Source organism: Anabaena sp. TISTR 8404 (genome assembly GCF_056847745.1).
Genome location: NZ_CP180578.1, coordinates 5,558,776 through 5,616,446, shown reverse-complemented (window position 1 = coordinate 5,616,446; position 57,671 = coordinate 5,558,776). Strand labels below are relative to the sequence as shown.

At 40.3% G+C, this 57,671-nt stretch carries 54 protein-coding genes and 2 tRNA genes (2 of these 56 only partly in view); 32 read left to right on the top strand and 24 right to left on the bottom strand.

The annotated features are described in order from the left end of the window. From pgl to ACMX3D_RS24395, 5 genes are all read left to right on the top strand, one after another. Nucleotides 1–71 carry the end of a 6-phosphogluconolactonase gene (pgl, locus tag ACMX3D_RS24415; protein WP_482748386.1) on the top strand. Its footprint begins 652 nt before the window's first position, so the window shows 71 of its 723 coding nt (coding positions 653–723); its start codon lies off the left edge, out of view; the stop codon is at nucleotides 69–71. 276 nt (nucleotides 72–347) lie between these two features. Then, entirely contained in the window at nucleotides 348–1,154 is an 807-nt protein-coding gene (locus ACMX3D_RS24410; RefSeq protein WP_482748385.1) for an FHA domain-containing protein, read from the top strand. Between the two features lie 138 nt (nucleotides 1,155–1,292). Beyond that, nucleotides 1,293–2,036, top strand: coding sequence for a M50 family metallopeptidase (locus ACMX3D_RS24405; RefSeq protein WP_482748384.1), 744 nt, complete (start codon nucleotides 1,293–1,295; stop codon nucleotides 2,034–2,036). A gap of 372 nt (nucleotides 2,037–2,408) precedes the next feature. Further along, nucleotides 2,409–2,666: a ribbon-helix-helix domain-containing protein gene (locus tag ACMX3D_RS24400; RefSeq protein ID WP_482748383.1), complete on the top strand. Its 258-nt coding sequence runs from the start codon at nucleotides 2,409–2,411 to the stop codon at nucleotides 2,664–2,666. Then, complete coding sequence (locus ACMX3D_RS24395) at nucleotides 2,656–3,087, top strand: PIN domain-containing protein (RefSeq protein ID WP_482748382.1); 432 nt, start codon at nucleotides 2,656–2,658, stop codon at nucleotides 3,085–3,087. The genes ACMX3D_RS24400 and ACMX3D_RS24395 overlap by 11 nt, the downstream gene beginning before the upstream one ends. A 70-nt stretch (nucleotides 3,088–3,157) precedes the next feature. On the opposite strand, the gene ACMX3D_RS24390 is transcribed toward ACMX3D_RS24395, so the two are convergent. After that, nucleotides 3,158–5,200 (bottom strand): elongation factor G, encoded by a 2,043-nt coding sequence (locus ACMX3D_RS24390; RefSeq protein ID WP_482748381.1) that lies wholly within the window; start codon nucleotides 5,198–5,200, stop codon nucleotides 3,158–3,160. 273 nt (nucleotides 5,201–5,473) lie between these two features. Between ACMX3D_RS24390 and ACMX3D_RS24385 the strand changes: the two genes are divergently transcribed. From ACMX3D_RS24385 to ACMX3D_RS24375, 3 genes are all read left to right on the top strand, one after another. After that, nucleotides 5,474–6,400, top strand: a complete 927-nt coding sequence (locus ACMX3D_RS24385; protein ID WP_482748380.1) for a tetratricopeptide repeat protein — start codon at nucleotides 5,474–5,476, stop codon at nucleotides 6,398–6,400. A gap of 193 nt (nucleotides 6,401–6,593) precedes the next feature. Beyond that, entirely contained in the window at nucleotides 6,594–7,142 is a 549-nt protein-coding gene (locus tag ACMX3D_RS24380) for a phosphate-starvation-inducible PsiE family protein (protein ID WP_482748379.1), read from the top strand. 155 nt (nucleotides 7,143–7,297) lie between these two features. Next, nucleotides 7,298–7,540: a hypothetical protein gene (locus tag ACMX3D_RS24375; protein ID WP_482748378.1), complete on the top strand. Its 243-nt coding sequence runs from the start codon at nucleotides 7,298–7,300 to the stop codon at nucleotides 7,538–7,540. Between the two features lie 45 nt (nucleotides 7,541–7,585). Here ACMX3D_RS24375 and ACMX3D_RS24370 read toward each other — a convergent pair whose 3' ends face one another. From ACMX3D_RS24370 to ACMX3D_RS24355, 4 genes are read right to left on the bottom strand one after another with little or no spacing between them, the layout of a single operon-like run. After that, nucleotides 7,586–8,404: an Rpn family recombination-promoting nuclease/putative transposase gene (locus ACMX3D_RS24370; RefSeq protein ID WP_482748377.1), complete on the bottom strand. Its 819-nt coding sequence runs from the start codon at nucleotides 8,402–8,404 to the stop codon at nucleotides 7,586–7,588. Nucleotides 8,405–8,440: 36 nt separating this feature from the next. Continuing rightward, nucleotides 8,441–9,184, bottom strand: coding sequence for a hypothetical protein (locus ACMX3D_RS24365; protein ID WP_482748376.1), 744 nt, complete (start codon nucleotides 9,182–9,184; stop codon nucleotides 8,441–8,443). A gap of 17 nt (nucleotides 9,185–9,201) precedes the next feature. Then, entirely contained in the window at nucleotides 9,202–10,167 is a 966-nt protein-coding gene (locus tag ACMX3D_RS24360; protein ID WP_482748375.1) for an N-acetylglucosamine kinase, read from the bottom strand. Between the two features lie 4 nt (nucleotides 10,168–10,171). Then, nucleotides 10,172–11,440, bottom strand: a complete 1,269-nt coding sequence (locus ACMX3D_RS24355; RefSeq protein WP_482748374.1) for an MFS transporter — start codon at nucleotides 11,438–11,440, stop codon at nucleotides 10,172–10,174. 299 nt (nucleotides 11,441–11,739) lie between these two features. Here ACMX3D_RS24355 and ACMX3D_RS24350 point away from each other — a divergent pair, with 299 nt between their 5' ends. Beyond that, nucleotides 11,740–12,021 carry a hypothetical protein gene (locus ACMX3D_RS24350; RefSeq protein WP_482748373.1) on the top strand — a complete coding sequence of 94 codons (282 nt, stop codon included), beginning with the start codon at nucleotides 11,740–11,742 and terminating at the stop codon, nucleotides 12,019–12,021. Between the two features lie 129 nt (nucleotides 12,022–12,150). Here ACMX3D_RS24350 and plsY read toward each other — a convergent pair whose 3' ends face one another. Next, on the bottom strand, nucleotides 12,151–12,840 hold the full coding sequence (gene plsY / locus ACMX3D_RS24345; protein ID WP_482748372.1) for a glycerol-3-phosphate 1-O-acyltransferase PlsY: 690 nt from the start codon (nucleotides 12,838–12,840) through the stop codon (nucleotides 12,151–12,153). Between the two features lie 276 nt (nucleotides 12,841–13,116). Next, a complete protein-coding gene (locus tag ACMX3D_RS24340) occupies nucleotides 13,117–15,228 on the bottom strand; it encodes a tetratricopeptide repeat protein (protein WP_482748371.1) in 2,112 nt (703 codons plus the stop codon). 151 nt (nucleotides 15,229–15,379) lie between these two features. Between ACMX3D_RS24340 and ACMX3D_RS24335 the strand changes: the two genes are divergently transcribed. The 3 genes from ACMX3D_RS24335 (at nucleotide 15,380) to rnhA (ending at nucleotide 20,013) form a co-directional block, all read left to right on the top strand. Further along, nucleotides 15,380–16,093, top strand: a complete 714-nt coding sequence (locus ACMX3D_RS24335) for a rhomboid family intramembrane serine protease (RefSeq protein ID WP_482748370.1) — start codon at nucleotides 15,380–15,382, stop codon at nucleotides 16,091–16,093. Between the two features lie 142 nt (nucleotides 16,094–16,235). Beyond that, entirely contained in the window at nucleotides 16,236–18,806 is a 2,571-nt protein-coding gene (locus tag ACMX3D_RS24330) for a PAS domain-containing hybrid sensor histidine kinase/response regulator (protein WP_482748369.1), read from the top strand. Between the two features lie 298 nt (nucleotides 18,807–19,104). Continuing rightward, nucleotides 19,105–20,013, top strand: a complete 909-nt coding sequence (gene rnhA / locus ACMX3D_RS24325; protein WP_482748368.1) for a ribonuclease HI — start codon at nucleotides 19,105–19,107, stop codon at nucleotides 20,011–20,013. Nucleotides 20,014–20,055: 42 nt separating this feature from the next. On the opposite strand, the gene cruG is transcribed toward rnhA, so the two are convergent. Beyond that, complete coding sequence (gene cruG / locus ACMX3D_RS24320; RefSeq protein ID WP_482748367.1) at nucleotides 20,056–21,255, bottom strand: 2'-O-glycosyltransferase CruG; 1,200 nt, start codon at nucleotides 21,253–21,255, stop codon at nucleotides 20,056–20,058. Nucleotides 21,256–21,463: 208 nt separating this feature from the next. Here cruG and pstS point away from each other — a divergent pair, with 208 nt between their 5' ends. From pstS to ACMX3D_RS24260, 12 genes are all read left to right on the top strand, one after another. Continuing rightward, complete coding sequence (gene pstS, locus ACMX3D_RS24315) at nucleotides 21,464–22,645, top strand: phosphate ABC transporter substrate-binding protein PstS (RefSeq protein ID WP_482748366.1); 1,182 nt, start codon at nucleotides 21,464–21,466, stop codon at nucleotides 22,643–22,645. Between the two features lie 180 nt (nucleotides 22,646–22,825). Beyond that, a complete protein-coding gene (gene pstC / locus ACMX3D_RS24310; protein WP_482748365.1) occupies nucleotides 22,826–23,776 on the top strand; it encodes a phosphate ABC transporter permease subunit PstC in 951 nt (316 codons plus the stop codon). Nucleotides 23,777–23,795: 19 nt separating this feature from the next. Beyond that, the gene (pstA, locus tag ACMX3D_RS24305; RefSeq protein WP_482748364.1) at nucleotides 23,796–24,677 is read left to right on the top strand and encodes a phosphate ABC transporter permease PstA; all 882 of its coding nucleotides are present in this window, start codon (nucleotides 23,796–23,798) and stop codon (nucleotides 24,675–24,677) included. A 136-nt stretch (nucleotides 24,678–24,813) separates the two neighbouring features. Further along, nucleotides 24,814–25,620, top strand: a complete 807-nt coding sequence (gene pstB / locus ACMX3D_RS24300) for a phosphate ABC transporter ATP-binding protein PstB (protein WP_482748363.1) — start codon at nucleotides 24,814–24,816, stop codon at nucleotides 25,618–25,620. Between the two features lie 219 nt (nucleotides 25,621–25,839). Further along, entirely contained in the window at nucleotides 25,840–27,417 is a 1,578-nt protein-coding gene (locus tag ACMX3D_RS24295; protein ID WP_482748362.1) for a DEAD/DEAH box helicase family protein, read from the top strand. Beyond that, complete coding sequence (locus ACMX3D_RS24290; RefSeq protein WP_482748361.1) at nucleotides 27,347–28,561, top strand: DUF790 family protein; 1,215 nt, start codon at nucleotides 27,347–27,349, stop codon at nucleotides 28,559–28,561. Before ACMX3D_RS24295 ends, ACMX3D_RS24290 begins: the two co-directional genes overlap by 71 nt. 331 nt (nucleotides 28,562–28,892) lie before the next feature. Further along, on the top strand, nucleotides 28,893–30,356 hold the full coding sequence (ffh, locus tag ACMX3D_RS24285) for a signal recognition particle protein (RefSeq protein ID WP_482748360.1): 1,464 nt from the start codon (nucleotides 28,893–28,895) through the stop codon (nucleotides 30,354–30,356). Nucleotides 30,357–30,575: 219 nt separating this feature from the next. Further along, nucleotides 30,576–30,836, top strand: coding sequence for a 30S ribosomal protein S16 (gene rpsP / locus ACMX3D_RS24280; protein WP_193886195.1), 261 nt, complete (start codon nucleotides 30,576–30,578; stop codon nucleotides 30,834–30,836). Beyond that, nucleotides 30,799–31,233, top strand: a complete 435-nt coding sequence (locus tag ACMX3D_RS24275) for a KH domain-containing protein (RefSeq protein WP_482748359.1) — start codon at nucleotides 30,799–30,801, stop codon at nucleotides 31,231–31,233. The genes rpsP and ACMX3D_RS24275 overlap by 38 nt, the downstream gene beginning before the upstream one ends. A 168-nt stretch (nucleotides 31,234–31,401) precedes the next feature. Then, nucleotides 31,402–31,578, top strand: a complete 177-nt coding sequence (gene rpsU / locus ACMX3D_RS24270) for a 30S ribosomal protein S21 (protein WP_062292053.1) — start codon at nucleotides 31,402–31,404, stop codon at nucleotides 31,576–31,578. A gap of 290 nt (nucleotides 31,579–31,868) precedes the next feature. Then, a complete protein-coding gene (locus ACMX3D_RS24265; RefSeq protein WP_482748358.1) occupies nucleotides 31,869–32,822 on the top strand; it encodes a PhoH family protein in 954 nt (317 codons plus the stop codon). A gap of 49 nt (nucleotides 32,823–32,871) precedes the next feature. Then, nucleotides 32,872–33,276: a ChuX/HutX family heme-like substrate-binding protein gene (locus ACMX3D_RS24260; protein ID WP_482748357.1), complete on the top strand. Its 405-nt coding sequence runs from the start codon at nucleotides 32,872–32,874 to the stop codon at nucleotides 33,274–33,276. 279 nt (nucleotides 33,277–33,555) lie between these two features. Here ACMX3D_RS24260 and ACMX3D_RS24255 read toward each other — a convergent pair whose 3' ends face one another. Continuing rightward, nucleotides 33,556–34,404, bottom strand: a complete 849-nt coding sequence (locus ACMX3D_RS24255) for a hypothetical protein (RefSeq protein ID WP_482748356.1) — start codon at nucleotides 34,402–34,404, stop codon at nucleotides 33,556–33,558. Nucleotides 34,405–34,917: 513 nt separating this feature from the next. Between ACMX3D_RS24255 and ACMX3D_RS24250 the strand changes: the two genes are divergently transcribed. The 4 genes from ACMX3D_RS24250 to ACMX3D_RS24235 all read left to right on the top strand — a co-directional run bounded on the left by ACMX3D_RS24250 (nucleotide 34,918) and on the right by ACMX3D_RS24235 (nucleotide 37,975). After that, on the top strand, nucleotides 34,918–35,715 hold the full coding sequence (locus ACMX3D_RS24250) for a DUF6816 family protein (protein ID WP_482748355.1): 798 nt from the start codon (nucleotides 34,918–34,920) through the stop codon (nucleotides 35,713–35,715). An 88-nt stretch (nucleotides 35,716–35,803) separates the two neighbouring features. Next, nucleotides 35,804–37,624, top strand: coding sequence for an ABC transporter ATP-binding protein (locus ACMX3D_RS24245; RefSeq protein WP_482748354.1), 1,821 nt, complete (start codon nucleotides 35,804–35,806; stop codon nucleotides 37,622–37,624). A 135-nt stretch (nucleotides 37,625–37,759) separates the two neighbouring features. Then, nucleotides 37,760–37,842 (top strand) — tRNA-Tyr (locus ACMX3D_RS24240). A 61-nt stretch (nucleotides 37,843–37,903) separates the two neighbouring features. Further along, nucleotides 37,904–37,975, top strand: a tRNA-Thr gene (locus ACMX3D_RS24235). Nucleotides 37,976–37,977: 2 nt separating this feature from the next. On the opposite strand, the gene msrA is transcribed toward ACMX3D_RS24235, so the two are convergent. From msrA to ACMX3D_RS24215, 4 genes are all read right to left on the bottom strand, one after another. Further along, nucleotides 37,978–38,655 (bottom strand): peptide-methionine (S)-S-oxide reductase MsrA, encoded by a 678-nt coding sequence (gene msrA, locus ACMX3D_RS24230; RefSeq protein ID WP_482748353.1) that lies wholly within the window; start codon nucleotides 38,653–38,655, stop codon nucleotides 37,978–37,980. Between the two features lie 98 nt (nucleotides 38,656–38,753). Further along, nucleotides 38,754–39,884, bottom strand: a complete 1,131-nt coding sequence (locus tag ACMX3D_RS24225; protein WP_482748352.1) for a sensor histidine kinase — start codon at nucleotides 39,882–39,884, stop codon at nucleotides 38,754–38,756. 431 nt (nucleotides 39,885–40,315) lie between these two features. Next, the gene (locus tag ACMX3D_RS24220; RefSeq protein ID WP_482748351.1) at nucleotides 40,316–40,924 is read right to left on the bottom strand and encodes a hypothetical protein; all 609 of its coding nucleotides are present in this window, start codon (nucleotides 40,922–40,924) and stop codon (nucleotides 40,316–40,318) included. A 170-nt stretch (nucleotides 40,925–41,094) separates the two neighbouring features. Further along, nucleotides 41,095–41,682 (bottom strand): thylakoid membrane photosystem I accumulation factor, encoded by a 588-nt coding sequence (locus ACMX3D_RS24215; RefSeq protein WP_482748350.1) that lies wholly within the window; start codon nucleotides 41,680–41,682, stop codon nucleotides 41,095–41,097. A gap of 254 nt (nucleotides 41,683–41,936) precedes the next feature. Between ACMX3D_RS24215 and ACMX3D_RS24210 the strand changes: the two genes are divergently transcribed. Further along, nucleotides 41,937–43,274: a MurT ligase domain-containing protein gene (locus ACMX3D_RS24210; RefSeq protein ID WP_482748349.1), complete on the top strand. Its 1,338-nt coding sequence runs from the start codon at nucleotides 41,937–41,939 to the stop codon at nucleotides 43,272–43,274. 302 nt (nucleotides 43,275–43,576) lie between these two features. Here ACMX3D_RS24210 and ACMX3D_RS24205 read toward each other — a convergent pair whose 3' ends face one another. The 7 genes from ACMX3D_RS24205 to ACMX3D_RS24175 all read right to left on the bottom strand — a co-directional run bounded on the left by ACMX3D_RS24205 (nucleotide 43,577) and on the right by ACMX3D_RS24175 (nucleotide 48,349). After that, complete coding sequence (locus ACMX3D_RS24205; RefSeq protein WP_482748348.1) at nucleotides 43,577–44,740, bottom strand: pyridoxal phosphate-dependent aminotransferase; 1,164 nt, start codon at nucleotides 44,738–44,740, stop codon at nucleotides 43,577–43,579. 225 nt (nucleotides 44,741–44,965) lie between these two features. After that, a complete protein-coding gene (locus ACMX3D_RS24200; protein ID WP_482748347.1) occupies nucleotides 44,966–45,304 on the bottom strand; it encodes a carbon dioxide-concentrating mechanism protein CcmK in 339 nt (112 codons plus the stop codon). Between the two features lie 84 nt (nucleotides 45,305–45,388). Further along, the gene (locus ACMX3D_RS24195) at nucleotides 45,389–46,771 is read right to left on the bottom strand and encodes a cytochrome P450 (protein ID WP_482748346.1); all 1,383 of its coding nucleotides are present in this window, start codon (nucleotides 46,769–46,771) and stop codon (nucleotides 45,389–45,391) included. A 164-nt stretch (nucleotides 46,772–46,935) separates the two neighbouring features. Continuing rightward, entirely contained in the window at nucleotides 46,936–47,283 is a 348-nt protein-coding gene (locus ACMX3D_RS24190; RefSeq protein ID WP_482748345.1) for a type II toxin-antitoxin system PemK/MazF family toxin, read from the bottom strand. Next, a complete protein-coding gene (locus ACMX3D_RS24185; RefSeq protein WP_482748344.1) occupies nucleotides 47,283–47,504 on the bottom strand; it encodes a hypothetical protein in 222 nt (73 codons plus the stop codon). Before ACMX3D_RS24185 ends, ACMX3D_RS24190 begins: the two co-directional genes overlap by 1 nt. 212 nt (nucleotides 47,505–47,716) lie before the next feature. Continuing rightward, complete coding sequence (locus ACMX3D_RS24180; protein WP_482748343.1) at nucleotides 47,717–47,908, bottom strand: hypothetical protein; 192 nt, start codon at nucleotides 47,906–47,908, stop codon at nucleotides 47,717–47,719. Between the two features lie 12 nt (nucleotides 47,909–47,920). Beyond that, complete coding sequence (locus ACMX3D_RS24175) at nucleotides 47,921–48,349, bottom strand: hypothetical protein (RefSeq protein WP_482748342.1); 429 nt, start codon at nucleotides 48,347–48,349, stop codon at nucleotides 47,921–47,923. Nucleotides 48,350–48,448: 99 nt separating this feature from the next. On the opposite strand from ACMX3D_RS24175, the gene ACMX3D_RS24170 reads away from it, so the two are divergent. Next, entirely contained in the window at nucleotides 48,449–48,691 is a 243-nt protein-coding gene (locus ACMX3D_RS24170; RefSeq protein WP_482748341.1) for a CopG family ribbon-helix-helix protein, read from the top strand. 42 nt (nucleotides 48,692–48,733) lie between these two features. Here the strand turns inward: ACMX3D_RS24170 and ACMX3D_RS24165 are convergent, their stop codons facing one another. Both ACMX3D_RS24165 and ACMX3D_RS24160 read right to left on the bottom strand, forming a co-directional pair. Further along, complete coding sequence (locus tag ACMX3D_RS24165; RefSeq protein ID WP_482748340.1) at nucleotides 48,734–49,006, bottom strand: LapA family protein; 273 nt, start codon at nucleotides 49,004–49,006, stop codon at nucleotides 48,734–48,736. 75 nt (nucleotides 49,007–49,081) lie between these two features. Further along, nucleotides 49,082–50,509 (bottom strand): phosphoglucomutase/phosphomannomutase family protein, encoded by a 1,428-nt coding sequence (locus ACMX3D_RS24160; RefSeq protein WP_482748339.1) that lies wholly within the window; start codon nucleotides 50,507–50,509, stop codon nucleotides 49,082–49,084. A 156-nt stretch (nucleotides 50,510–50,665) separates the two neighbouring features. Between ACMX3D_RS24160 and ACMX3D_RS24155 the strand changes: the two genes are divergently transcribed. Continuing rightward, the gene (locus ACMX3D_RS24155; RefSeq protein ID WP_482748338.1) at nucleotides 50,666–51,505 is read left to right on the top strand and encodes a PD-(D/E)XK nuclease family protein; all 840 of its coding nucleotides are present in this window, start codon (nucleotides 50,666–50,668) and stop codon (nucleotides 51,503–51,505) included. A gap of 78 nt (nucleotides 51,506–51,583) precedes the next feature. On the opposite strand, the gene ACMX3D_RS24150 is transcribed toward ACMX3D_RS24155, so the two are convergent. Both ACMX3D_RS24150 and ACMX3D_RS24145 read right to left on the bottom strand, forming a co-directional pair. Next, entirely contained in the window at nucleotides 51,584–52,966 is a 1,383-nt protein-coding gene (locus tag ACMX3D_RS24150) for a hypothetical protein (protein ID WP_482748337.1), read from the bottom strand. 595 nt (nucleotides 52,967–53,561) lie between these two features. After that, nucleotides 53,562–55,196: a transglutaminase domain-containing protein gene (locus ACMX3D_RS24145; protein ID WP_482748336.1), complete on the bottom strand. Its 1,635-nt coding sequence runs from the start codon at nucleotides 55,194–55,196 to the stop codon at nucleotides 53,562–53,564. Nucleotides 55,197–55,521: 325 nt separating this feature from the next. Between ACMX3D_RS24145 and ACMX3D_RS24140 the strand changes: the two genes are divergently transcribed. After that, nucleotides 55,522–57,671, top strand: the 5' portion of a protein-coding gene (locus ACMX3D_RS24140) for a cation-translocating P-type ATPase (RefSeq protein WP_482748335.1). Its footprint extends 712 nt past the window's final position; 2,150 of the gene's 2,862 nt are visible here — the first part of the coding sequence; its start codon is at nucleotides 55,522–55,524; the stop codon falls past the right edge of the window.

Sequence of the window (57,671 nt, the reverse complement as noted above, 5' to 3'; positions counted from 1 at the left end):
GCTTAATTCGGCCGCAAGGCGAACTTTGGTGGCTCCTGGACTCAGCAGCAGGGGCGGAACTACCAGCCTAGAAGTCAAAAGTTAAAAGTAAAAAGGCAAAAGTTTAATAAGGCTACCTTTTGGCTCAATGCGAGTAAAAGCTTAAAAGTCAAAAGTTAAAAGGCAAAAGCGTCTATTCTTTTTACTTTTGCCTTTTACCTTTTAACTTCCTCAAGAGTAGTTGTTAAAATCGAAAGCTAGAATCGCCCCCTTGCCAAACTGCCGATTGGTGGAAGCAGAAGCATCTACAAAGTTCTTTCTGCTTGCCGGTACTATCTTACGCTGATCTTCAACAAAGGCTTAAATCAATGATCGTCTGCCCGAATTGCAATCATCCCAATCCCAACGGCGCTGTCCAGTGCGAAGCCTGCTATACGCCTTTACCAGCGACTAGTAACTGCCCCAACTGCGGAGCAACGGTACAGGCAGATGCTGCTTTCTGCGGTCAATGTGGTTTTAATCTGCACTCCGCTGTTGCACCTGCTCCTGTTGCTGCTACAGTTGCTCCCGAAGTACCTGTACAAGTACCGCCCTTAGTTCAACCAGATCCACTGTTAGACCTGTTACAACCAGATGCTTTAGGAATTAACCAACAACCTGCACCTGTACCACCAACAGTAGCTGCTGAAAGTACACCTCCATCTTCACCACCTGCACCTGTGGTTGTGGAAGCACCAATTCCTACTCCACCGCCTGAACCAGTAGCTGCACCAGAACCCGCTCCAGAAGAACAACCAGCACCACCTCCTGTTGCAACTCCCGTTGTGGCAAGAACTCAATTGCAGCAAGTGACAGCGCGGTTAGTTCATGTTCAAAGCGATCGCGAAATTGAATTACCTCAAAGTCTCTCGGTAATTCACATCGGTAAGCCCAATGACCGTATCCCCCCCGATATCGATGTTTCAGGGTTTAGTAATTCAGAAATTGTCTCTCGGATACACGCAGATATTCGCGTTGAGGGCGATGCTTTCTATATAGAAGATGTCGGTAGTTCCAATGGCACTTACATTAATAACTTGCCATTATTACCAGGGAACAGACACCGCCTCCGTCCAGGCGATCGCATCAGCCTCGGTAAAGGCGATTTGGTGACATTTATCTTTCAATTAACTTAAAAAAAGTCTGAAGGATGAAGTATGAAGTCTGAAAATTAATACTTCACACTTCACACTTCATACTTCACACTTCCAAAGATTAGGATGGATGAAAATACACTCCACTACTTGGGGTAATTACATTCAGGAAAGTGCGCTATGAAGGAACCCGGAAAACATTTTGAAACTTTGCTTTCTACAGAAGCCCCGCCAGAAGTAGAACGTATGGGGCTAACGTGGTTAGTAGCAGCGGCGATCGCAACTGCTGTGTTATGGCAAGTTCCAGGTGGCGATTATATTTTATACCCGTTCACTATCCTGGCAACTTGGTTTCACGAAATGGGACACGGCTTAATGGCGCTGCTATTAGGAGGACAGTTTCAAAAGTTAGAGATTTTTAGCAATGGTTCCGGTGTAGCTACTTATCGCATCGCTACTTCACTCGGCCCCCTTGGCCCCGGTTTAGTCGCCGCCGCCGGGCCAATGGGGCCACCAATTGCAGGTGCAGCATTAATTTTGGCTTCTCGTAGTTTTAAAGCTGCGTCCCTAAGTTTACAAATTCTAGGAAGTTTCTTGCTGTTTTCTACAGTAATTTGGGTACGTTCTTGGTTTGGTTTGTTGGCAGTACCTATATTAGGTTTAATTATTCTTGGTATTGCTTTAAGAGCGCCCCGTTGGATGCAAGGATTTGCTATTCAATTTTTAGGTGTCCAAGCTTGTGTGAGTACATACCACCAACTTAATTATTTATTTAGTTATAGTGCGGGTTCTTTAGGTTTATCAGATACAGCCCAGATGCAGAGATATTTACTTTTGCCTTATTGGTTTTGGGGTGGATTGATGGCGATCGCATCTTTGATTATATTGATTCAAAGTCTGCGCGTTGCCTATCGTTCAACGTAAAAGAATAGATGATAGTGAAACTAGTAAAAATTAGTATTTAACCGCAGATGAACGCAGATGAATACCCTTTAGCAGTTACAAGTTCTACACTCAGTACTTTACTTTAATTGCTGAATTAGGTACAGAATGTAGTAAAGTTCAAGCTTTAATTAACCAACTACAGTTACCCAGTTTAACTACTAACCAGCAAGCTGAAATCTTGGGAGAATTACTAGCTGCTACAGTTCATCTGCATACCCACTGTGATGAAGATTTTCAGTCGCTTATTGCACAAGAAATGGAACATTTGCCAGATAACGAGGCAACTTTAAATTCGTGATTTCTAATTGAAAATAATGTATAATGTAATGTATACATTATCGTCTTCAACCATTGTCCAGTAAAATTCGTAAGCAAATTTATATTGAGCCGCGTCAAGAGCATCGGCTGAAAGAGATAGCACAGCAAGTGGGTGTTAGTGAGGCAGAAATTATCCGCCAAGCAATTGACTTACATCTAGGCCAAATCACTCCGAGCCAAACAAATCTTGCAGCTTGGGAAGCAGAAAGAAAGTTTATCGAAGATATAAAAACTCGACCTGCGCAACCAGGAGGTAGAGACTGGCAGCGTGAAGACCTCTATGAACGGTAGAGTTTTAATTGATACCAATATTTTGGTTTATATTTATGACCCATTGGATACTACAAAACAAGCTCAGGCGATCGCAGTTACTGACCGCTTAATTCGTTCTAGCAAAGCTGTAATTAGTACTCAGATAATGGGAGAATTTTTTATGGCAACAACCCGTGCTAGGCGATTACTTTTAACTCCTGCGGAAGCACTAGAGCGAATGCGTAATTATTTAGCGGCTTGTCATGTTGTTGATATTACACGGCTTATCATCTTAGAAGCGATTCGCGGTGTAGAAACTCATCATTTCCAGTTTTGGGATGCGCAAATTTGGGCAACAGCAAGACTCAATCAAATAGAAGAAATTTACAGTGAGGACTTCGCATCAGGTTCTATAGTTGAGGGTGTGCGCTTCACCAATCCTTTTGCGGATGGATTGTGAAACAAGAAATTGGAGTGATAAATATTATCACTCCAAAACACAAATAGGTAAGACTTTTTTTCACTGAATATTACTTGCCGTTGCCGTTACCATTACCGTTACCAGCAAGAACACGTTCGGCTAACTTTTCTGGTACTTCTTGGAGATGGTCATATTCCCAGTGAAAGGAACCAACACCTAAAGTCAGCGATCGCAACTCTACAATAAAGTTCTGCATCTCTGCTTGCGGCAAATATGCAGAAACATTATCCCAACCTTGCCAATCTTGTCTGCCTTCATAACCGAGAATTTGTCCCCGTCTACCACTTAGCAGTTGCAGTACTTTAGCGGTAAACTCACTGGGTGTGGTTACTTGTACCCGCAAAATTGGTTCTAGTAAGGTGGGTTGCGCTTGCGGAATGCCAGTTTGCATTGCCAAACGAGCGGCTTGTTTAAAGGCTTGTTCAGAACTATCAACGGTGTGATAAGAACCATTGGTTAGTGTCACAGAAACATCCACAACTGGGAAGCCTAAAGGCCCATGCGCCAAAAATTCTCGCACACCTACTTCCACACCAGGAATATACTGTCTGGGAACTACACCACCGACAATGGTTTCTTTAAAGTTGAAGCCTTCGCCGCGCGGTAAGGGTTTGATATCGAGGAACACATCACCGAACTGTCCATGTCCACCGCTTTGGTGTTTGTAACGCCCATGAACTGAGGTTACAGGTTTGCGAATTGTTTCTTTATAAGGTACTTGCGGTAGATGGGTAGTCATTGGCAAGTTATATTTGCGGCGCAGTCTGTCTAAAGCAACTTGCAAATGTATCTCACCTTGTCCCCAAAGAATCACTTCGTGGGTATCGCCGTGTTGTTCCCAAGCCAGAGATGGATCTTCTTCTAGTAGTTTAGCGATCGCACTGCTGAGTTTTACTTCATCGTTGCGCTTTTCGGGTGTGATAGCCAAAGCATACACAGGTTCTAACTCTTCTGCTTTGGGAAATGTTGTTTTAAGTTGTTCTGTGGAAAGTGTATCTCCTGTTTTAATACCTTCCATCCGGCTTAAAGCAATGATTTCTCCAGCCCCAGCTTCATTGACAGATTGCTGTTGTTGTCCCATGAGGCGGTAAAGTCCACCCGCACGCACACCGTTGAGAACAATCCCATCAGTTAATTTACCTTGCCAAACCCGCACGAGGGAAAGTTTACCACCTTGAGGAGTGTAGTAAGTTTTTAACACCTGCGCCAAAGGTGCTTTGCTGGTGATACCTTTTAAGCGGCGTTCGGCTGTAGTTTCTGGTTCTGGTGCTTCCCGTAGCAATGCTTCTAATAAAGGTCTCACGCCATAATCTTGTTCTGCAACCCCAAAGAAGACGGGGACTACCAAATCTGCCCCTAATTCCATTTTTAAATCTTTGAGAATTTCTTCTTGAGGTGGTTCAATATCTTCTAATAATTCTTCGAGTAAGTGGTCATCAAAATTTGCTAAAGCTTCGAGCATTTCGGCTCGTGCAGTATGTTCTTCTTCTTTTAGATGTTCGGGGAAAGGAATTTGATCAGCAGGTGCGCCGGAATGATATTGATAAGCTTGTTCGCTCACCATATCAATAAATCCTGTTAGTTGTTCCCCTTGCATGATGGGGTATTGGTGCGCCACCAAAGGACGGCTAGAAACAGCTTTGAGCGCGTGTAATGTTTCTAGAACATGAATATTTGCCCGATCCATTTTATTCACAAAGACGAGATGGGGAATTTCCCAATCGTCTAAGAATTTAAATAGAGGAGCAAGGGTAAGGACGCGATCGCGGATGGGTTCGCAAACTACAATTGCTGCATCAACTCCCATCAAAGCATTGTAGGTTTCTTGGGCAAATTCGACGCTTCCCGGACAATCAATAAAGGTAAAGCGAGTATTGTTATAGTCGGTGCTGGCGGCGCTAACTTCTACAGTCATTTGGCGATCGCGCGATTCTGTTGCACTATCTCCGACTGTGTTACCATCCTTAACGCTGCCTTTGCGAGAAATTGCACCAGTAACAAACAATAAACTTTCAAGTAAGGTAGTTTTTCCACTTAAATAAGGGCCGACAATTGCAACGTTCCGCGAACCCATGTTTACTTTTTCGCTCATACAACCTCCCTTGCGGTAAGTTATTCTTACCTGCACTACCTGTATGTATTTTTCAGGGATAAATAATCTTTCGCTCAAAAGAGAATGATCCCTTCTTTAACTTGTAATTATCCTCCCTTTAATCAGATGCTAAAAAAATTGTAGTCAGTTGTAAGATTTAGCTTAAGAAATATTAAGCAATCAAAACTTAAATGGAAAAATTAAAATATTTGTTAAAACTCTCAGCATCAGAAAAGTTTTTATTAAGTAAATGTAACTGAACCTTTTAGAAAAATGTCGTTATCATTATTTAAATATCCCATAATCAAGTTAATAAATCTCACTATATTAGGTGGTAGTATTCTGTTAATAACTCCCACTGTTTCTGCTGCTGAGCCTGCTTGGATACTTGCGCAATCAATTAATCAAGCAGCTATAGATTGGTTAAATCAAGGATTACAGTTAATTCAAGCAGGGAGAGTGCAAGATGCGATCGCGTCCTTTCAAAAAGCGATTCAACTAGAACCAAAATTAGCCCCAGCACACTACAATTTAGGGTTAGCATACAGGCAAACAGGACAATTAAAGCCAGCCGCCGACGCATTTTATCAAGCCACCCAAGCTGATCCTAAGTTTGCTCCCGCTTTTGCTAATTTAGGCGGCGCGTTATTAGAAGGTAATAATGTACAACAGGCAAATGATTATTTACAACGAGCTATAGAATTAGATCCCAAACTTGGATTTGCGCATTATAACTTGGGGTTAGTACAGCAACAGCAACAAAATTGGGAGCGAGCGATCGCATCCTTTAAAAAAGCCGCAGAATATAGTAAAAATGCACCAGAAACCCACTATCATCTGGGTATATGTTATCTGCAACAAGGAAAGCTTGATCAAGCAAAAAAAGCCTTTCGCCAAGCAATTAAAATTAATCCCAAATATGCAGAAGCTCACTACAATCTTGGAACTATCTGGTTTAATCAAAACAAATTAAAAGAAGCTTTAGCAGCTTTTAGAAAATCAGCCGAAGCTAACTCCAACTATCCGAATGCATATTATGGTGCAGGGTTAGTTTTTATGCAGCAAAAAAAGTATGCCGAAGCTGCACAAGTATTACAATATGCCAGAGCTTTATATAAAGCTCAAGGTAATGTTCAGTGGGTACAAAATTCCGAAAAATTGTTGCAACAAGTACAAAATTTAAATTACCAACCACGCTGAGGCACGAATTTTAATATTAGGTCAAAATAATAGTAACGGGTAGACTAGTACATCTCAACGTAAACAAAATACCCATTCGTAATAACTCTCAAGCTGAGTATACAAGTTTCTTCATTTCAGACTTCAGACTTTATACTTCAGCCTTTTTCTACTAGCTGGTGTGGTGTGAAATTGACCTAATAGGAACATACCAATGCAAAAGCGCTTCAAAAGTCGATTTTTATTTTGCGATCGCTGGCTTGATCGACATTCAATTGCTCGCAACATGGAAGCTTTTCAAGACTTACTTGTAATCGTCTTGTGTTTAAGCTTATTTGCAGTCATGATCATCCAGATATGGGGTATATTTATTGCCCTCACACAGACATTAGACTATAAACATGTAACAGCAAAAATACTATTTGTCTTGATTTTAGTCGAGTTATTTCGGCTGCTCATGATTTACTTGCAAGAGCATAGTATTTCTGTTGGCGTAGCAGTTGAAGTCACCATTGTATCCGTTCTGCGAGAAGTTGTTGTTCACGGAGCCTTAGAAATTTCTTGGGTTCAAACAGCCGCTATTTGTGGTTTGTTATTCATCTTAGGAGGCTTATTACTAGTGTGTGCCAAAACACCACACATGGATTGCATGAGTGCTAATACTAAATTCTGCCCTATCGTCTATCAAGGGGGTAGAGAAAAACACAACGAACAAGAATTCCGGTATTCACATCAGTGTAATGAACATCAACCACTGACATAAATTACCCAATAGGTGATAATTCTGTGGTTATAAAAACTCAACTTTTGCTTAAGGCTGCGTCAGCAGCCTTTGTGCTTTTTTCTACGCTTTTGGGGAGATGAACCGCACCTTTAGGGTAAGTAGAAATGAAATAGAAACTTACATGAGGTAAATATATGACTACTACAAGTAACAGACAATCTCAACAACCCATCAGCAACCTAGAGTACGATTTTGTCACCGTACTGCACAATAAAGCTGAAGCAGTCAAAGCGTATGACCAATACATCCAAGATGCACAAGAAGCTAATTCTCAGCCTTGTGTAGAATTATTCCAAAAATTGCGCCAGTCTGACATAGAGCAAGCAAAAGAAATTCGCCACCATCTTCAACAAGTGTTACAGCACGGCAAGATGTAAAGCTAGTCGTTAAAATACAGTAAGCAGCTGATAACATCAGGCAGACTAATTATTAGCTGCTTGCTGCACTTGCTCTATTGTTAACTCTAAAGCTTGTGCGACTTGTTCTACACTCAAACCCAAAGCCAACAATCGAGGTACAGTTTCTAACTTAACTTCCTGTTTTGCTTCTTGCTTTGCTTCTTGTTTAGCTTCTTCAAACGCATCTTGCTTCAAGGACTGATACATTCTTGTCTTTTTAAATTCGTCATCTATACCTAACATAGCGGCTAACTCCTCCCGGCTTAACTGAGTCAACTTGTACAACAGGATAGTTTCTATCAATTCTACAATTTGTTTTTTGGTCGTTTCATCTGTCAGTTGCTCTCTTGCTTGCAAGATTAATTCTCTACCTTGTTTAACTGCTGTCTCTTCACTAGCAATAATTAATTGCACAATAGCTAATTGCAGAGAGTTTTCTACTGCTGCACCCAATTCATCTAAATAAATGCGCTGCACTTGGGAACTATCCAGCAACAACCGATAAGGCTGTTGGTCATTTGGATCTAAACTGCGTTGAGGATAAATAACAACAGCACGCCAAAAGTTGACAGATGGGTTTTGACGCAGGTAAAGAAATATCTCGGCAAAAAAGCGCCTGTAAAAATTTGTATCTAGTTGAAACTGGACTTCTACAAAGTATAAGGGTTGCTCTATGCTTTCATTTTTAGGAATAAATACTCCATCAATGCGAAAGGCTGTTTCTTTGATTTCAACAGAAACAAATTCATAGATATTTGAATTGACATTAGTTTCGCCAATAATTGCAAAAAATATACTAGGAAAAGCTTGAAATAAACTATAGAATATTTTGTCTGTTTGCACCAGAATTGTGTAGATTCAATATCTTACATTATACTTCTATAAATGGGGAATCAATTCAGCATTTGCCATAGCCTTCCGCCAAGCTATTGTTACTGCTATTCGGTAATCAATACTTCGAGAATCAACATCATAATAACTTCCATTATCAATAATAATTTTCATAGCCGTAAGAGCAATATTTGTTTTACGGAAATAGTCAATTATACCATCAATAATTGCTTCAAAAATTGTGGGAATATAATAAAAAGGAATAATGTTATCATCATTAATTTGCCACACAATTTGAATATTTCGTTGTTTAATTTTAGGCTCAATTCGTAACCATACGTGACCATAGCATCCAATACTAGTAGCAAGTCGAAGAAATTTACCTTCTGCTATTAATGGTTTAGCAATAGAAGAAAAATTACACTCAATGCCATTCCATAAATCTAATTCCAGTATTCCCTCAAACTTATCCCAGATATTAGCAACCCAATGCCATTTTTCAACGTGAGTACAAATATTATCCCAATCGGAATTACGTACAGCTTTATAAAATTTTAGCAACTTATATAATTCGCTAAGATCTTTTGATTCTGGTTGTTCTGTCTCCATTAATTCCAGTAACTTTCTTGCTACTTCTATTGTCTCATTTGTAAATAATTCTCCTGTTTCTTCATTTCTACCTCGTTCCGGCTGTTCAAGTAATAACTCAATAGTGCGCTGCAACCATTTCAAATCTTTTTTTCTGGCTTCATAAGTATAATATTGGGCATCGCTTAGTTTTTTGTCATTCATATAGATTGATTAAATCTTTAACCGGATATCAAACTCTGTAAAGCTAATAACCCAGCACCATAAGCAGGTTCATACCTTGGAAATATTACCTTTACCTGTGGAAACTGATTAACTATAGCTGTTGTAAATCTCTCATGTATTTGAGATTTACCTCGCCACACGCTACCTGTAGTCACAATTTGAAAAGTTGAGTTAGGACTAAAAATTACATCAATAACTGTAGATGTGGCTTTGACTAACTCTTGAACAGCATCGTTAATTACACTATTAGCTAATTCATCGCCTGAAGCTGCTGCTAAATCTACAATTGGCGCTAAAGATGCTATTTCTTTAACTCCCCATCCACGTCGATATATTACTTCTATTAATTCTTCTATATTCTGTAAACCAAGATGCTGTTTAAAATCTTGTACTAAACTTGTTGATATCTCACGCCCATCATAAGATTTTAATGCTGCTTGCATACCAGCAACAGCAATTCTATAAGCGCTTCCTTCATCACCTAAAATATATCCCCAACCGCCTACCCTTTTCATTTCTCCTCGTTGATTTCGACCAAAAATTATGGAACCAGTACCCGCAGCCACTACAATTCCCACATCATGACCGACTCCACCAACTAAAGCAATCAACGCATCATGGCAAATTACAATATTAGCTGGCTGTAAATCCCAAGTAATTGGCAGGAATTGACTATTTTGTAATTCCTGCACCATACTTTTTACGACTTCAATATCTCCAGAACGTCCAACACCTGCTAAACCTAAACAGATGGCTGAGATTTTGATGGTATTGGTGAACTTTGATGCTGCATTAGCAGCTGCATAAATAGCAGAGTAAATTGATTTTAGTGCTGCTTCAGTACCTATGCTTTGATAATTAGATGCACCTGCTTCGCTACGACCTAGTACTTGACGTTTATCATCCATCAAAATACATACAGTTTTACTACCACCGCCATCTATTCCTAAAACATAACTCATGGTGCTAATGTGCAGGAGATTTTTTTTGTTCTTCTTCTTTTAAAGGAATGAAAAATAAAACAATCATTCCCGGAATCGTTAGCAAACAAACCAAACTAAAAAACAAAGTATATCCTAATAATGGTTGTAAATATCCGCTGACGATTCCGGGTAGCATCATACCTAAAGCCATGATGCCAGTGGATATGGCAAAATGAGATGTTTTATATTCACCTTGAGAAATATACATTAAGTAAACACTAAAAGCTGTAAACCCAAAACCATAACCGAATTGTTCTAGTGAAACCAGCGGGTAAACTAAATTTATAGAAGGTTTAGTATAAGCCATATAAACATAAAATAAATCTGGTAAGTTCAAGGCTAAAGCCATAGGGAAAAGACATTTTCTTAACCCATATTTAGAAATTACTAATCCTCCCAATATGCCGCCAGCAATTAGTGATACTACGCCGAATGTGCCGTATACTAAACCAACATCTGATGTTGATAATCCTAGTCCGCCTGCTGCTGGTTTATCTAACAAAAACAAAGAAGCAAACTTGACAAGCATCGCCTCGCCAAATCTGTACAGTAAGATAAATGCTAAGATAACTAGAATTTTTTCTTGAGCAAAATAAGAACTAATAATTGTCCAAAATGGTATTTTATCTGTGGCTTGTAGCTGTCGTGGCTTATCTAAATCTGGTAACGGTAAACTAAATCGGTGAAAGATACAAAGTATTGCTAGAACTACAGCAGAAAAACCAATGGCTAAAGTCCAGCTTAAGGGAATATTATCAAGATATAATTCAAGCTGACCAGCTAAAACTACTAACAGTCCTGAACCAAAAATAACTGCAAGTCGATAAAATAATGAGCGAATTCCCACAAAAAATGCTTGCTGTTCTGGAGTTAAAGCTAGTAGATAAAAGCCATCTGTAGCAATATCGTAAGTTGCAGAAATAAATGCTCCTACTGTTAATGCAGTGAGGGAGATAAAAAAGAAATTAGGTAGTTGTAAACAAAAGGCTATCAAACCCAAACAGCAAAACATTGCTAGTTGGGTGTAAAGTATCCAGGCGCGTTTAGTTGAGTAAGTATCAACAATTGGCCCCCAGAACATTTTAATCACCCAGGGAAGATACAAAAGACTTGTCCACACGGCAATTTGTGTGTTGTCCACGCCAAGTTTTTTGTAAAAGATAACAGAGACTGTGTTGATGATGATATAAGGTACACCGGAGGCGAAATATAGGGTAGGGATGTAAAGCCAAGGGGAAGGTGAACGTGACATAGTTTAATTTTTTTCTGAACCACAGAGATAGACCAGTGCGTTGAAAAGATAGCTTTGAGAACGACTGGTGCGCGATTTTCGCTCGCCTAGCGTTTCTTCCAAAAGTAAATGCTATCTGTACCTATAGGGGGAATTCTATAAGAATCTTATGATATGAGTTATAGTTTTAATTTCAGCAATTAGATGTATGGTTGAGAATTGCTGGAATGTTTTAATGTAATTAAGGAATAGGGCATTAAATGCCAGCTAATATTTAAATAAAAGTTAAGCATTCTTAGCTAATTAGAGAGCTAATAAATATGGAAACTACAGAAAATACATTAATTGATAAAATTTTCCGTGACAGCAATGGCAATATTGTTATAGCTCAAATGCCAAACCCGCCGCTGATTCTTTGGGTAGTAGCTAGTTTATTAACTTTCGTTTTTCCAAGTGGCACAATCAATTCAGTCTTAAATATACTAGCAAATGGAGCTTTGTTTACTTGGGCATGGCTGGAATTATTTCAAGGTGTGAACTATTTTCGCAGAGCCTTAGGCCTAGCTGTACTTATTGGTATGATTGCATTCCAAATTCAGTAGTTATTTGATAGGGTTGGTTGTATTGGCGAGGTACATCTTGTTGAGGCTAGAGATGAGAAAATAAGATGTACCTCAGAGAATATTTTAAGAGTTATTTTGTCAGTCCCAAAATATTTAGAGGATCAAAAATTAAACAGTCTGCTCTGTTTTTTCGGGTTCTGTAGCTACTTTTTGTCCAATTTTGGGTTCAGTACCTGCCAGCAGCCGCTGTATATTACTACGGTGGCGTACAATTACATACAATCCACCAACAATACCAAACAAAATATAAGGTAATGGTTGATGGAAACCTATCATAAAAATAGAAACAGCGATCGCTCCAGCAATCGAACTCAACGATACAATTCTAGAAATAGCTACAACAACGGCAAATACTCCCAAGGTGGCTAAGCCTACTTGCCAACTCATCGCTAATAATATTCCTAAACTGGTAGCTACAGATTTGCCACCTGTAAAGCCAAGAAAAATTGATTTACTGTGTCCTAAAATAGCAGCTAACCCAACTAAAGTTACCATCCAAGGTTGCCATAATTGCAAGTCTACAGTTGGGGGAATAACTTCTGAAGTAGCAGCGAATTTAAATAAAGCATAAACTAAAGCGATCGCTAATACTCCTTTTAAGCAATCAAGTGCTAAAACAAAAGCTCCTGGCCCTTTACCCAAAGTTCTTAGTACATTAGTAGCTCCTGTTGAACCGGAACCGACTTCCCGGATATCAATACCTTTCAACTGCTTGACAGCAATGTAGCCAGTAGGGAAGGAACCCAACAAGTAAGCTACCACTAAAACCGCGCCACACAAACTTAACCAAATAGCCATAAACAATCCAAACAAGTCAAGAGTCTGTAGTCAATAGTTTAAAGGGTTTTGACTGCTGAGTTATAGCTGAAAGTCAACAGTCAACAAACTACATGAGATGAGCTTAGAGATGTTTGGAAAGTCCAAAATTATACTAAAAACCCCTCTCCAAACCTCTCCCCGAAGCGGAGAGAGGCTTTGAAACCCCCATTCCCTTGTAGGGAAGGGGGGCTTGGGGGGTTAGGTTTTTGAAATTTTGATGTTACCAACAATACTTTTCAAACAACCTCTTAGGGTTTATCTGTTGCGATTAATATTAGGTATGATTGGGACGATGATTGGTTTTGGATTTTCTGTTTGTAGCTGACTTTCGGCTTGGTTACGAGCAGTTATAGCTTGTTGATAATCTGGTTTATATTTAATAGCTTGGTTGTAAGATGCGATCGCTTCTTGATAGCGGTTTAAATTTAGTAAAGCATTACCTCTGCTATACCAACTTTCGTAATGCGCTGGTTTGTAGCGTACTGCTTTATTATAAGACGCGATCGCCTCGGCATATTTCTGCAAATTGTATTGAGAATTTCCTATACTGTACCACAGTTGATAATCGTTGCGTTTGATGTTGGCTGCTTTATTATAAGCTGCGATCGCGTCTTCGTAGCGTTGCAGTTGATGTTGTGACCAACCAATGTTGTACCATGCTTGATAGTTATCTGAATCATTTTTGATCACTTGATTAAATGATTCTATTGCTTCGGGATAGCGTCGTAAAGTAATGAGAACGTTACCTCTAGATAACCAAGCTTGGTAGTAAATAGGTTGATATTGCACCGCTTTATCATAAGCTGTAAAAGCGTCTTCGTAGCGGTTTAAATTTACCAGAGCATTACCGCGATTATACCATATTTGATAGGCATCAGATTTAATTTCTAGAGCTTTATCATAAGCTGCGATCGCTTCATCGTAATGTTTTAAATTTTGCCATGCCAAGCCTTTACTATACCAAGCTTCAACATAATCTGGGTTTAATTCTATAGCTTGTTCATAAGCTTTAATCGCATTATCGTATTGCTTTAATTCCGTGAAAACTTCACCTTTAGCGTTCCAAACTTCTGGGTAATCATCGTGTAGTTGTAAAGCTTTGTCAAAAGCAGCGATCGCTTCTGGATATCGTTGTAATTTTTGTAATGTAAAACCTCTACCACTCCAAGCATCTACATAATCTGGCTGAATTTGAATTGCTTTTTCATAAGCAGTTAAAGCTGCTGGATATTGCTTTAATTTAAACAATGTTTTACCTTGCCCATTCCAGCCTTGGGCATAATCAGGTCTAATATTTACTGCTTGTTTGTAGGCAGATAAAGCATCTTGATAGCGTTGCAATTCAAAAAGTGTATTTCCTTGCTTGGATAATTCTATAGCATTATTTGTATTTATTTTATTAATCACAAATAAAGATGCTATCCCAGTAATGCTTAATAAACAGCTTGCTAATAATAATTTTATAAATAAACCTTTTTTATGTTTATTAATTTTAATATTTTTTGGAGAATATGTCGGAGATATACTGATGGTTTTATTATCAGGTTGATTGATTTTTTTTAAAGCTTCTAATGCTACTGTAGCTGAAGAATAACGTTGGCGAAAATCATAACAGATCATTTTATTTAAAAAAGTAGCCAAATCTGGCGAGACTTTAACTTGATTTTCCCAAATGATTTCATTCGTTTCCGCATCTTTTTCTAACTGTTCAGGAGACAAACCAGTCAAAGCTTGGATTGCAATTATCCCTACAGCATAGATATCACTGCTAAATTTTGGTGTACCTTGTGCTTGTTCGCTAGGAAGATAGCCTGGAGTACCAATAGCAACAGTAGATTTAGTTTGACCTTCGGGAGTAATTACTTGGGTAGTAATTTGTTTGACTGCCCCAAAATCGATTAAGATTAACTTGCCATCCGCATCCCGTCTAAGTAAATTGCGGGGATTTACATCACGGTGAATAACATTTTGTTGGTGAACAAATTCTAAAATTTCTAATATTTCTTGTAAAAGTAATATCACTTGGTCTTGACTAAGAGTTTTACCAGAGACTAACTCTTGACTTAAATCATGACCAGGGATGAATTCTTGTACAAGATAAAATTCGGCATTTTCTTCAAAATAAGCTAACAGTTGCGGAATGCGATCATGCGTACCTAATTTATAAAGAACCTGAGCTTCAGTGTCAAATAAACGCCTGGCTATCTCTAAAGTCGCTACATTGCTGGCTTGGGGTTTGAGTTTTTTCACAACACATTGCGGCGAACCTGGTAGCTGAGTATCACAGGCTACAAATGTTTCACCAAATCCCCCACCTCCCAAGTGGCTAATAATTTGGTATCTTCCAACAAGTGTGTTTCCCAGCATTGTGTGTGCCTAGTTAAATGCAACGCAGTCTGATTCCAATCTTGCCACAAGAAAAAGTCTGAAGTGTGAAGTATGAAGTCTGAAGTATGAAATTTTATTCTTGAGCCTTCTGCATCCTGCCTTTTACCTTTTTACTTTTAACTTTATTTTCATGATTCCTATTAGCGATCGCCTGCATAATCGTAGCAAACCAATCATCAATTATTGGTTGATTGGCATTAATATTGCTATCTTTCTTTGGGAACTTCAGCTAGAACTAACTGGTCAACTAGGATATTTTGTTCATAGTTGGGGTTTGATTCCAGGTCAAATTACAGCAGCAATTACCAACGCAATTTTTGGCAATCCCGCAGCTGGGATTGTCGTTTTTTGGCGATCGCTTTCTCTAGTTTTAGGGTTGTTTATTCATGCTAGTTTTAGCCAAATATTAGGTAATTTACTATTTTTGTGGGTTTTTGGGAAAAGTGTTGAAAATTGGCTCGGACATAGGCGTTATCTGGGATTATATTTAACGGCTGGCATTTTGACGGGATTGATGCAAATTATCGCAGAACCGAATTTAACAGTGCCATTAATTGGGGCAAATGGAGCGATCGCGGGAATTTTAGGCGCATACGTGATGAAGTTTCCCTACACAAAAATTTATACAGTTTTACCTTTATTACTTATATATATTCCTCTGGAACTGCCAGCAACTTTTTATGCCTTTTGGTGGTTCGTGCAGCAAATTTTTTATGGTATTGGTAGTTTAAACATTCCACCAGTTGGGGCAAATTCCCTGAGCTTAGCTTATTGGATGCAAATTTTTGGATTATTGATGGGTGCGGCTTACATCAAATTGAAGATAGGCGATCGCGCAGTCTAATAAATTTATCATATACCTTGCGGCTGAATAGTTTATGTACCCAGTGAGAGATTGTATTTTTGCAGAAAAAAATCCATACTCATTCACACTATGGGGTCTCTGCCGTTTCAATTGAGATTATTTATTGCAAGTGGTTTTCAAAATGCCAGACCATGATCAAGATGAATTAGCAGCTTTACGGCAGCGTGTTGCAGAGTTAGAAGACTTAGAAATTCAATATCAGTGCAAGCAAGTAGCACTGGAAGCACAATTAATTGAACTTCAAGCCAAACTAACAAAAGCAGGCATAACTCCTCATAGTCAAGCAGAGATGGCATGGACGTTGCAACAACTCCAACAAGAAAAAGCCGAACGCCAACAAGTTGAAATTGCCCTGCAAGAAAGTGAACAACTCCTCAGACTGGCCATAGATGCTGCTTGGATGGGTTTTTGGGACTGGAATATTTTGACCGATAAATTAATTTGGTCAGAAAGCCATGAACTGCTGTTTGGTTTAACTCCAGGTAGCTTTGAAAATAATTACGCTGCATTTTTAGCTTGTCTGCATCCTGAAGATAGACAAGCTGTAACGAAAAATATTAGCGCTGCTTTGACAAATAATACTGACTACAAAGACGAATTTCGCATTATTTGGCCTGACCAAAGCCTGCATTGGATTTCTTCTCAAGGAAAATTTTACTATGACGAGAAAGGACAGGCTGTAAGAATGTTCGGCGTATGTATGGATATTACATCTCGCAAGCAGACAGAAGAAAACACTCGCCAACTAACAAGCCAAGTTCAAGAACAAGCAAATCTCTTAAATGCCATCCTCGCCGCCTCTGTGGATCATATTTACATCTTTGATCGCTTCGGTCGCCATAAATATATCAGTCATGGCGGTGCTGCAATACTAGGCTTAGAACCGCAGGAACTTCTGGGTAAAACATTGCGAGACCTGAATTTGCCCAATGATTTTGCCGAACAAGTAGAAAATCAACAAAAAGTTGTGATGGCCTCTGGAGAATCAATCAAGGATGAATGTCAATTAGTCACAATCGAAGGAGTGCGTGACTATGAATATATTCTCACGCCACTACGCAATCATGCCGAAAGTATTGAAGGTGTAATTATCGTTTCTCGTGATATTACTACACATAAAAAAGTAGAACAGTCATTACGCGAAAGTGAAGCTCGATTCCGCCGCTTGTTTGAGTCTAACTTGGTTGGGGTAGCTTTTTGGAATGTCGAAGGTTTCATTATTGATGCTAACGATGCTTATTTACAGTTAGCTGGTTACACGCGTGATGAATTTACTGTCTTAGGAAAAATTAATTGGCGAGAACTCACACCACCAGAGTATCAACATTTAGACGATCGCGCGATCGCTGAAGTTCAAGCAACCGGAGTTTCGCAGATTTACGAGAAAGAATATGTGCATCGCAATGGTAAACGGGTAGCGATTGTTTTAGGTGTAGCGTTGTTAAATGATTCTCAAGATAGAGGAGTGGCTTTTGTTTTAGATATTAGCGATCGCAAACGCGCCGAACAAGAACGCGATCAATTATTACAAACAGAACGCTTCGCCCGTCAAGAAGCAGAAGTTGCTAACCGCATCAAAGATGAATTTCTCGCTGTTCTCTCCCACGAATTGCGGACTCCCCTCAACCCGATTTTAGGCTGGGCAAAATTGCTGCGAAATCGCAAGTTTGATGAAAAAACTACAAAACAAGCTTTAGAAACTATTGAACGCAACGCCAAATTACAAACCCAATTAATCGAAGATTTATTAGATGTCTCTCGCATCCTCCAAGGAAAATTAAGCTTAAATGTCTGTCCGGTAAGTTTGGTTATGCTTGTGCAAGCAGCATTAGAAACAGTACGCTTGGCAGCAGAAGCCAAATCTATTCAAATTCACACCGTATTTGACCCCAATATTGGGCAAGTCATGGGTGATCCCAATCGCTTGCAACAAGTAGTGTGGAATTTACTTTCTAATGCAGTCAAGTTTACCCCAGCGGCCGGACAAGTAGAAATTGAAGTTAAAGAAATTGATGGTCAAGCGCAAATTCAAGTCAGCGATACTGGAAAAGGAATTACCCCAGAATTTTTACCATTCGTATTTGATTACTTTCGTCAAGCTGATGGTACTACGACTCGCAAATTCGGCGGTTTAGGTTTAGGATTGGCGATTGTACGCCAGGTGGTAGAAATGCACGGTGGAACAGTCAAAGCAGACAGCCCCGGTGAAGGATTGGGCGCTACCTTTACAGTCAGGATACCTTTGATAGTGATCAACGAACAAGTCAGACGAGAAGCAAATGAATCTTTAACTGGTGAGTCCGAATCTCCCAATCTTTCGGGTGTCAAAGTTTTAATGGTGGATGATGAACCAGATATCCGCGACTTAATTAGCTTTATTTTGCATGATTACGGTGTGGATGTTATCACAGTCACATCCGCAGCCGAAGCTTTGGATGAACTGTCGCAGTCAGTACCTGATATCTTAATTAGTGACATTGGAATGCCCGAAATTGACGGTTATATGCTAATGCGGCAGTTGCGCCAGCGATCGCCCCAACAAGGTGGAAATGTACCCGCGATCGCTCTCACAGCCTATGCTGGCGAAATTAACCAAAAACAAGCACTAACAGCAGGATTTCAATTGCACATCCCCAAGCCAGTCGATCCCGATGCACTAGTAAGAGCGATCGCTACTTTAGTTAACCGTTAGGAGTGTTGAGTGCTGAGGAGCCACTGCGTTGCGGAGGTTCCCTCCGTTGAAGCAAGTGGCGTTGCTGAGTAAAAAATTACTAGTCTTTAGTCCCTAACCTCTAACCTCTTCTTTCTTCATTTCATACTTCACACTTCACACTAGCCTGCGGCAAGCCGCTGCGCGTCTACACACTTCATACTTCAGCCTTTTCAACAAACACTTGATTTTTTCACCAGTAACATATATATTGCTACCCATCTTTTGCCGCTAAACTTTTATATTCTCTGCGTAACCATGCGGTTTCGATATATTCATCATGTCTAGCCAAAGCATAATTCAAAGTATATATACTGATGGCGCTTGTACTGGGAATCCTGGCCCTGGGGGTTGGGGCGTTGTAGTTTATTTCAACGATGGCTCAGTTCACGAAATGGGTGATGCTGCAACCCATACAACTAACAATAAAATGGAAATGCAAGCAGCGATCGCGGCTTTAAAATATTTCCATACCTCTGGACAATCTCAACCCATCACTCTGTATACCGATAGTGAATATCTCATCAACTGTGTTACCAAATGGGTAAAAGGTTGGAAAAAAAGAGGTTGGAAAAAAGCAGATGGTAATCCTGTACAAAATCAAGACCTTTTAGAAGTTTTAGATGAACTGAATACCCGCCAAATCAGTTGGCAACACGTTCGTGGTCATGCTGGTAACGTTGGTAACGAACGTTGTGATGCGATCGCCCGTAGTTTTGCTGCTGGTAAAATCCCTTCATTGAAAGAAGTATCTTCTAGCAACAATCACAAAACTTTACCTAGTTCTAATGAACTAAATGTAGCGAAAGTTTCTGAAGATAAGGCACACTCGACAATAATTAACAAAGATCAATCGGAAACCATTACATCTGCATCAGACATAACTCTTATGGAACCATCCACCGCACAGACTGCGGCCGCAATTGACACAACAACGCCTGGAATCAGGATCGAACAACTCCGCAACTTAGTTGAAACTCTACGTATCGCTGATGAAATTGCTGAAAAAGGCTATCTAATTACTAGTTCTGAATTAGCAGACTTAATGGATGTCCACGCCAGCGCCGTCACTAGCCGGGGGGATCAATGGCGCTGGCGGAACTGGATTGTGTCACGAGTCCGCCGCGAAGGTAATCAAATTCTTTGGGAACTTGAACGCGGCGATCGCGTGGGAGGTGAGGAAGAATAAGACAAGGGTGCAGGGTGCAGGGTGCAAGGGTGCATTAAATACTCAGCACTCAGCACTCACCCCATATTTCCTCCCCCGCCATTCTTTTGGAGTGCGGAATGCAGATAAGAAGATGCGTAATACAGCAATGGGATCAGCTAAAGGAGACAACCAGAATAACCAACCACCCTTAGCGGTTTTGCGGTCATAAGAAGGAGCGATCGCAAAAAGCATTCCCAAGCGAATCAGCAACAGAAATCCATTCAAACCCAGCAATAAAAGCTGCGGGAGTGATAAAGCTACGGGAAGAAAAATTAAATAAGCCAGTAAAGTCAGCAGCGGCAAACCTTGCACTGCTGAAAGTAGCCATAAATCTCCCCAAATTTGCCCAGGAGTTGATGCGTCTTTCAAATCGAGGCTACGCCCCCACTCTTTCCAAGTTTCTAGCGCTCCCTCATACATCCGCACCTTTAGCACCTTTGCGCCATCTAAAAAGCCAACCTTATATCCCTGTGCCGCAATATATCGCGCTAAAGTCACATCATCACAAAAAGAACTACTAGCACTGGTATAACCACCCACAGCTGCTAAAACAGAACGACGACACAAAAAGCATTGTCCATTTGCCATCACCCTTTCTGGTTGCTCAGTTCTAATTCCCGCTGGGTCAAAGCGATACAACAAAGTCATCAATAAAGCAGGTTGTAATAAACACTCACCCGGATACTGAAGGATGAACTGGGGTGAGAGTGACACCAAATCATAGCCTTGTGCTGCTGCGGCCTTGACTAAACCAGCAACCAAACCCGGATGTGGTTGAGTATCAGCATCCATCCCTAAAAACCATTCGCTATCCTCTGAGCTATATAAAAAGCCGTTGTGTAGCGCCCAAGGACGACCTACCCAATTAGCAGGTAACGGATCATCAGTCATCACACGAAAGCGGGGATCTTTTTGCTGTGCAGCTTTTACTAAATCAGGAGTCCCATCTTGAGAATTACTATCTACAACAATAATTTCTCTAACTTCGTAGCTTTGCAAACTCAAACCAGACAATAAAGGAGTAATGCGGCGAGCTTCATTTAACGTGGGAACAACAACGCTGACATTACCCAAAAGCTCCGGTGTAGCCTGTTGGGGTTGAATTGGTGGGAGTCTTCCCGGCCCTTTCAGTAGACGCGATAGCAAAATCGCTGTTGCTGGTAGTTGGATAAGTAGCAATATAAGCGGTATAACGCTTTCTACTGTCAAAGCGTTGTGCATAAATGTCTGTTAGCTCTACTAAGGCTCATCTGTAACTCAAAACACAGTGAAGTATAAATTTTATCAATTAGCTAACTAAGAAAATTGTAAAATTTAGTTAAAATAATACACTTTTTTTCTTCCTCTTAACCTTCCGTTTACCTACGCATCTCTCCTTTAGGATTATCTTAGAAGCGCTAACCTGGAATTTTACTGAAAATTAACACCGATGCTTTCACGTCTAAATCCAATAAAAAATAACCGCTTAGCAGCTTCAACAGCAGTGTTATTACTGACATTGAGTTTAGCTGCGTGTGGCGGACAGCAAGGCTCCGACAGTTCTGCTACCAAAGATACTCCTTCCGGCACAGCTCAAGATGCTACAGCCTCCAGCCCGGCTAAATTGGATCTTGGCGGCAACGTAAGTTTAACTGGTGCAGGAGCTTCCTTTCCAGCTCCACTCTATACAAGTTGGTTCACTGAGTTAAACAAAAAATACCCCAGTTTACAAGTGAACTATCAGTCAGTGGGTAGCGGTGCTGGAGTTGAGCAATTTATCAAAGGTACTGTAGACTTTGGTGCCAGCGACGTGGCTATGAAGGATGACGAAATTCAGAAGGTTCCACAAGATAAAGGCGTAATTTTGTTGCCCATGACAGCAGGTAGCATTGTCCTTGCTTATAACTTGCCAGATGTTGCAGAACTCAAGCTACCAAGGGCAGTTTACACCGATATCTTATTAGGCAAAATCAAAAATTGGAACGATCCAAAAATCAAAGCAGCTAACCCAGACGCTAAGTTACCTGACCAAGCAATTACAGTCGTGCATCGTTCTGATGGTAGTGGTACTACTGGCGTATTTACCAAACACCTCAGCACCATCAGCCCAGAATGGAAAAGTAAAATTGGTGATGGCAAAACTGTTAACTGGCCAGTAGGAGTAGGTGGCAAAGGTAATGAAGGTGTAACTGCCCAAATTCAACAAACTCAAGGCTCGATTGGTTACGTCGAGTACGGTTATGCCAAACAAAATAATCTCAAATATGCTGCTTTAGAAAACAAAGGTGGCAAATTTGTTGTTCCTACCGACGAGTCAGCAGCTAAAACTCTAGAAGCAGTAACTCTGCCTGAAAATCTCCGTGCCTTTATTACTGACCCAGAAGGTGCAGATTCTTATCCAATAGTTACCTACTCTTGGATTATGGCTTACAAGAAATATTCCGATCCTGCTAAAGCCAAAGCCGTAGAAGCGATGATTGAGTACGGTTTAACTGAAGGTCAGAAATTAGCGCCAGAATTAGGTTATGTTCCCCTACCACAAAACGTTGTGCAGAAAGTAGCTACTGCGGCTGACCAAATTAGTCCAGACTACAAAATTGCGGTTAGTGGTAGCACTAGTGCCAGCAAATAGTGTTCAAAAATAATGAGGCATCTATAAAGTCAAAAATTGCTTTAATTAATAGTAAATCCAAGGCTTTTTACTATTAATATGACTTTTTGATGTCTCAGTTTTTCAAGACCCTATCAGGATAAGTTGACTAAGCTGGTTCCCTCACATTTTTCTCTGATTTAATCTTTAAAGTCAGTATTCATGGCTACAAACTCTCAAGATTTGCCATCAGCAATTAAAAATCGCTCCGAACTTGGTCGGTCTTTAGATCGGAGTTTTATTTGGCTGACTCGGATTTTTGCACTAGCAGTTGCTGCTACTTTATTATGGATTGCTGTACAGGTTGCCATTGGCGCTTGGCCTGCCATCCAAAAATTTGGTCTGAGCTTTTTAGCTCAGAGTAATTGGAACCCTGTGAATGATGAATATGGGGTGCTACCTCAGGTTTATGGAACTATAGTTAGTTCTTTTATTGGGTTACTTATTGCTGTACCTATTGGTGTTGGCACTGCTGTTTTATTAAGTGAAAATTTTCTGCCCACCCAAGCCAGAGTTGTGTTGGTGTTCTTGGTGGAACTCCTGGCTGCTATTCCCAGCGTGGTTTATGGAGTTTGGGGAATTTTTGTTTTAATCCCGATTTTAAACAATATCGGCAAATGGCTGAATGCCTACTTTGGTTGGTTACCCCTGTTTAGTACTTCTCCTACTGGCCCAGGAATGTTACCTGCTGGGATTATCTTGGCAATTATGACTTTGCCAATTATTACAGCGATTTCCAGAGATGCTTTGATTTCTGTGCCACCTAGTTTACGACAAGCATCCATAGGGTTAGGTGCAACACGTTGGGAAACAATTTTTCAAGTTTTAATTCCGGCTGCCTTTTCTGGGATTGTTAGTGCTGTGATGTTAGCACTTGGTCGGGCAATGGGAGAGACAATGGCAGTCACAATGTTGATTGGTAACTCCAACAAAATTAGTGCTTCGTTGTTTGCGCCAGCCAATACAATTTCTTCTCTTTTAGCAAATCAATTTGCAGAGGCCAGTGGTTTACAAGTTGCTGCTTTAATGTACGCTGCTTTAGTTTTATTTGTTTTAACACTGATAGTAAATATTTTGGCAGAGTTTATCGTTCTCCGAGTCAAGCGAGTGTAGCTTAATTGTGGTTTAATTTATGACTTCTCATTATCCAGAAAGGAGTTTAACTCGTGCTGCTATGTCGCCTCGGACGCTGTTTAATACAGTGATGACCGGGGTGGCTGTTGTCTGCGGAGTTTTAGCATTAGTGCCTTTGGTGGCAGTGCTTTCTTATGTCCTGATTCAAGGATTCAGTAGTCTCAACCTCAGTGTGTTAACTGAATTACCACCAGCACCTTTAAGAAAAGGTGGTGGTTTTGGTAATGCGATTGTTGGAACTCTGCTGATGGTGGGGATTGCAGCTGTAATTAGCATTCCTTTTGGTGTAATCGCAGCAATTTACCTAACTGAGTTTAGTTCTGGTAAAATAGCTAGGTGGGTACGTTTTGCTACTAATGTCTTAAGTGGAGTGCCTTCAATTATTGCTGGGGTATTCGCCTATGGTATTGTGGTTTTGACATTAGTAAGGCTGAACTTAGGATCATATTCAGCTATTGGCGGAGGATTTGCTTTGGCAATTTTGATGTTGCCAATTATTGTGAAAACAACTGATGAAGCTTTACAGCTAGTATCGCAGGATTTACGACAAGCATCTGTAGGTTTAGGTGCGACTAACTTTCAAACTGTTATACAAGTCGTATTGCCGGCTGCATTACCAGCTATTGTAACTGGATCAACATTAGCGATCGCTAGAGCCGCTGGTGAAACCGCTCCTTTGTTATTTACTGCTTTATTTTCTACCTTCTGGCCAAATAGCTTATTCAAACCAACAGCTTCTTTGGCTGTTTTGGTTTTTAACTTTGCAATTTCCCCATTTAAAAATTGGCAGTCACTAGCTTGGGCAGCATCATTAATATTGGTATTAATGGTGTTGATTACCAGTATTATTGCCCGCTGGGCAACTCGCCAAAAAGCTTAGAGGATGTCTGAAGTATAAAGTTTGAAGTATGAAATGAAGAACCTTGTTGATCACGGGTGCTTTATTTCCATCAAAAAGCCTAGTAACCAGACAGCAAAGTTGCATTACCATCCCAAAAACATACATTAGACCTTTTATGGCTACTAACATTAGCACAGCGAATAGCACAGATACCGTATTACGCACAGAAAATCTGAACGTTTATTACGGCAAATACTTAGCCTTACAAAATATTTGGCTAGATATACCCAAAAATAAAGTAACAGCCTTTATTGGGCCTTCTGGCTGTGGTAAAAGTACATTGCTAAGATGCTATAACCGTCTCAACGATTTAATTGATTCATTTAGAGCCGAAGGCAAAGTTTTTTATTATGGGAAAAACTTATACGCATCCGAGGTTGACCCTGTAGAAGTGCGTCGCCGCATTGGGATGGTATTTCAACGACCAAACCCATTTCCCAAATCAATTTATGACAACATTGCATTTGGAGCCAAAATCAATGGCTACAAAGGTAACATGGATGAATTAGTTGAGCGGAGTTTGCGTCAAGCAGCTTTGTGGGATGAAGTTAAAGATAAACTCAGGCAAAGTGGCTTGTCTTTGTCAGGTGGACAGCAACAAAGATTGTGTATTGCACGAGCGATCGCAGTTCAACCAGAAATCATCCTCATGGATGAACCTTGCTCTGCTCTAGATCCGATCTCTACGTTGCGGGTTGAAGAGCTAATTCATGAACTGAAAGAGCAATATACAATCGTTATCGTTACCCACAACATGCAGCAAGCGGCGCGGGTTTCTGACAAGACAGCCTTTTTCAACGTCCGTCCTACAGAAACAGGCGGTCGGATTGGCTATCTAGTAGAGTATGATGCAACAGAAGTAATTTTCAATAATCCTCAGCAAGAAGATACCCGCGATTACGTTAGCGGTAGATTTGGTTAATTATTGCAAATTAATTAAATATTGTCAGAATCAAGAATTAGGTATGCAGCGCATATCTAATTTTATTTTTATAGGTGTTGCTGATTGATGGGATCAATAGAGCAGGCAAATACTATCATCAATAACTGTAGGATGGTTACTAAGCACAACTTAAAAATCAAGATTTGAGAAAAACTTAGGTCTTGACTATCCTAATTCCCAATCCCCAATCAATTCGGAATGGCTCGCACCTCCAAATTAACCTTTGATCGCGGTACATTAATTTTGCATCCACCACCACGCGGTAAAGCTTGGATGGATTATGCTACATGGGATGATCGCGTGGAAAAGTTTCGGATTCCCGCGATTCGCTACCGTGCTTTAGTAGAAGCACTGCAAGCGGAAGAAGTAGAATTTATCGATGAGGCGAAGGCATTTTATCCGATAGATTTGGTTGCGAGTTTAGAAATGGAACCTTACCCCCACCAAAGTGAAGCATTAGCTGCTTGGAAATTGGCGGGAAGACAAGGAGTAGTAGTACTCCCAACGGCGGCGGGAAAAACTTATCTGGCGCAGATGGCGATGCAGGCGACACCGCGCACCACGTTGATTGTTGTGCCAACCTTGGATTTGATGCACCAATGGTATGCACATTTAGTCGCAGCCTTCCCAGATGCAGAGGTGGGATTGCTAGGCGGTGGTTCGCGTGATAAGTCACCGATATTAGTAGCGACTTACGATAGTGCAGCGATTCATGCAGAAGCTTTGGGTAATCAATATGCGTTGATTGTGTTTGACGAATGCCATCATTTACCCACAGATTTTAATCGCGTGATTGCTGAATATGCGATCGCGCCTTATCGTTTAGGATTATCAGCGACACCAGAACGCACCGATGGTAAACACGCTGATTTAAATATTCTGATTGGTCAAGAGGTATATCGCAAACGTGCTGAAGATTTGGCAGGAAAAGCTTTAGCCGAACATGAAATTATTCAAATTAAAGTGAAATTATCGCAACTTGAGCGCGAAAGATACAACGAATTAATTCAAACTCGCAATGATTTTTTGCGTCAATCTAAGATTTCTTTGGGAAGTATTCAAGGTTGGCAAATGTTTGTGCAGATGAGTGCGCGATCGCAAGCTGGCCGTAGAGCAATGTTAGCGCACCGCGAAGCCAAAGAAATTGCTTTAGGTACTGATGGCAAGTTGCGCATCTTAGCTGATTTATTAGCCACACATTATCCTGAGCGAGTATTAATTTTTACGGCTGATAATGGCACGGTTTATAAAATTTCCCAAGACTTATTAATTCCGGCAATTACCCATCAAACACCTGTAAAAGAACGCCATGAAATATTAACTAAATTTCGTGAAGGTGAATACAATACTTTAATCGCTTCTCATGTGTTGAATGAAGGTGTTGATGTCCCTGCGGCTTCGGTAGCAATTATTCTTTCGGGGACTGGTTCAACGAGGGAGTATATTCAACGTTTAGGCAGGGTTTTACGTAAGGGAAATATTGAGAATAAACAAGCTATTCTGTATGAGGTAGTGGCTGAAGATACCAGTGAAGAAGGAACTTCAGCGCGGCGACGAGGGGAGAAGAAAGCTGGGGAAGAAAAAAGGAAAGGAAATTTGCAGGTTGTGTATGGAAGTAAGCAGGAAAGAAGTTTAAAGGCGGCGGAACAATTAGAAATAAATTATTCAATCCAAAATCCAAAATCAAAAATTCAAAATTCAACAGATGTTACCAACAGAGTTACTAAGCCATCGCCTAAACGGAGAAGAAATCATTCCCAAGAGACTGAAGATTGATGATAAAAATTTGGCGTTGGCAAATGAGTTAATTGCTTGTTTTCAAGCTGCACTCGGTAAGACTCAGGGTGAGTTAGAAAGGCAGCTTTTAGATTTAGAAGGTGATGCTACAGATTATCGTGTTAAACGAGGATTAGCTTACATTATCAAAAGCAATTTTTGTACTTTTGAAGTAGTGAGTCCTTTAGAACCGCCAATGTTAAGAGAACGGGTATTTGCTCTCGCTGCTAAGTCAGTTGCGAGTCGAGAATCAACCCAAGCTACCTTAAGCAAAATTGCTGACGAATTAAGTCAAGAATTAGAACGAGAAGTTTTGTTAGAACAGGTGCGTGCTGGGTTATATGCTGACTTATCTGAAAATAAAATTTTGACAGCTTTTGATCCACCTTCACCAGTGGATATATTAAATCGCTATAACTTATCGCAGGTGCAAGGAATTTTTTATAAAGCTAGTCAATTAGTGTTAAATGCTCATCGCAATGTTCCAGGAGAATATAAGCTGTTATTTCGCTATTTAAAGTTGTTTCAATTGATGGCATACATTGAGGGTGATGCTGATCACGGGTTTACGATTACAGTTGATGGGCCGACAAGTTTATTTCATCCTAGTACGCGATATGGTTTGGCGATCGCAAAACTCATTCCGGCTTTACTTCATGTAACAAAATGGAGTCTTTCTGCGACATTGCAAACTCGTGATGTTTACACAGATACTTGGAGAACTGGTAGGTTTACTCTTAATTCCGAATGTGGTCTAGTGTCGCACTATTCTAAAGGTAAACCTTACGACAGTATGCTGGAAGCATCCTTTGCTGATAAATGGGATGCATTAAAAACTGACTGGGTTTTAGAGCGAGAAGTTGATTTAATTCCAATTCCTGGTAGTGTGATGATTCCCGATTTTCGCTTAGTCCATCCTGATGGTCGAGAATACTTATTAGAAATTGTTGGTTATTGGCGACCCGAATATCTACAGAAAAAGTTTTCTCAGGTGCGGCGTGCAGGATGTGATAATTTGATTTTGGCAATTTCGGAACGGCTGAATTTGGAAAAAGCAGGAGTTAAATTAAATGATGTACCTGCGAAAATTATTTGGTTTAAAGATAAGCTACTGCCAAAGTCTGTGTTAGCAGTAATAAATTAAGCGCTACTAGTGGGTTAAATGTCATAAATGAGTCTATGCCAAAATCGACAGTATTAATTGAACAAATCCAAAAAGCCTGAAAATCATGTAACTGTCAGCAAATAAGCGTTGTTTAATAAAAGCGATCGCCTGCACTTCTTGCTACTTCCAAAATCACAATTTACACCCAAAAGACGGTTTCCCACCCAAACATAACTAGGTATCTAGTTGCTCAACTCGGAGTGAAAACTACTAAGCTGGTAGATAGCACGTTAAAACTCTACCGGAAATTCTGCATCGCACTCAGCGACAATTCCGGCTTCCTCATTGGCTAACTACTTGTAACTAAGATATGTTTGATGCACTAGCAGACCGTTTAGAATCCGCCTGGAAAAAACTTCGGGGTCAAGACAAAATTTCGCAATCCAATATTCAAGAGGCTTTGCGAGAAGTCCGCCGCGCCTTATTGGAAGCAGATGTCAACCTCCAGGTAGTTAAAGATTTTATTAGCGAAGTTGAAGCCAAGGCGCAGGGAGCCGAGGTGATTTCTGGCGTGCGCCCTGACCAGCAGTTCATCAAAATTGTTTACGATGAATTAGTGCAAGTCATGGGGGAAGAAAACGTTCCCCTGGCAGAAACTGAAGAGAAACCTACTATTGTGTTGATGGCTGGTTTGCAAGGTACTGGTAAAACCACAGCCACAGCCAAATTAGCTTTACATTTGCGGAAATTAGACCGTAGCTGTTTGTTAGTCGCCACAGACGTATATCGTCCAGCGGCGATTGATCAGTTGATCACCTTGGGTAAACAAATTGATGTACCCGTATTTGACTTGGGAAGTGATGCTGACCCAGTGGAAATCGCCCGCCAAGGTGTAGAACGCGCCAAAGCTGAAGGTGTCAATACAGTCATCATCGATACCGCTGGTCGTCTGCAAATCGACGAAGATATGATGGCGGAATTAGCCCGCATCAAAGAAACAGTCCAACCCCACGAAACTTTGTTGGTGGTGGACGCGATGACTGGTCAAGAAGCTGCTAATCTTACCCGTACCTTCCATGAGCAAATTGGCATTACTGGCGCAATTCTCACCAAGTTAGATGGTGATAGCCGAGGTGGTGCGGCGTTGTCAGTCCGGCAAATTTCCGGCGCACCAATTAAATTTGTTGGTATCGGAGAGAAAGTTGAAGCCCTGCAACCTTTCTATCCTGACCGGATGGCATCACGGATTTTGGGCATGGGCGATGTCCTGACCTTGGTAGAAAAAGCCCAAGAAGAAATTGACTTGGCAGATGCCGAGAAAATGCAGGAGAAAATTTTGTCGGCGAAGTTTGACTTTACCGACTTTCTCAAACAGCTGCGTTTGTTGAAAAATATGGGGTCACTGGGAGGCATTCTCAAGCTGATTCCCGGTATGGGCAAGCTTTCTGATGATCAACTCAAGCAGGGAGAAACCCAGCTAAAACGCTGCGAAGCGATGATTAATTCCATGACCAAGCAAGAACGCCAAGACCCTGATTTGTTGGCAAGTTCTCCCAGTCGGAGACGACGGGTAGCAGCTGGTTCTGGTTACAAAGAACCAGATGTGAGCAAGCTGGTATCAGACTTCCAAAAAATGCGATCGCTCATGCAACAAATGGGTCAAGGTAACTTCCCCGGTATGCCTGGTGGAATGTTTGGCGGTGGCGGTGGTACAGCCTTCGCAGGTGCAGGCCGTCCCGCCGCCCCTGGATGGCGCGGTTACAATGGCGGCGGCGGTGCTACTAAGAAAAAGAAACCCAAAGACAAAAAGAAAAAAGGTTTTGGCAATCTTTAAGCAAAAGTCCAAAGTCAAGGGTCAATAGTCCACAGTTTTTTGACTATTGACCCTTGACCATTGACTGTTGACAATTAACCCAATAGCCGTAAACACTAATCAAGTGTTAAAATAAGCGTTTCAGCATGGGAAGTTATTAACAAAGGCACTTTAGCCTAGTTGCTTCCTTAGTTTATTCGCTGCGAAAAATACATACAAACAGGAGAAAGATTCTTCAACATGATCAAACTGCGCTTGAAGCGATACGGAAAAAAGCGGGAAGCGAGCTACCGCATTGTCGCCATGAATAGCATTTCTCGCCGTGATGGTCGTCCTTTAGAAGAACTGGGATTTTACAACCCCAGAACCGATGAGGTACGTCTAGACGTTCCCGGCATCGTCAAGCGACTACAACAAGGCGCACAACCCACTGACACCGTACGTCGCATCTTAGTAAAAGCTAATGTTTTTGAACAGGTCAGTGCAAAACCCGCATCATAACGTCAACACAAAATCTCTTGCAGCTAATCCCAACTACGTTGGATTAGTCCAATTTTTGATGCAGCCGTTTTTAGAATCTCCAAAGACTTTAAGCGTTGATTGTGAAATTTCTCACACCCTCAAAAAAGCTTGGATTCGCATTGCCTTTGACAGTGCAGATAAAGGCAAAGTATTTGGTCGAGGCGGACGCAATATTCAGGCGATTCGGACAGTAATTGCCGCTGCGGCGGAACTTGCTGGACAATCAGTATACCTGGATATTTATGGCAGCACTGCTATGGGGCGAGATGGTATGTCTTTTGATGAAGACCGCGAAGAGCGACCGCCGCTACCAAAAACTAGGGATAGACGCGGAAACAACGGGCCAAGACCTGTTGCTAAACCACGTTTCCGCTAGGTTTAAACTATAAAGAAAGGAAGATGAGAGAAAAGTATGAAGTATGAAGTGTAAAGTATGAAATTCATTCTTTGTGCTTTTGCTTCCTGTCTTCTCTCATTTACCTGATTTCTAAATGCTATTTTTGAATGCAACTTCTAAATCTCTGTCAGGGGGTGAAATTAGGGAGTGGCTGAAGTCCGTCTAGGTGAAAATGAAACAATTGACTCGGCACTAAGACGTTTTAAAAAGAAAATTCAAAGAGCCGGGATATTATCTGAAGTTAAACGTCGGGAAAGATACGAAAAACCCAGTCTACGCCGGAAGCGTAAAGCAGAAGCAGCACGTAAAGGTGTTCGCTACTAAGCGTATGATTTAAGGTTGAAAAAGTTGAGTCATTTCAAACTCAACAGTGTAGAGGCGCGATCGCGTCTCTACTTTACTAGAAAAAATCAGCAAAAATTAAATTATCCTCGCCTAAATAAAAAATTACATAACTATGTGAGATAGTGATTAGTGATTGATACTCATCAAGTAGAAACAACGAATCACTATAAAATAATGTAAAAATAAAGCTAACTAAAAACTCTAATAAAAAATTTCAGAAATACTAGACTGTTGTTAACAATAACTCCTCACACATTTAAAATATAACTATGGCAGATGCCTTAACAATTCAGCTGCCTAATATTCCGAGTGCGATCGCGCTTGCAGGTGATGGTGAAGAAAATCTCAAAATCCTGTCTCGACAAACAGGCGCGATGTTAGTATTACGCGGTCAAGAATTAAGAATTACGGGTACAGATGCACAGATTAATTTAGCATCGCGGTTAGTGCGATCGCTCGAAGACCTTTGGATTAAAGGCAACACTATTTCCAGTGCTGATATTTTAACAGCCCGTCAAGCCTTAGATAGCGATCGGGAAGACGAACTCCAAGAATTACGCCGAGATGTTCTTGCTAGAACTCGTCGTGGCGAAGAAGTCCGCGCCAAAACATTTCGTCAACGACAGTACATTGAAACCATCCGCAAACGTGACGTTACTTTCTGCACAGGGCCAGCTGGTACTGGTAAAACTTACCTGGCCGTAGTTGTGGCCGTACAAGCACTCCTCTCCAACCAAGTAGAAAAGCTGATTTTAACTCGTCCAGCCGTCGAAGCTGGTGAAAGGTTGGGCTTTTTACCAGGAGACTTACAACAAAAAATTAACCCTTATCTGCGTCCACTTTACGATGCAATTTACGAATTCATTGATGCTGAAAAAGTCCCCAATTTAATGGAACGTGGCATTATTGAAGTTGCACCACTCGCATACATGCGCGGACGTACCCTAAATCATGCTTTCATAATAGTGGATGAAGCGCAAAATACCACACCCGCACAAATCAAAATGGTGTTGACGCGTTTGGGTTTTCGTTCGCGTATGGTGATTACAGGCGATACTACACAAACAGATTTGCCTCATAACCAACAATCAGGTCTGTCAATAGCTTTAGAAATTTTAAAACACGTCGAAGGCATTGGTTTCTGCGAATTTACCCAAAAAGATGTAGTGCGTCATCCTTTAGTTCAAAGAATTGTAGCAGCTTACGAAAAATATGAAAAATAGTTATTGGTCAATAATCAATAGTTTGTAAATAAATAAAGGTTAATTAATTATGAGTGGAAATTTAAAAGAATTTTTAGAAGCTTGCGAAACTCTAGGAACTTTACGTTTAATCGTGACTAGTAGTGCTGCTGTCTTAGAAGCACGCGGCAAAATAGAAAAACTATTTTATGCTGAATTACCCAAAGGTAAGTATGCCAATATGCACACCGAAGGCTTTGAATTTCACCTCAATATGGACAAAATTACCCAGGTGAAGTTTGAAACAGGTGAAGCGAAAAGAGGTAACTTTACCACCTATGCCATCCGGTTTTTAGATGATAAACAAGAACCTGCTTTAAGCTTATTTCTTCAATGGGGAAAACCGGGAGAATATGAACCTGGTCAAGTAGAAGCTTGGCATGATTTAAAAGAGAAATATGGCGAAGTTTGGCAGCCTTTACCAGTAGAGATATAAGTCATTTCCTATTTGTTGTAGGTTGGGTGAAGCGACAGCGAAACCCAACATTGATATTGGCGTAAGTAGAACGGTGCAAATAAACAGAAGTTATGTAACGAAAAGTAAAATTATCTAAAACCCTCTTCCCTTCTGCCTTCTGTCCTCTGCCTCCTGCCTTGTCATAACGACAATTTTTAACATCGACCTACTTAACAGCAATTAGGGTGAACATTCTTATTCCAATTTTTAAGGAACTAGTATCTTCTAGCAATAGATTTGATTAACCTTAGTGTTCAATTATTTCTGCACTGCATTAACATAGTCTAGGAGAATTGTTGTTGGAGTCATCTCTACAGCTTTTACTTTTGCTCGATAGGTAGCTGGGCTATTTTTAACTAAAGTGTCATTACAGTTTGCTTTTCCCTGATACACACCTTTTACAGCAGTAAAAGAAGTCTTAGAATTCAGAGAAATAGTACAGATGTCTTTCCCCTCACGAAAAAGTGTTGCATCAAAACTGCCAACTTTATCGCCATTGCTTGTAGCCTCAACGTAAAAATAGAAAGTCAAAAGTCTATTTACTGGAGATGATTCAATAGTCCAAGTTGCCTCATTTATTAAAGAAGCGTTAGTAACAATACGACCAATATCACCAGGTTGAGGAGTAGGATTCACTTCTGTCTCAGGTGTTGGAGTAGTACCATTGGTAGAGGTTGGAGCAGTAATAGGAGGCGCTGTTGGAGTTGCAATAACTTCAGGTTGACCAGATTTAGACAACCGAATAATCCTAACTGTCTCTTGCTCAACTGCCAAGTTAATATTAAAATTTTGAGGTGGATAGCCAGATTTATTTAAGTTGACACGAACCTTACCTTTAGTGGGAATATTGACCCTAGCATAGCCATTACTATCGGTATAATCGTTTTCAGGTGAGCCTTTGGCAATAACTTGAAGCTTAACGTCTGCTAAAGGTTCACCTATTTCTGTTTGTGTAATAAGCTCAACTTCTTGCTGTGATATCGTGCAGGTATCTGCCAACAAGCCTATGCTACATCTAATTTCTGGAACAGTAGCAACTGTAGCCACAGTTCCGATTAACGCTACAACAAAACCCCACTTAACATAGTTGAATGTTTTAGTATTCATAAAAGCTATTTTTTAACAAGTATTAACACTACTAATTTTCAGATCCTATCGATATGTCTGAAGTTGCTTTCTGTTAAACAATTCAATAAAACAAACATTGATTAGATAGGATTTAAGCGGTTAATTACCGCATTTGAATATTTATGCGGGATTTAGATGCCCAGATATCTTTTTTTCGACATTGTACAGAATTTTAAATCTAATTACTTAGTTTTGGATATTTATACAGATTTTTTTTATCTAATTTTCTTGTGTGTAAATTTAATCTTTATCTTAGGCAAACATGCAAGTAAACTTTTTGTGAGCAATTGCCTACTTTCATAAGGTTAGTGTAAATTTTTGGTTCTTGCGTTAGTTTTATGGTAGATGATCAAAACCCCAGTTTTACAGAAAGTCTCACAACCTGAAAATCTATCTACTGCAATAAATACAGGTTAAATTTATATTTTATTTATTATTCTGTTCCAGAAAATGAACTGAATAACCAATTTTTTTAATTACTAATAACAAATTATGAAGATAATTTACCGTTTTTGCTTAATTGTTTTATTTTTGCTGGGATGGAGTGGAAATGCAGCCGCAGGTGAATTATCAGAACGCTTGACGAACTTTCCTCAATGGGAAAAATTAACTTCTGTTCAGCCAGCTTCAGGCGATTTAGCTTACCCTGAATGGATGGCAGGTACTTGGAAAGTTACAAGTACATTGGTAGATTTGGCTGCACCTTTAGCACCAGATATTGTTACACCTGGGTTTGAAAGTAACCGTCAACAACTTAATCGTCCTGTAAGTTTTATTGTTAGGTTTGTTAAACAAAAACCACCAATCTCATCTGGGTTAAAATTAATTCCTCAAATAAATAATCAACCACCAATTTTAGTAGCAGATAGAGCATTCAATAGTTTGAATTTAGCTAAGGCTTATTTAGGTGAGCAAGCAGTATTATCAGTCAAAGTAGATCCAGAATCTCCTAATCGGCAAATCACATTTTTACGCGGAGAACGCCAATTAGTTTCTATCGTCACAGCACGCGCTACAGAAAGTATTTCTGATCATCAATACATTACGACTGAAGTATTTCAACAACTATTTAAAGGTGGTTCTCGTCCTTATTTTAACTCTGTAGAATCTACAACTGCTTACAATAAACTGCCAACAAATAATCCAGCAATTGAAGCAGATCAAGTGACTGCGGTTTACCTTTCACCCCAAGATCCAGATTACTTTCAGGCGGGTTCTCAACCAGTAGCCCTTTATCGCTATCGTCTGGAATTTTTTCCTGTAGAAGTTCCATCTCACCCAGAAGAATGATTTATTGTATTAGCTATTGACTATTTTGTAATACATTTTGTAGTATAAAGTTCCAAGCTCAAGCTCGCGCTCTTGAACAGAATAGATCATGGCAAAATTTCGAGATATTCTCAATTATTATCGTTCCGACTGGAAACTGAGCGTTTTTAGTATTACAGCATCGAGCGTTTACGAAATTATTGATTTGGTTGTCCCCTATGCGATTGGGCAGATTTTAAATATTTTGTCTAACCAACCGTTAGATAAACCTCTGCAAAGTGCGATCGCATCAGTCTCAGAAGTTATCGATTACCCAGTTAGTAAACAACTATCTTTAGGTGTATTACTGGGTTTAATTTTTATTGTTACCGTTGTGAGAGCGCCTACACAACCTTGGTTAACTCATTGGTTTCACTGGGATATTGCCTTAAGATTGCGTCGCGCTAAAAGTCAAACAGCCATAGAAAAAATTCTCACTCTCCCCCTAGAATTTTATGATGTAAATAACCCCGGACGCATTGCCGGCAGAGTAGCTAGAGGCATAGCAAACCACACTTGGACTTATCCCGAAATTGCTGGACAGTTGATTCCCAAACTATTGCGTGTAGTGGGAATCTTTGTATTTATTTTGTTGATTGAGTGGCGAATTGCGATTTTATATTTGATTTCTTTTGTACTTATCCTTGGTTTTAGCTTAAAGGATTTACAACGACTGATTTGGCATGAAAGCCGTCTAGATAAATACACAGAAGATACAGAAAGCCGTACATCAGAGATCATCACCAATATCAAAACTGTCAAAGCATTTGCAACAGAAGCCCAAGAACTTAAACGCCAAAATCTGCGTTTGCAACGTGAATTGACAGTAATTGATTATCGCATCCACAAAGGTTACGTAAAACTGGCTACTTGGCAGAGAAGCGTTATTCAGTTTTGTGTGTTTATGATTTTGGGTTTAACTTTAGCAGCCACAGTAGATGGACGAATTTCCCTCGGTCATTTTGTTATGACCTTGACACTTTCCAGCATGGCTTATGCCGAATTAGAACCAATTAGCACCTTAGCAGAAATTTTTGCGCGGCGTTATTCTTCAATGCTGCGTTTTCACGAATTTCTCCAAGAACCAACTGGGCCAGATGCAGCTAGTTTATTAGACACACAAACCGAAGCAGATTCACCCTATAGATTCACTGGGAAATTACAGTTCTCTCAAGTCAGTTTTGGATATGATACCAACCGACGAGTATTACACGATATCAACTTGTTGATTGAACCTTACCAAACAGTTGCTTTGGTAGGACGTTCTGGTTCTGGTAAATCGACTTTAGTGAAACTGCTATTGCGGTATTTTGAACCTCAAGAAGGTCAAATTCTCATTGATGGCCAAGATATTCGTACTTTGGATGTAGGTAAGTATAGAAGAAGATTGGCGATCGTTCACCAAGAAGTAGACATATTCAACGGAACAGTCTTAGATAACCTGACATACGGTAGACCAAGCGCTACTTTTGAAGAGGTTGAAGAAGCCTGTAAGATTGCCAGAGTTGATGAGGTAGTACAGCTGTTACCTCAAGGCTATTACACCGTTGTAGGTGAACGGGGCGTAAGGCTATCTGGCGGACAAAGACAGCGCCTTGGAATTGCTAGGGCGTTGTTAGTCAAACCAGATGTGCTGATTTTTGACGAAGCTACCTCCAGCTTAGATTATGAGTCAGAACGTTCCATTCAATTGGCGATGCGATCAATTCAAGGAACTTGTACCACCATTGTGATTGCTCACCGTCTGAGTACAGTCCGCGAAGCTGACAAAATTGTAGTGTTAGAACAAGGCAGAATAGTCGAAGTTGGTAACCACGAAGAACTGTTGCGCTCTGAAGGTATTTACCAACGCTTACACTCTTTGCAAGCAACCGGCGAACTTCTAGATTAGATCGGTTTGTAGTAAGCACTTTCACGCTGAGAAACATTCAGGAGTAAAGTCCTTACTACGAACTTACTAAAATTTTTCTTCCTCACCTTGCCATGTCTCAAATCTGCTGCTAATATAGTAAATCGTGGGACGTAAGGGTCGGTGTCCGAGTGGTTAATGGAGACGGACTGTAAATCCGTTGGTTTGCGCCTACGCTGGTTCAAATCCAGCCCGGCCCACCTTAAATTCTAGATTTTGAATTTGCTTAAAGTTCAAAATCTAGAATTAGCACAAAGTTTTGCCCGTGTGGCTCAGTGGTAGAGCACACCCTTGGTAAGGGTGAGGTCACGAGTTCAATCCTCGTCACGGGCTTTTTATTTATTATGCATTTCAGGAAACGTGGCTTGAAGTTTAGCGAGCTTTGGCAAGTCATTTACTACAATATAAGGGCTGTCTGGATTACGTACAATATAATTTTGATGGTATTCCTCAGCTTGATAGAAACCTTTTAAGGGACTCAGTTCAGTGACAATCGGCTTGTTGAAAATTTTTGCTTGATTGAGTTGATCAATATATTTTTGTGCTTCTTGTTTCTGCGCTTCGTTAGCAAAAAATATCACTGAACGATATTGCTTACCTGAGTCAGGCCCTTGACGATTTAACTGTGTTGGATCATGGGCTACTAAAAAATAGACTTTTAGCAGTTGTTCGTATGATATCTGTGATGGATCATAAGTAATTTTTACTGTTTCCGCGTGATTAGTGAATCCAGAACTGACTAGTGTGTAGTCTGCGGTTTTAGCACTACCACCGGAAAAGCCGGAAACAACATCAGAAACACCTTTGAGATGCTCAAAAACTGCTTCCATTCCCCAAAAGCAGCCACCACCGAAAACAGCTACCTGTTTGGTTTGGGGTGTGGTGGTTGAAATCTCACTGGCGGGGGTGGGAAATATCACACGAGATGTGCCGTACAGAAGTAAAAAAGTCAGCGAAATTATAGACAAGTTGCGTACTAGGTTGCGAGAGAGAGTAAAGTTGCTATTTGACATAACGGTGTGAACTCCTTTACATAAAATATGATTGATTTAGTCTTTTTGTCATAAGATAGCGATCGCTATCTTTAAATCCAACTCAGTGATAAAAACCTTTAGACTTTGGCTTTTAATCCAGGTAATTTCAGAATAAAAGTACTACCATTCCCAAATTCTGACCGCAGTTCGACTTTACCGCCAATGCACTCCACAAGGCGTTTAACGATACATAAACCCATACCTGTGCCTCCTGTGGAACGGGTACGAGATGAATCTATGCGATAAAAGGGTTCAAAAATGCGGGACTGTTCTAACAAGGGAATACCACATCCCTTGTCACTGACTGTAATTATTGCCCAACCATCAGCCTGAGTTAACTGCAAAGTAACTGGCTGACTAGCATTGGAATATTGAACTGCATTGCTAATCAAATGGTTTAATATCTGCATTAGCTGGTTACGTTCTGCCTTGACTTCAATAGGAAAAGGTGGGATTTCTAGCTGAATTGCCCGATGATGAAATTTTTCTGTTATCTGGGCTATGGTGGTCACTAAATCATTGAGTAATAGTGGTTCAGCTTGCCAAGTGATTGTACTGTTATCTGCCCGTGCTAAATCTAGTAAGTCTTGTAGGATGTGATTCATTCTTTCAGCATCCGAAACAGCCATTGCCAGAGTTTCTTTTTGGTAATCTGCTAAATTATGACTACGTTGTAAACTTCTTTGCAGATATCCATAAACCATGCTGAGGGGTGTGCGTAATTCGTGCGCTAAATCGCTGATTAATTGTCGCTGCTGTTCTTTAGCTTCGGAAAGTCTGGTTAAAAATTCAATCCATGTCTGGGCTAACACCTGAATTTCGCTTGGTGTTTGATTTAACCCTAGCTGGTGAGGAATCAGTTCCGCAGTGCAGGTTTCTGCCCACTGATTCATCTGTTGCAATGGTAAGAGCGATCGCTTAATAAATAAAGTGGTGAAAACTGTTGTAGTAATTAGTGAAAAAATGCTCATAACTCCCCAACTTTGAATCACTGTCAACAGTTGAGACTCATCAGCAATACCATAATGTTGATGAGCCATAATCAGACATTGTTTTATTTCCCAACCAGCCCAAATTGTAAAGCTACTTAGTCCGAGCGTAACGATAATAATGATGCCAACAGTTAGGCGGAAATATAGTGAAGCAGGGTCAATTCTTGCTGGCAAAAATTTGACTAGTTTTATTTGAAAATTTTCTGAAAACTTCATTGGAATATCTCATTTATATACATTTCATGATTATCAGCTTAATAGTTATCATCAAAAAACACTAATAGTTGGCTAAAAAAATATCAGATAGCCAGAAAATTCAACAAATAGTGATGATTGAGTTGATTGTTTATGGCTCAAACAATCTACAATCAACGCTTCATATAATTTAACTTTAATAGGGGTAAACTTCAGAAAAATGAGTTTTTCCTGAATATAGTTAAAGCTTTTGCTGAAAATAATTTAAGAACTACATTATCAAGTATTTATCAAGGATCAACTTGGATGGCAATCTTCTCTTCTTTAGTAAGTCATACCAATTCACTGTTTCACTCAAAGGCAAGGCTATTTTTGATTTGATAAGTTCAGATCCCCGACTTCTTTGAGAAGTCGGGGATCTAACTGTTCATACTTGAAGGCGGTTATATTACTTAACCAATAGGTAAATTTCCTGGATTGACTGCATGAATATATTCACTACCAGAGTGCGGTCTACCTCTTTTATAACTAGCTTCTTCTGGATTACCCCATCCTAGTTGTAAAATCAACTCTAAAAAGTTAGGATTTTCCCACTTCCATAAACTTGCCCATTCAGTTCTGTGAGCAATTCTTTCAACATCAGATGTGGTAATTGGTTGATGTTGCTTACTGTTATTAAAACTTAAATATAAGTCCATACCCATAGTGACTTCATACCAAAAATTCAATATAGAATTTTTGGCAGACTGTAATATTGCCATGTCGCTCGTAAGGGCTACTAATTGGTTATCTACTTCTGGATAATGCAAGCTTTTGCCTTTAACTGTCATTTCGCGCCAGACAATACCAGAAACTTGATGTTCTCGTTGATAATCGTGAATAGCCGCTTTAAAATCTTGATAGGCAGTGAACTTTTGTAACCCATCGGTTCTGATGAACTGGTCTATTACAGGATTGCCAGAGACTGTTACTTCTAACTTCAGACGCTCTCCCTTAAGACAAGCTTGGCGTTCTGCTGCCAAAATTTGGATTAGCTCTTCGGTAGTGTAAACTTTTGACATTAGTTATTAGTCAATGGTCAATGGTCAATAGTCAAGAGTTTTAATCTTTTGACTATTAATTTCCGCAGTTGGGAAAACAGATTATTTAAACATTATCCTTTGCATGATGGGTGGTGCAGTAGCCGACAGTACTAAAAATTAGGGTAGACCATCTCAGTCTACCCTGGCAGTTATTTCGCTAATTCACTACTAAATTCGTTAAAAGAACGCCGCTTTAATTCCACTGACTCTGAGCGTGGTAATAAATCAAACACTTCTCTGAATTTATCGTCTATTTCCTCAAAAGGTACTTGACCTTTTTTGTTTAAGACTGCTTCACCTGACTGGTTAAATACGACAACTTGAGGTACAGCACCAGTGTAGTAGTAGCCTGGTTCTGTAGGATCGTATTTCTCTTTGAATGGAATTGTATCGATATCAACAGGGATGATTTCTGCTGCTCGACCGTAGAATGCCTGTACCTGAGAAATCACAATGGCATATTTTTTGCAATCGCTGCTGTCATCAACATAAAATGCCAAAAATGCAGGTTTATGTTCTGCTAAAGTCTGTGCTAGTGTTTGTCTTGGTGGCACCAAGGAACCATTGCCAGCATAAACGACAAACATATTGCCATCGTAAATATCATCATTAATACCAGCAAAAGCAGGTTTTATACTGAGCATCAGTAGACAAACAAGCAACAACAGGCATTTGGATACCAACCGTCGCCAGTCAGCCATGCTTTTTTGTAAAAAAATCAACTTTGTAATCTTCATCAAAAGGAACCTTGCAAGCTACGATTTGTCGTATGTTTGTGCTGAATTCGGCAAACTAAGCTGGATATGTAATTACACCCATGCACTATTTTTTAAGATAACGCCTATAGGTATCTGTGGGGAGTAGGGAGTGGTGGTTCGGCTCCGCTCACCAACCGGGAGTGGGGAGATGAGGAAAAAATTAATGACCATTGACCATTGACTATTGACCATTGACCATTGACTATTGACTACCAGAAGATTAGGGTACGGATGTGGGAAAGAAAATCAAATTGATAGATAGACTGCGACTCGGCTTTGCGGTATCGGCGGCAAAAACTGTAACTTTTATGGTGCGATCGCTGCGTTTAGGTGCTGCTAGTGTATTACCAGGGTCAATTGCGCGTCGAATTGAACCTCGACTTTTGCAATTATTAAGTCAGCAGGTAAAAAATGGCGTAATTCTCATTGCTGGGACGAATGGCAAAACTACCACATCGCTGCTGTTAAAAACAATTCTTGAGCGTAAAGGTTACCGCATTGCGCACAACTCCACAGGTGCAAATCTCGAAAATGGCTTGATGACAGCATTACTAGAAAACACTAACTTGGTGGGTACGCTGAATGCTGACTACGCCATTCTAGAAGTAGACGAGAATATCGTACCGAAGGTATTAACGCCACTCCAACCGCGAATTATCCTTTGTTTAAACTTGTTCCGCGACCAACTCGACCGATACGGCGAAGTAGACACCATCAGTAAGCGCTGGACAAAGGTGATTTCTACACTCCCAGAGTCAACGGTAGTAATTCCCAATGCTGATGACCCGACGTTATCTCACCTCGGTCAGCAGTTACCCCAACGGGTGTTATTCTTTGGCTTGAATGAACCAGAACAGTATCTCGAAGCCATTCAACACGCTGTTGATTCTATTTATTGTCCTAGTTGTGGACATTCTTTAGATTACAAAGGTGTTTACTTGTCCCACCTGGGAGATTTTACTTGTCCGAGTTGTGGTTTTAGTAAGAGTAAACCAAGCTTAGAAAGCAGTGAATGGGGACAAATTCTTGTTGGTTTGTACAACAAATATAATACTTTAGCTGCTGCCACTGCTGCTATTGAACTGGGTGTTGATGAAGCAACAATTAGAGATACTATTAATAACTTCCAAGCTGCTTTTGGTCGGGCGGAAGATTTAGTAATTGATGGTAAAAAAGTCAGAATTTTATTATCAAAAAATCCTGTAGGGACAAACGAAACTATTCGGGTAGTAAATCAAAGTACCGATAAAACAACACTAATGGTGTTGAACGATCGCACTCCCGATGGTACTGATGTATCCTGGATTTGGGATGTTGATACGGAAAAATTAGTCGAACGCGGCGGAACTATCGTAGTTAGTGGCGATCGCGTCTATGATATGGCATTACGTCTCCGCTATAGCGAAAAGTCTCTGGAAAGTAAACTAAACTTAATTGTCGAAGAAGATTTACGCCAAGCGATCGCAACTGCCCTAAATCATACCCCAGACAACGAAACCTTGCACATTCTACCTACCTATTCCGCCATGTTAGAAGTGCGTGAAGTTTTAACTGGTCGGAAAATCCTTTAATTAGAAAGTGGGGAGTCCTTACAAGTGTAGGTTTTTAATAATTGGATGAGTAATGACTCTAAAAATCACGAGTTAATTAGAGTTCTATCACCCCTACACCCCAAATCAATGTTTTTGGGGCAGAACTTAAAAAACCTACACCTGTCAGGAGACAAAGCGTAGCTTTCACGGGGTGGGGTTTTTTGATTTTAGTAAGTAATCAAGCGGTTATTTTATGAATAAAAATCTTGATTTATCGGCGTTGATCTGCGTACCATACGGGAAGCAGCTACGCGTCTACATCTGCGGCTAATTATTCTGATCTAAATAATATTCTGCAAACCATTAACTAATCTTTCTATCCCTGCTTTGGCTGTATTTTCTTGTAGCGCACCATAAGCAACGCGCAAATAGCAACCGTTTTGCATTCCAAAGGTTGTACCAGGAATCACCGCAACTTTGTGTTCTTGAATTAATCTTTTCACCAACTCAAAAGCATCCATTTGCGTATGTACTTTGAGAAAGAAATAAAAAGCACCATCAGCTTGAGCAATAGTACATAAACCTTGGAGATGGTTCAGCGAGTCTATCACTAACTGGCGTACTTTAGCGATCGCCCCAATATTTTCCTTTAAATACTCATCTTTTGCCTGCAATGCACCTAAAGCTGCATACTGGGAAACTACAGGCGGACAAATCAAAATAGTATCTTGAACTTTTTTGACAGCCACAAGTAAATGCTTGGGAATTACCATATAGCCAATGCGCCAACTTGCAAAACCATAAGCTTTAGAAAGGCTATATAGCGAAATTGTATGATTGCTACTGCCAGCAAATGCCCCTGGCGAAAAGTGTTTGACATCGTTGTAGGTAAAGTATTCGTAAGCTTCATCGCTGATATGGTAGATATGGCGATCGCGACAAATTTGATTGACTTGCCGTAAAGCAGTTTCAGAATAAACAACACCTGTGGGATTATTAGGGGAAATTGTGACAATTGCCTTTGTGCGAGGTGTAATTGCTGCGGCTAATGCTTCTGGACGCAGTTGGTAATTTTCATCCGTTTCTACCAACACCGGACGACAACCCGCCATTGTAATAGCCATTTCATGGTTGAAATAGTAAGGCGTATTCAGAATAATTTCATCACCAGGAGAAGTAATTGCCAAAATAGCGTTCATAAACGCCATATTGCTTCCGGCTGTCACAACAATGCAGTTGTCATCATTAATTTCAATACCGTTGAAAGCTGACAGTTTTGCTGTCAGTGCTGTTAATAAAGGGGGAATTCCCTCAACTGCTTTGTAGAGATGATTTGTTGATTCAGCCAAAAACTTCGGTAAAAGTTCAATAGCTTCTGATGGCGGACTGTAGGAAACCACACCTTGTCCCAGAGAAATGGTTCCCGGAGAATTTTGAATTAGTTCCCCAACCACAGGAATTATCGGCGACTGTACCGCCTGCATCCGAGAAATTAAATTGGTCATTTGTCAATAGTCAATATTCATTTGTTAATCCTCATCGCCCAATTCTCTAATCTTCTTCTGCCTCCGCCTCTCTCCTAAGCTGAAGTGAGTTCGATGAGTGCTTTTTTAACCTCACCCCCAGCCCCTCTCCTACGAGGAGAGGGGAGTAAAACCTTGGTTTTTTCTTGCTCCTCCCTCGCCTTTTAGGAGAGGGAGGTTGGGAGGGAGAGGTCTGTCGAATTCACGTTAAGCTGATAAAGGCGGAGGGAAGCGAATATCTGCATTGAATTGCGCCACATTGCTGCTGCGATGAATTGGTAACACATATTCTAAATTTTCATGGGGACGCGGAATCGTGTGATGGGAAAGTAACTCACCGCCATTAACTCGCTGTATTGCCTTTATCCCTGCGGCTACAGCTACATTTACCTCACCCACTTCTCCCCGAATGAGTACAGTAATTCGTCCTAAATCAGTATTTTCGTAACCAACAAGCGTGATGCGGGCAGCTTTGCACATTGCGTCTCCCACTTCTATTGCTGTAGGAACGCCATAAACTTCAATCATGCCTAGTGCCAGTGTCATGCTGCTAACAGAATGTGAGATTGTAGTAATATTATTCTCCTTTATTAAGGTAGAGACGTAGCATTGCTACATCTCTACATTTGTTCAAGCATTTACTAGACTAGTTGGAACTTTTTGACGCGCACGTTGTCCAATCTTGATCATCTTGACACCACGGCTAGGTGCTAAGGTAACACCTCGACGGCGGGCTACTTCTGGTTGATTATCAGCCAACGCAAGTTGATATTTTGACAAAATCGTGGCTAATACTAGTTTCATTTCAAAGACAGCCAAAGCTTCACCCAAACAGCGACGCACCCCACCACCAAAAGGCATAAATTCATAAGGAGAAAATTGGCGTTCCAGAAAACGTTCTGGCTTGAACTGTTTTGGTTCTGGATACAAATCCTCTCGTTGGTGAGTGAGATACATACAACCAACAACAGCTGTACCCGGTTCTAAATGATATCCCAGTAGTTCCACAGGTTCTTGTACTACTCTGGGAAACGTCAACATCGTAACGGGGCGAACTCGCAAGGTTTCGTTACAGACAGCCGTGAGATATGGCAAGCGAAACACACTCATAGGATCTGGTGATTCACCAAGGCTATCCAATTCTTGCAGCAATTTCTCTTTGACTTCCGGTTGTTGGTGAATTAGATATAAACCCCAAGCCATTGCTGTGGCTGTAGTTTCATATCCTGCTAATAATAAGGTGAGCAGTTCATCACGCAACTCTTGATCACTCATTGAGTTACCTGCTTCATCCTGAGATGACATTAATAGAGAGAGAATATCAATTCGATTGGGATTATTTTCGGCGCGGCGTTCGGCAATTTCAGCGTAAATTAATTGATCAATTTGCTGCTGATCTCGTAAGAATTTGCCCCAAGGACTCCAACTTCCTAAATCTTGTTGCAGGGAGGGGAAAAATAGAAAGCTAGAAGTTAATGGCGAACGAAATAGATCTGCTAACTTGAGTAGTAGTTGCTTAAATTGTTGACTGCGTTCGCCTTCATAAACACCAAACACTACCTGTAAGATAACTTGCATAGAAATTTCCTGGGTCATCTGACGCGCAGAAAATGTCTGATTTATGGGTAAGTTGTTAAAGACTTTTTCCGTTAAATTGCAAATTAGTTCACCATAGTTCCGCATCCTTTCACCATGAAAAGAAGGCATAACTAACTGTCGCCGCTTTCTGTGGCGATCGCCATCTAACATAAAAATAGAATAGTCCCCAACTATGGGGCGCATAATCCGATTTTCCTCACCTAAAGCCGCAAATTTTTTGCGATCGTTGGTTAAAACTTCTTGAATTGCCTGTGGTTCAGTCACAAATACTAATTCATCGCCAAAACCAATTATACTGGCAGTAAAAATGTCCGGATATTGGCGGGCTGCACTTTCCATATATCCTACAGGGTCAATTACCCACTGTAGCTTCTGGAATAAAGAGGGTTTTTTAATAGGATTAGGTAACTGCATTTGATTTTTGATGCCAAAATTGGTCTCAAAACAGGTTATCTACCTGTGCTTACTATGCAGTGTAGCGTTTACTCTGGCTGATTTTCATGAGACCTAATTGTGCGATCGCCTTTCTGTTGCAGTGAAGTATGATGAGTGCGATCGCAGAATTATTATTATGGATGCTACAACGAAGAATCATCTAACTCAGCGAGAGCTATTTTTACACAAGTACGAACACCTTTCCAATCACGTTCTGACAAGTGACCAATTAAAACTAAATTAGCAGAGGGTGGTAAAGTGACAATAAAACTACGAAAAATAGAAGCAACGCGTAATCCTGCTAATGACCAGTCCTGAAGTGCATAGTCAGTAATTCCCAGTGAGGTAGTCTGAGTAGTGATTAGTCCGATAATCACATCGGGACGTATTGTGTGATAAGTAGCTGATGAAAGAACCACAGCAGGACGACGCTTAACACCAGTGACACCTGGAAAATCAACTGTAACTACATCACCAGGATTTAATGTCACTAAACTATCTCCTCACCATCATCAAAGAAGGAAGCAGTATTTTGTAAGGAGAAAGATACTAAATCTAGCTGATCTTCCTCAGTCCAAGTATCACTGTCGTCGATAATCGATAGATTTTGCTGAACTAAATCATTTAAAATTAGGTTCGCTAAACGCAGCCTTTCAGTTGGCGGCAAGTTACGAACAACTTGACTGTATATTTCTTGGGCAGTATTAGACATAATCAAATCTCCTGCACCTATTTTAAACACAATCTAGTTGTGCGATCGCCTATATGTTGCAGTGGTATGCTATGAGTCTTCGACTATATCATAAGTTCATATAACCATCTGATGCCTAATTAGAATTTAGTTCCAATGTTGTTCTGGTATGTACCCATTTTGCATTTCCGAAATTTAATTAAATTGTAAAAATTAAATTTTAAATCCGCTCATTAACCGTTGTTACTTGTGTTGTTTGAGTTCTCAGATTCGTTACTTCCAGAGGAAATTGGAGGATTTTGAGTACTAGAAGTATTAAGATTTTTCTCTGGATCTTTGGGTGGTTGAGGGCGCAATTCAGAAATACCATTCCAACTGTGTATATTCTGACTGCCTTGAGCATTAATTATTTTATCTGAATTCATATTTAAGTTTTTCTAATTTAAATTAGTTGCAGCCGAAACAATTCCAATAATTACTACTAATAGTATACCAAATATAAAACTTATTGCAGCAACCCAATCTAAGCATCTTAAAATTTTATCTTGAGTTTTATTTTGCTTAAGTACTTCTTGAATATGTAGGGCATTTCTATCTAAAATAAAAAGAACGGCTATTACTGTAATTAAAAAAAAGATAAGAGCAAAACAGAAAAGAGCTATTTGTAGCTCGTTAGAAGCACCAACCGTCCTTAGTAAAGTAACTAACAAGCCAATAGCAGTACTTGATAATCCTAATAATTGTTTATCACGCTCAATCTTAGTATTTAGCCAAGCACTAATCATGGCAATGTAAAAGGCCTTATCTTTTGCTTCGTATTCTTCCTGCTGTCGCTTACTTTGACTAAAATCATCATCTGGTTCCATCACTTAACCTTTCTGACCTGATTGTCTATGGTGTATTGGGTTGCATTGCAAAGTAGTACAATAGCAATACTATGCAATACAATCTGAGCTGACAAGGCAGTGAGCAAAGAAAATATTACATTTCAGATGGATAAGGATAAAAAGGCTGCGCTTGATGAAATTGTTTCAAAGATGAATAGCAATCGCAGCTACATAATCAATGCAGCTATAGACGCTTATTTAGAGATGTACCAGTGGCAAATTGAAGAAATTCAAAAAGGAATTGCTGAAGCTGATGCAGAAGATTTTGCTAATGATGAGGAAGTAAAAGCAACCTTTGCAAGATTCACAAAAGTAAATTAATTCATCCACGTCCATCCGCTTTTATCAGTGGTTAATTTATCCTCAAAAATCCTCATCATCAACAAAAAACTCAGCATCTTCCTCAAACCGATTATTCCCGGAACCAGCCAGTCCCCACAGAGGTTGCAGCACAGCTATACCAATTACCCCAATCGCTGCACTAAAAGCCAGCACTAAACCGACTGGGATCTGAATTGATTGGAAACTTAAAAACTTCAACGCTACTGGTGTGGCATTTTGGACTGAGATAATTGCGATCGCCACTATCCAAACAGCCACAACAACCGATATTAACAAATTAGCAAAAGTCTTCATAAAACAACATAAATTGAAACAGATGAACACAGATATTTATCAATGTTCATCTGTGTTCATTTGCAGTTTAAACTCTTATCCTAACTTAGCAATTTCGCTCTCCATTACTTGAGCGATTTGGGAGAGTTTTTCAGGGGTATTAGTTTCCATGTAAACGCGCACCAGTGGTTCTGTTCCCGAAGGACGCAATAGTACCCAGCTACCTTCTTCGAGGTAAAGTTTAATACCGTCTTTCCGTCCGGCTTCTTTGACCTTAATACCCGCAACTTCTGAGGGTGGGTTTTTGGTGTAGGAGTCGATAACAGCGGTTTTGTGGGCTTCGGTTAAGTGTAGGTCAAGACGCTTGTTATACAAGGGGCCATCGGCTTCCGCGATCGCTTCTTTGACAAGTTGACTTAGGGGTTTGCCTTCGTAGGCGATCGCTTCTGCTACTAGCATATCGGCTAAAACACCGTCTTTTTCGGGAATATGCCCAATAACACTTAAACCGCCTGATTCTTCACCCCCAATCAGTACGGTAGTTTCCCGCATTTTTTCACCAATGTATTTAAAACCTACTGGTGTCTCATAAATTGGCAGACCGTATTTAGCTGCGAGATTATCTAATAGGTGAGTTGTCGCTACTGTACGGACAATTGCACCACTTTTACCTTTGTTTTTGATTAAATGCCTTGCTAACACTAACAGCACTGTGTTAGGGGTGAGGACATTGCCTTGCTCATCTACAATACCAAAGCGATCGCTATCACCATCTGTTGCTAAACCTAAATCAGCTTGGTCGCGGCGTACTGCTTCAACTAACTCTTCTAGTTGTTCGCCTTTGGGTTCTGGCATTCCGCCCCCAAATAATACATCCCGCCAAGTGTGGAAACTTTCTAAGTCTGTACCACTTTGTTGCAAAACTTCATCTAAATAACCGCGAGATGTGGAATATAGCGCATCATATTTAACTTTTAGATGGGCGCTTTTGATGCGTTCTACATCGAGCAATGTGTAGATAAATTGCAAATAATCGGGTTTGGGATCAAAAATTGAAATTGACCCGCTAGGGTTATTACTAGGCAGATCATCCGAGGCACTTTCAATATTTGCCACAATAGTATCAGTGATTTCTGGAGTGGCAGGCCCGGCATAATCAGGGATATATTTAATTCCACAATATGGTGCAGGGTTATGGCTGGCTGTAAACATCAACGCCCCCGCTGAATTTAAGTGACGGGCGTTGTAGGCAATTACTGGTGTGGGGCAATCCCTGTCAGTAATTTTGACCGTCCAACCCAAGTCTGCTAAGACTTGCGCGGCTGTACGGGCAAACTGATCAGCTAAAAACCGCGTATCGTAAGCAATGAGAACTGGTCTATCTTTAGAGTAGGCTGTTTCGAGGTAACTTGCGATCGCTCTGGTTACTTTCCGCACGTTGGGGAAAGTAAAATCATCGGCAATAATTCCTCTCCATCCATCAGTCCCAAATTTTATTTTGCTGGAATTGCTACTAGCGCTCATTGTTGCCTATTTCTCCCGTCCATCTTCAGTACTCTATTAGGAAGCTTCCCGCAAAGCGTGCGTAGCCGCAAGTATCAAAAGAAGTTATGAGCAGCAAATCAAAGTATTAATGCTCAAATTTCTCCCCACTGTATTTCTTCTCACTGCTTGTTAGCGATGTCAACCCCCGACCGACCATTTGCCAGTTATCACCTTTGGTCTTTAATTGCCCCAGCAATCGGGCAAGAACGCTGGCATTGTCAGATGCGACGTGGGTTTATTAAAGCACGTCAACATGAACCCCAAGTTAAAGCACTGTTAACAAGGGCTACAGCACCGCAGCGGATTGGTATACTCGCCCAAAAAGGCGTTTATGAGTTTCATCATAATAGACATTTGTTAAACAAATCCGATGGTGTTGAAAAAGTTGCACAGTTATTAAAACTCAGCAATACTAGCTACCAAGTTCAACAGCGTGTCATCCAAATTTTGAAAAGATATCAAAATGCACCGTTGTTGCGGGGGAAAAATATTCTGCAATTAACGCCAGGTGATGAAGGTTTTCCCAAGCCAATTATCATTGGCAATGGTGATTCTTGTTTCCGCTTATATGCAGCTATGGACTGCATTTTTATTGACGGCGATCGCACTTTACATATTTTAGATTTTAAAACTGGCAAAGCTACTTTTGACGAGAGACAAGCATTAGTTTATTTACTAGCTGCGCGTTATCTTTATCCAGGCAGGCAAGCAGTAGCATCATTTTATAATTTAGAATTGGGTAAAAAATCAGATTTAATTAAAATCAACAATCATGAATTTGAAAATTTAAAAGATGATTTAGCTACGATTGCTCATAAACATCAAGATGATTTACTAAAATATAAGGAAAAGAATAGTAATTTCAGTAAAATTTTTCCACCCAACCCTGGCTATCATTGCCGATTCTGTCCATTTAATTCTATTTGTGATTTTGCGGCTGTCACTTCTTATCCCAACGCAGTAGTACCAGTTTAAAATATATGGCAGTTCTCAATTATATCCCCGACTTCTTGAGGAAGTCGGGGATATTTTTTGTTGACATCTCATTCAAAATCAACAAATTTCTTTAAAATACGATATGTCAATATCACCAAAATAAAGAATCACGGCAATATTTACTTGTTCTAAAACTTGAACTAGCCATTTAATACTGATGGTAGTTGCAGATTCATAGTGATGAAATAGAATTGCTAACTTCTTTTCAAGATACGGTTTAGCTTTGCGGCAAATTAAAATAATTTTTAGCAATAATCCAGTCGTAATTATTGTACCCTGGTTGCTAATTAAGTCGATAAAATTGAAATGCTGTATGGATACATGACTTTCGACAATTAAAAAATTTAATAAATGACTACAAGTGCGCAAAATTAAAAATTCGTCTAACCTTTGCTTATCAGCGTGTGGTAGGGTATTTTTTAACTGTGTAGATAATTTTTGCTGCAACTGACGTTTTCCCGAACCTCCAGCAATTGAGGATATTAGATATTCATACAAATCATCTTTAAAATCTCGAAAACAAGCAGCCTGTTGACTAGAACGTAAAAATTTCTGTGCTAATTCTAGGTAAGTGTAGTTACCTTCGACCTTACCAAGAAAATGTTGGAGAGTGGCATGAAGTTCGCGATCGCTTAATAATGTAGGATTGTTTACAGGGCGTAAAACCCTTTCTGCTTCGTCTGCTGAGGCTTTTTTGATTATCTGAGTGCGACGTACTTGATAAGTGACGTATTTAGATAAATCAACTTCAAATTGTCGTTGTACCTGTGCTTGCATTTGCTTGACACGCCATTGGTGTTCAAAGCTAGAATCATCACTTATCAAGCAATGTTCATATAAATAAGGGTAGCGACGAATTAAAGTGATTAAAGGCTGATTTTCTTGATGAATATTTTCCTCGGTAGTTTTCGTCATTACCTGTACAAACCGACGTAAAGTTAAGTACTGTTCACTGACGATAAAAATTTGAATTAATTCACGCAACCGCCTAATATTGCGATAACGAAAACTTGTAGTTCTCGACCTAGTTGGTGCAATTTCAAATAATTTTACTAACTCTGGAATAGCATAATGCAATTGTGGCTGCATATGCCAACGATTAATTAATATATGACAGCAACGATTAAGAAAAAATTGAAACTCATGTACAGCATTTTTAGATGCCGTAATTTTATCTAATATTAATAATATTTCTGGCTCAGGATAATCTGCGCCTTCAATAAATAAAGCGCGACATCTCTGAATCATTTCCTGGGGAGATTTGACTTGCACTAAGTGCAGCAAATGTTGATATATCTGCTGTTCTTCAGCATTAGTCTGCTGAGAATTTTGTGCCAAGTATGAAGGTACATAAGATTGCTTACTGGTAACTAGAATATGATTACCAGTAACCTGCGGTTTGGGAATTTTTTGAGATTTACGATTTATCCAATCATTCACGTTATTGTTACCACTTTTAAACTGGGTTGATGAATTTTATGGGATAAAGATTTCGTTTGTGCAAACTCCAGAAATCTAATCTCTATATTTACTAGTATTTTTAATTACCTTCAGGACAATAAATCTCAATCTTATGCTGGCTTAACCAGCCCTTCGGGGCAGGAATAGGGAATAGGAAACAGTGAAACAATTAGCCCCGAAAAAAGGGATTCAAGCCCCTTAATTCATGAATGAAAAAAATCAAATATTTGAAACGAGATTGCTGACAACGAGTTTCAATGCGTCCCTATTCTATCCCTACTTTTAAGTATGGGTGTTGGATTGTTGCCTGTTGCCCGTTCCCTGTTCCCTTTTAAAACCGCTGCCTTGAGAACGCGGCGGTATTAACTATATACAGTGAAGACTATCCTAATTATGAAAAGCTGTCTTGAGGGTGTCTACGGGTTCTGCTGTGTAGACTGACTACAGAACCATGTCCATACTGTTACTAGTGAATGTTGCTTAATTTCAGAATTACAATTATCGACTTGATATTAGAGGGTCAAAATCTCCGATGAAAAATTTGGAGGATATGACCCAACTAACGAAGTAAAAATTAAAAAGGTGATAATTCTTTCAGAATCGTAAAGCGAATATGATTAATCGCCAAATCACCTATGGGAATATCATCTTTTGTGAGTCTGACACCTTGACTAGTTAAAGTTTCAAAAGAGATACCCTTGCCAATTTCAATGTGATACCAACACAAGCCCATAAAAAAGCGAGTCGGATAAGGGCCACCATATCCCAAATCATCAGGATTCGATTCCATTGGCAACCAGCCAAAATTTGGGATGTAAAATTCCAACCAAACATGGTTAAAATCTGGTTGTAATGGTACGCCTTGGTGTTCCCCATAAGGAGGACATTTGTATCTACCAACTGTACGACAGGGTATACCATTCAAACGGCATAAAGCCAGTAAAACGCCCACATACTCACCGCAAGAACCAACTCCTCGTTCTAAAACTATATCTGGAGTGTCGATGTAGGGTTTAATGCCGTAAGACAACTCATCATAAACATAGTTACGGATACTATACATTTTCCGTAACAAGTTGGTTTCTGAGCCAATGGCATCACGGGCAGCATTGCGAACTATCGGCGTGTCCATTGCTAAATCGTCGTCATCTACTAGGTAACGACTTTGAAATTCTGCTGAGAGTTCAGGCAAATCTTCCGTATCTTTAGGCGTAATCCGATACTTAATTCCCCGCACTTCTAACAATGCTTTCCAGCCAAATACGTGCCTTTCACCAGGAGTTAGGGCATCAAATTTAAATACTGCTACCCTTTGTCCATCAATTAGTTCTTCTGTAAAAGGGATACCAATGGGTTCAACGTGTTTGAGGGTTTGGCGTTCTGTTTCTGAGGGTAAGGCGATGCGCCATTCAACATCCGGCAAATATACTTCTTCTAATGGCGAAATTTCTTCAGCATAAGACATTTCGATGAGATAGCCATTAGAAAGGGCGTAGCGTTTCTCAGGGTTGTAATAATAATGCAGGGGATGAATGAAAGTCCGATCGCGGTAAGTTAACTCATGATTCGGATCAGCATTAGGATTATCCCGAATGTAAGGTTCCTCAGAAGCATAAGCAACATAAAGAGTTTCCTTACCTGTTTCAGCATCTTGATGTACTGCAATACCTGTAGGCGAATCAAAGGGTGTCAAAACACTAAAATTTACTTCTCCTGTGGCTCTGTCCATCGAGTAAACTGTTTGTTCAGTGCGATCGCAAATCCACAGAGTTTCTTGAGTCACTGTCAAATTTTCTACACCGACTCCAGGCGCATAAAATTTAGTAATTTCTTTGCGCGTATTGCGGTCAAAAATCAAAATGTAACCTAACTTTTGGCAGCTAACATAAACTGTTGAGTCCCAAACAGCTACACCATTAGCGGTATAAGGTAATGTAGCAAAATGCTCTAATCCTAAAGAGCCAAGTTTAGCTAAATAAACACTATTGCCACGAGTTACCCAGAGGGTATCTTCCCAAATTGCTAAACCAGTGACATCATTAAATTCTTTAACTTGGTGAGGATTGATAATTTTACTATTGTCAGACTCAGGATCAATCTCTAGTAGATGCCCTTTTGTACTGTCAATCGCAATCAGTGTATCTTTAATAAACGCAATGCCACATAGGGAGGCAGCCGTAAGCGGTCGAATTGTCCTTTGCCCAAACATCTGGCTAGCAATCTAACTAGGGAGTGCAAAATTTATCTTAAGCATATATATTCAACGGTTTAGCACGCCTAGCATTAATTTTGCTATAACCTCTAGACGGAACCGCAAATTTTTGTGGGAACAATTTTTTATAATCTGTTCTAATAAATACTATGAATTACATAAAAATACATAAAATCCTAACTTAAAAAAAGTTAGCAAATGTTTGGAAACACATTTAAACTTATACAAGTTAGGAATCAATCTAATGTAACTTTGGTGGATGGTTTTCCTGCCATCACTAAATTATGATCGAATTTTGTCACCTTTTTCTGTAACCTATACAATGTCTGCTAATTCTCTGCCTGACAGTGCCACAAATTGGCACACTTTGGAAGTTGATAAAGCTCTAGGCCTGCTTGATAGTAAGGCAGACAGTGGCTTAACACCCCAAGAAGTTGAACAACGGTTGCAAAAATACGGCCCCAATGAATTAGAAGAACATGGTGGTCGTAGTGCTTGGGAAATTCTGCTCGATCAGTTCAAGAACATTATGTTGTTGATGCTGATTGCAGTGGCTTTTATCTCTGGATTTTTAGATTTTACAGCTTGGCAAGCGGGCGAATTAAAGCCAGGAGAAGTGCCATTTAAAGATACAATTGCAATCCTGGCAATTGTAATTCTCAATGGCATCCTTGGTTATGTCCAAGAAAGCCGCGCCGAAAAAGCTTTAGCCGCACTTAAACAAATGGCTTCTCCTTTAGTGCGAGTCATCCGCGATCGCAAATTGTTGGATGTAGCAGCTAAAGAAATCGTTCCCGGAGATATCATGCTGCTGGAAGCAGGAGTGCAGATAGCCGCAGATGGACGCTTAATCGAACAGTCCAATTTACAAGTACGAGAGTCAGCATTAACAGGTGAGGCGGAAGCTGTCAACAAGCAAGCAACACTCCAATTACCTGAAGATACATCGTTAGGCGATCGCATTAACTTAGTTTTTCAAGGTACAGAAGTTGTCCAAGGGCGGGGCAAGGTTCTGGTGACAAACACCGGAATGAAGACAGAACTAGGTAAAATTGCCGCCATGTTGCAATCAGTGGATAGCGAACCCACACCTTTGCAGCAACGAATGACCCAACTAGGTAATGTCCTAGTTTCTGGTTCTTTGATTTTGGTGGCGATCGTTGTCATTGGCGGTATTATCCAGGCTAGAGGTTTTAGCAACCTCAAAGACTTGTTAGAAGTATCTTTGAGTATGGCGGTGGCAGTAGTCCCAGAAGGTTTACCGGCAGTTATTACTGTTACCTTGGCATTAGGAACCCAGCGAATGGTACGCCGCAATGCCTTGATTCGTAAACTGCCAGCGGTAGAAACTTTAGGTTCTGTCACCACCATTTGTTCTGATAAAACTGGCACACTCACCCAGAACAAAATGGTGGTGCAATCAATTTTCACCAACAACAATACTTTTCGGGTGACTGGAGAAGGTTACGCTCCTGTGGGTGATTTTCAATTAGATGGTCAAAAAATTCCCGTTGAAGATTATCCTGAAATCCCAGGTTTGTTAGTTGCCTGCGCCGTTTGTAACGACTCAGTATTGCAAAAAGAAAAAGGCGAATGGGCAATTTTAGGCGACCCCACAGAAGGTGCATTGGTAACATTAGCAGGCAAAGCTGGCATTGAAAAAGACCAGTGGAACAGTAAGTTACCCCGTGTGAGTGAATTTCCCTTTTCCTCAGAACGCAAACGCATGAGCGTGATTACTCAAGTCGAGGAAGTTGCCACAGGGGAACCATCGTTAACGGCAGTTGATCCGGCAATTTCTGGTTTTGTCAACTCTGAACCTTATGTGATGTTTACCAAAGGTTCACCAGAGTTAATTTTGGCTCGTTGCAATGAAATTAGTTTGGGTACACACTCAGCACCATTAACCGAAGAACAACGCAGCAAAATTCTGGCAGCCAATGACCAAATGGCCAGTAATGGCTTGCGTGTATTAGGTTTTGCCTACAAACCACTCACCGAAGTTCCTCCTGAAGGCTCAGATGAAGAATCAGAGCGAAATTTGGTGTGGCTGGGATTAGTCGGAATGCTAGATGCACCACGCCCAGAAGTGAGAGCCGCAGTAGCAGAATGTCGTCAAGCCGGGATTCGCCCCGTCATGATTACAGGCGACCATCAATTAACAGCTCGCGCCATTGCGATCGATTTGGGTATTGCTCAAGAAGGCGATAGAGTGCTGACTGGTCAAGAATTGCAACGCATGAGCGATGAGGAACTAAAGGAACAAGTTGACTTAGTAAGCATCTATGCCAGAGTTGCCCCAGAACACAAACTGCGGATTGTACAAGCATTGCAACGCCGGGGTAGATTTGTTGCTATGACTGGCGATGGTGTAAATGATGCTCCAGCCTTAAAACAAGCAGACATTGGCATTGCGATGGGTATCACTGGTACAGATGTGAGTAAAGAAGCCAGTGATATGGTACTGCTAGA

Excerpts from the sequence above, each read along its gene's own strand:
- ACMX3D_RS24295 (WP_482748362.1), top strand. The coding sequence starts at position 25,840 with ATGGCTCGCACCTCCAAATTAACCTTTGATCGCGGTACATTAATTTTG.
- ACMX3D_RS24165 (WP_482748340.1), bottom strand. The coding sequence starts at position 49,006 with ATGAAGACTTTTGCTAATTTGTTAATATCGGTTGTTGTGGCTGTTTGG.
- ACMX3D_RS24385 (WP_482748380.1), top strand. The coding sequence starts at position 5,474 with ATGTCGTTATCATTATTTAAATATCCCATAATCAAGTTAATAAATCTC.
- ACMX3D_RS24265 (WP_482748358.1), top strand. The coding sequence starts at position 31,869 with ATGGCAGATGCCTTAACAATTCAGCTGCCTAATATTCCGAGTGCGATC.
- ACMX3D_RS24335 (WP_482748370.1), top strand. The coding sequence starts at position 15,380 with ATGATTCCTATTAGCGATCGCCTGCATAATCGTAGCAAACCAATCATC.
- ACMX3D_RS24405 (WP_482748384.1), top strand. The coding sequence starts at position 1,293 with ATGAAGGAACCCGGAAAACATTTTGAAACTTTGCTTTCTACAGAAGCC.
- rpsP (WP_193886195.1), top strand. The coding sequence starts at position 30,576 with ATGATCAAACTGCGCTTGAAGCGATACGGAAAAAAGCGGGAAGCGAGC.
- ACMX3D_RS24205 (WP_482748348.1), bottom strand. The coding sequence starts at position 44,740 with ATGACCAATTTAATTTCTCGGATGCAGGCGGTACAGTCGCCGATAATT.
- ACMX3D_RS24225 (WP_482748352.1), bottom strand. The coding sequence starts at position 39,884 with ATGAAGTTTTCAGAAAATTTTCAAATAAAACTAGTCAAATTTTTGCCA.
- ACMX3D_RS24330 (WP_482748369.1), top strand. The coding sequence starts at position 16,236 with ATGCCAGACCATGATCAAGATGAATTAGCAGCTTTACGGCAGCGTGTT.
- ACMX3D_RS24350 (WP_482748373.1), top strand. The coding sequence starts at position 11,740 with ATGGAAACTACAGAAAATACATTAATTGATAAAATTTTCCGTGACAGC.
- ACMX3D_RS24145 (WP_482748336.1), bottom strand. The coding sequence starts at position 55,196 with ATGTTTGGGCAAAGGACAATTCGACCGCTTACGGCTGCCTCCCTATGT.
- pstC (WP_482748365.1), top strand. The coding sequence starts at position 22,826 with ATGGCTACAAACTCTCAAGATTTGCCATCAGCAATTAAAAATCGCTCC.
- ACMX3D_RS24375 (WP_482748378.1), top strand. The coding sequence starts at position 7,298 with ATGACTACTACAAGTAACAGACAATCTCAACAACCCATCAGCAACCTA.
- ACMX3D_RS24365 (WP_482748376.1), bottom strand. The coding sequence starts at position 9,184 with ATGAATGACAAAAAACTAAGCGATGCCCAATATTATACTTATGAAGCC.
- ACMX3D_RS24380 (WP_482748379.1), top strand. The coding sequence starts at position 6,594 with ATGCAAAAGCGCTTCAAAAGTCGATTTTTATTTTGCGATCGCTGGCTT.
- ACMX3D_RS24155 (WP_482748338.1), top strand. The coding sequence starts at position 50,666 with ATGTCAACCCCCGACCGACCATTTGCCAGTTATCACCTTTGGTCTTTA.
- rnhA (WP_482748368.1), top strand. The coding sequence starts at position 19,105 with ATGTCTAGCCAAAGCATAATTCAAAGTATATATACTGATGGCGCTTGT.
- ACMX3D_RS24245 (WP_482748354.1), top strand. The coding sequence starts at position 35,804 with ATGGCAAAATTTCGAGATATTCTCAATTATTATCGTTCCGACTGGAAA.
- ACMX3D_RS24340 (WP_482748371.1), bottom strand. The coding sequence starts at position 15,228 with ATGCTGGGAAACACACTTGTTGGAAGATACCAAATTATTAGCCACTTG.
- msrA (WP_482748353.1), bottom strand. The coding sequence starts at position 38,655 with ATGTCAAATAGCAACTTTACTCTCTCTCGCAACCTAGTACGCAACTTG.
- ACMX3D_RS24255 (WP_482748356.1), bottom strand. The coding sequence starts at position 34,404 with ATGAATACTAAAACATTCAACTATGTTAAGTGGGGTTTTGTTGTAGCG.
- pstA (WP_482748364.1), top strand. The coding sequence starts at position 23,796 with ATGACTTCTCATTATCCAGAAAGGAGTTTAACTCGTGCTGCTATGTCG.
- ACMX3D_RS24355 (WP_482748374.1), bottom strand. The coding sequence starts at position 11,440 with ATGTCACGTTCACCTTCCCCTTGGCTTTACATCCCTACCCTATATTTC.
- pstS (WP_482748366.1), top strand. The coding sequence starts at position 21,464 with ATGCTTTCACGTCTAAATCCAATAAAAAATAACCGCTTAGCAGCTTCA.
- ACMX3D_RS24290 (WP_482748361.1), top strand. The coding sequence starts at position 27,347 with ATGTTACCAACAGAGTTACTAAGCCATCGCCTAAACGGAGAAGAAATC.
- ACMX3D_RS24275 (WP_482748359.1), top strand. The coding sequence starts at position 30,799 with ATGTTTTTGAACAGGTCAGTGCAAAACCCGCATCATAACGTCAACACA.
- ACMX3D_RS24220 (WP_482748351.1), bottom strand. The coding sequence starts at position 40,924 with ATGTCAAAAGTTTACACTACCGAAGAGCTAATCCAAATTTTGGCAGCA.
- cruG (WP_482748367.1), bottom strand. The coding sequence starts at position 21,255 with ATGCACAACGCTTTGACAGTAGAAAGCGTTATACCGCTTATATTGCTA.
- ACMX3D_RS24410 (WP_482748385.1), top strand. The coding sequence starts at position 348 with ATGATCGTCTGCCCGAATTGCAATCATCCCAATCCCAACGGCGCTGTC.
- pstB (WP_482748363.1), top strand. The coding sequence starts at position 24,814 with ATGGCTACTAACATTAGCACAGCGAATAGCACAGATACCGTATTACGC.
- ACMX3D_RS24180 (WP_482748343.1), bottom strand. The coding sequence starts at position 47,908 with ATGAATTCAGATAAAATAATTAATGCTCAAGGCAGTCAGAATATACAC.
- ACMX3D_RS24260 (WP_482748357.1), top strand. The coding sequence starts at position 32,872 with ATGAGTGGAAATTTAAAAGAATTTTTAGAAGCTTGCGAAACTCTAGGA.
- plsY (WP_482748372.1), bottom strand. The coding sequence starts at position 12,840 with ATGGCTATTTGGTTAAGTTTGTGTGGCGCGGTTTTAGTGGTAGCTTAC.
- ffh (WP_482748360.1), top strand. The coding sequence starts at position 28,893 with ATGTTTGATGCACTAGCAGACCGTTTAGAATCCGCCTGGAAAAAACTT.
- ACMX3D_RS24185 (WP_482748344.1), bottom strand. The coding sequence starts at position 47,504 with ATGTCTAATACTGCCCAAGAAATATACAGTCAAGTTGTTCGTAACTTG.
- ACMX3D_RS24175 (WP_482748342.1), bottom strand. The coding sequence starts at position 48,349 with ATGGAACCAGATGATGATTTTAGTCAAAGTAAGCGACAGCAGGAAGAA.
- ACMX3D_RS24160 (WP_482748339.1), bottom strand. The coding sequence starts at position 50,509 with ATGAGCGCTAGTAGCAATTCCAGCAAAATAAAATTTGGGACTGATGGA.
- ACMX3D_RS24200 (WP_482748347.1), bottom strand. The coding sequence starts at position 45,304 with ATGACACTGGCACTAGGCATGATTGAAGTTTATGGCGTTCCTACAGCA.
- ACMX3D_RS24390 (WP_482748381.1), bottom strand. The coding sequence starts at position 5,200 with ATGAGCGAAAAAGTAAACATGGGTTCGCGGAACGTTGCAATTGTCGGC.
- ACMX3D_RS24395 (WP_482748382.1), top strand. The coding sequence starts at position 2,656 with ATGAACGGTAGAGTTTTAATTGATACCAATATTTTGGTTTATATTTAT.
- ACMX3D_RS24250 (WP_482748355.1), top strand. The coding sequence starts at position 34,918 with ATGAAGATAATTTACCGTTTTTGCTTAATTGTTTTATTTTTGCTGGGA.
- ACMX3D_RS24195 (WP_482748346.1), bottom strand. The coding sequence starts at position 46,771 with ATGCAGTTACCTAATCCTATTAAAAAACCCTCTTTATTCCAGAAGCTA.
- ACMX3D_RS24215 (WP_482748350.1), bottom strand. The coding sequence starts at position 41,682 with ATGAAGATTACAAAGTTGATTTTTTTACAAAAAAGCATGGCTGACTGG.
- ACMX3D_RS24360 (WP_482748375.1), bottom strand. The coding sequence starts at position 10,167 with ATGAGTTATGTTTTAGGAATAGATGGCGGTGGTAGTAAAACTGTATGT.